At 66.4% G+C, this 57671-nt stretch carries 53 protein-coding genes and 1 other RNA gene (2 of these 54 running past the window's edge); 24 read left to right on the forward strand and 30 right to left on the reverse strand.

The window, feature by feature from the left end; all coding sequences use genetic code 11:
* A protein-coding gene (locus tag RM532_RS03420) for a DUF6607 family protein (RefSeq protein WP_311651739.1) crosses the window boundary here: on the forward strand, nt 1-150 show its 3' portion. 885 nt of this gene lie to the left of the window's left edge; the window shows 150 of its 1035 coding nt (coding positions 886-1035); the start codon falls outside the window, past its left edge; it ends in the stop codon at nt 148-150.
* Here the strand turns inward: RM532_RS03420 and RM532_RS03425 are convergent.
* The 11 genes from RM532_RS03425 to hrcA form a co-directional block, all read right to left on the reverse strand.
* The gene (locus tag RM532_RS03425; RefSeq protein ID WP_311651740.1) at nt 147-536 is read right to left on the reverse strand and encodes an ectoine synthase; all 390 of its coding nucleotides are present in this window, start codon (nt 534-536) and stop codon (nt 147-149) included. The genes RM532_RS03420 and RM532_RS03425 overlap by 4 nt on opposite strands.
* 79 nt (nt 537-615) lie before the next feature.
* The gene (ectB, locus tag RM532_RS03430) at nt 616-1893 is read right to left on the reverse strand and encodes a diaminobutyrate--2-oxoglutarate transaminase (protein ID WP_311651742.1); all 1278 of its coding nucleotides are present in this window, start codon (nt 1891-1893) and stop codon (nt 616-618) included.
* A gap of 25 nt (nt 1894-1918) precedes the next feature.
* The gene (gene ectA, locus RM532_RS03435; protein ID WP_311651969.1) at nt 1919-2452 is read right to left on the reverse strand and encodes a diaminobutyrate acetyltransferase; all 534 of its coding nucleotides are present in this window, start codon (nt 2450-2452) and stop codon (nt 1919-1921) included.
* A 46-nt stretch (nt 2453-2498) separates the two neighbouring features.
* Complete coding sequence (gene carB / locus RM532_RS03440; RefSeq protein ID WP_311651743.1) at nt 2499-5735, reverse strand: carbamoyl-phosphate synthase large subunit; 3237 nt, start codon at nt 5733-5735, stop codon at nt 2499-2501.
* 211 nt (nt 5736-5946) lie between these two features.
* Nucleotides 5947-7059: a glutamine-hydrolyzing carbamoyl-phosphate synthase small subunit gene (gene carA / locus RM532_RS03445; RefSeq protein WP_311651744.1), complete on the reverse strand. Its 1113-nt coding sequence runs from the start codon at nt 7057-7059 to the stop codon at nt 5947-5949.
* A 125-nt stretch (nt 7060-7184) separates the two neighbouring features.
* Nucleotides 7185-8093, reverse strand: a complete 909-nt coding sequence (locus RM532_RS03450; RefSeq protein WP_311651745.1) for an MBL fold metallo-hydrolase — start codon at nt 8091-8093, stop codon at nt 7185-7187.
* A 57-nt stretch (nt 8094-8150) separates the two neighbouring features.
* A complete protein-coding gene (gene dapB, locus RM532_RS03455) occupies nt 8151-8960 on the reverse strand; it encodes a 4-hydroxy-tetrahydrodipicolinate reductase (protein WP_311651746.1) in 810 nt (269 codons plus the stop codon).
* 193 nt (nt 8961-9153) lie between these two features.
* Complete coding sequence (dnaJ, locus tag RM532_RS03460; RefSeq protein WP_311651747.1) at nt 9154-10278, reverse strand: molecular chaperone DnaJ; 1125 nt, start codon at nt 10276-10278, stop codon at nt 9154-9156.
* Nucleotides 10279-10447: 169 nt separating this feature from the next.
* Nucleotides 10448-12391 carry a molecular chaperone DnaK gene (gene dnaK, locus RM532_RS03465; protein WP_311651748.1) on the reverse strand — a complete coding sequence of 648 codons (1944 nt, stop codon included), beginning with the start codon at nt 12389-12391 and terminating at the stop codon, nt 10448-10450.
* 82 nt (nt 12392-12473) lie between these two features.
* On the reverse strand, nt 12474-13067 hold the full coding sequence (gene grpE / locus RM532_RS03470; RefSeq protein WP_311651749.1) for a nucleotide exchange factor GrpE: 594 nt from the start codon (nt 13065-13067) through the stop codon (nt 12474-12476).
* 71 nt (nt 13068-13138) lie between these two features.
* Entirely contained in the window at nt 13139-14197 is a 1059-nt protein-coding gene (gene hrcA / locus RM532_RS03475; protein ID WP_311651750.1) for a heat-inducible transcriptional repressor HrcA, read from the reverse strand.
* A gap of 121 nt (nt 14198-14318) precedes the next feature.
* Between hrcA and RM532_RS03480 the strand changes: the two genes are divergently transcribed.
* The 3 genes from RM532_RS03480 (at nt 14319) to RM532_RS03490 (ending at nt 17392) form a co-directional block, all read left to right on the forward strand.
* The gene (locus RM532_RS03480) at nt 14319-15221 is read left to right on the forward strand and encodes an NAD(+) kinase (RefSeq protein WP_311651751.1); all 903 of its coding nucleotides are present in this window, start codon (nt 14319-14321) and stop codon (nt 15219-15221) included.
* Between the two features lie 9 nt (nt 15222-15230).
* Nucleotides 15231-16904, forward strand: a complete 1674-nt coding sequence (recN, locus tag RM532_RS03485; RefSeq protein WP_311651752.1) for a DNA repair protein RecN — start codon at nt 15231-15233, stop codon at nt 16902-16904.
* A gap of 65 nt (nt 16905-16969) precedes the next feature.
* Entirely contained in the window at nt 16970-17392 is a 423-nt protein-coding gene (locus RM532_RS03490) for an outer membrane protein assembly factor BamE (protein WP_311651753.1), read from the forward strand.
* A gap of 15 nt (nt 17393-17407) precedes the next feature.
* Here RM532_RS03490 and RM532_RS03495 read toward each other — a convergent pair whose 3' ends face one another.
* On the reverse strand, nt 17408-17686 hold the full coding sequence (locus RM532_RS03495) for an RnfH family protein (protein WP_311651754.1): 279 nt from the start codon (nt 17684-17686) through the stop codon (nt 17408-17410).
* Nucleotides 17671-19038: a sodium-dependent transporter gene (locus RM532_RS03500; protein WP_311651755.1), complete on the reverse strand. Its 1368-nt coding sequence runs from the start codon at nt 19036-19038 to the stop codon at nt 17671-17673. The genes RM532_RS03495 and RM532_RS03500 overlap by 16 nt, the downstream gene beginning before the upstream one ends.
* Nucleotides 19039-19075: 37 nt before the next feature.
* Here RM532_RS03500 and smpB point away from each other — a divergent pair, with 37 nt between their 5' ends.
* From smpB to RM532_RS03520, 4 genes are all read left to right on the forward strand, one after another.
* Nucleotides 19076-19549: an SsrA-binding protein SmpB gene (gene smpB, locus RM532_RS03505; RefSeq protein ID WP_311651756.1), complete on the forward strand. Its 474-nt coding sequence runs from the start codon at nt 19076-19078 to the stop codon at nt 19547-19549.
* A 113-nt stretch (nt 19550-19662) separates the two neighbouring features.
* Nucleotides 19663-20022: a transfer-messenger RNA gene (ssrA, locus tag RM532_RS03510) on the forward strand.
* 398 nt (nt 20023-20420) lie between these two features.
* On the forward strand, nt 20421-21023 hold the full coding sequence (locus RM532_RS03515) for a methyltransferase domain-containing protein (protein WP_311651757.1): 603 nt from the start codon (nt 20421-20423) through the stop codon (nt 21021-21023).
* A gap of 60 nt (nt 21024-21083) precedes the next feature.
* Nucleotides 21084-22817 carry a potassium/proton antiporter gene (locus RM532_RS03520; protein ID WP_311651759.1) on the forward strand — a complete coding sequence of 578 codons (1734 nt, stop codon included), beginning with the start codon at nt 21084-21086 and terminating at the stop codon, nt 22815-22817.
* A 15-nt stretch (nt 22818-22832) separates the two neighbouring features.
* On the opposite strand, the gene RM532_RS03525 is transcribed toward RM532_RS03520, so the two are convergent.
* Entirely contained in the window at nt 22833-23306 is a 474-nt protein-coding gene (locus RM532_RS03525; protein WP_311651761.1) for a DUF1249 domain-containing protein, read from the reverse strand.
* Between the two features lie 110 nt (nt 23307-23416).
* Complete coding sequence (gene ppsR, locus RM532_RS03530) at nt 23417-24250, reverse strand: posphoenolpyruvate synthetase regulatory kinase/phosphorylase PpsR (protein ID WP_311651762.1); 834 nt, start codon at nt 24248-24250, stop codon at nt 23417-23419.
* 86 nt (nt 24251-24336) lie between these two features.
* Between ppsR and ppsA the strand changes: the two genes are divergently transcribed.
* On the forward strand, nt 24337-26712 hold the full coding sequence (gene ppsA, locus RM532_RS03535; protein WP_311651763.1) for a phosphoenolpyruvate synthase: 2376 nt from the start codon (nt 24337-24339) through the stop codon (nt 26710-26712).
* A 40-nt stretch (nt 26713-26752) separates the two neighbouring features.
* Nucleotides 26753-27616, forward strand: coding sequence for a DMT family transporter (locus RM532_RS03540; protein WP_311651764.1), 864 nt, complete (start codon nt 26753-26755; stop codon nt 27614-27616).
* On the opposite strand, the gene RM532_RS03545 is transcribed toward RM532_RS03540, so the two are convergent.
* The 5 genes from RM532_RS03545 to RM532_RS03570 form a co-directional block, all read right to left on the reverse strand.
* Nucleotides 27598-29238 carry a putative bifunctional diguanylate cyclase/phosphodiesterase gene (locus RM532_RS03545; protein ID WP_311651766.1) on the reverse strand — a complete coding sequence of 547 codons (1641 nt, stop codon included), beginning with the start codon at nt 29236-29238 and terminating at the stop codon, nt 27598-27600. The genes RM532_RS03540 and RM532_RS03545 overlap by 19 nt on opposite strands.
* A gap of 30 nt (nt 29239-29268) precedes the next feature.
* Nucleotides 29269-30093, reverse strand: a complete 825-nt coding sequence (locus RM532_RS03550; protein WP_311651767.1) for a competence/damage-inducible protein A — start codon at nt 30091-30093, stop codon at nt 29269-29271.
* A 90-nt stretch (nt 30094-30183) separates the two neighbouring features.
* Entirely contained in the window at nt 30184-31953 is a 1770-nt protein-coding gene (gene icd, locus RM532_RS03560) for an isocitrate dehydrogenase (NADP(+)) (RefSeq protein WP_349255256.1), read from the reverse strand.
* Between the two features lie 167 nt (nt 31954-32120).
* Nucleotides 32121-32450, reverse strand: a complete 330-nt coding sequence (gene grxD / locus RM532_RS03565; protein WP_311651768.1) for a Grx4 family monothiol glutaredoxin — start codon at nt 32448-32450, stop codon at nt 32121-32123.
* 34 nt (nt 32451-32484) lie between these two features.
* A complete protein-coding gene (locus RM532_RS03570; protein WP_311651770.1) occupies nt 32485-34050 on the reverse strand; it encodes a hydantoinase B/oxoprolinase family protein in 1566 nt (521 codons plus the stop codon).
* Between the two features lie 138 nt (nt 34051-34188).
* Between RM532_RS03570 and RM532_RS03575 the strand changes: the two genes are divergently transcribed.
* From RM532_RS03575 to argF, 3 genes are all read left to right on the forward strand, one after another.
* On the forward strand, nt 34189-34794 hold the full coding sequence (locus RM532_RS03575) for a superoxide dismutase (RefSeq protein WP_311651771.1): 606 nt from the start codon (nt 34189-34191) through the stop codon (nt 34792-34794).
* 73 nt (nt 34795-34867) lie between these two features.
* Complete coding sequence (locus RM532_RS03580; protein WP_311651772.1) at nt 34868-36046, forward strand: acetylornithine transaminase; 1179 nt, start codon at nt 34868-34870, stop codon at nt 36044-36046.
* 4 nt (nt 36047-36050) lie between these two features.
* Entirely contained in the window at nt 36051-36971 is a 921-nt protein-coding gene (gene argF / locus RM532_RS03585) for an ornithine carbamoyltransferase (protein ID WP_311651773.1), read from the forward strand.
* Nucleotides 36972-37114: 143 nt separating this feature from the next.
* Here the strand turns inward: argF and egtD are convergent, their stop codons facing one another.
* On the reverse strand, nt 37115-38104 hold the full coding sequence (egtD, locus tag RM532_RS03590; protein ID WP_311651774.1) for an L-histidine N(alpha)-methyltransferase: 990 nt from the start codon (nt 38102-38104) through the stop codon (nt 37115-37117).
* Between the two features lie 67 nt (nt 38105-38171).
* Here egtD and RM532_RS03595 point away from each other — a divergent pair, with 67 nt between their 5' ends.
* The 3 genes from RM532_RS03595 (at nt 38172) to nadC (ending at nt 41056) form a co-directional block, all read left to right on the forward strand.
* Nucleotides 38172-38942: a class II glutamine amidotransferase gene (locus tag RM532_RS03595; RefSeq protein ID WP_311651775.1), complete on the forward strand. Its 771-nt coding sequence runs from the start codon at nt 38172-38174 to the stop codon at nt 38940-38942.
* Nucleotides 38936-40075: an SUMF1/EgtB/PvdO family nonheme iron enzyme gene (locus RM532_RS03600; protein ID WP_311651776.1), complete on the forward strand. Its 1140-nt coding sequence runs from the start codon at nt 38936-38938 to the stop codon at nt 40073-40075. Before RM532_RS03595 ends, RM532_RS03600 begins: the two co-directional genes overlap by 7 nt.
* A gap of 99 nt (nt 40076-40174) precedes the next feature.
* The gene (gene nadC, locus RM532_RS03605; RefSeq protein ID WP_311651777.1) at nt 40175-41056 is read left to right on the forward strand and encodes a carboxylating nicotinate-nucleotide diphosphorylase; all 882 of its coding nucleotides are present in this window, start codon (nt 40175-40177) and stop codon (nt 41054-41056) included.
* Here nadC and metC read toward each other — a convergent pair whose 3' ends face one another.
* A complete protein-coding gene (metC, locus tag RM532_RS03610) occupies nt 41057-42226 on the reverse strand; it encodes a cystathionine beta-lyase (RefSeq protein ID WP_311651778.1) in 1170 nt (389 codons plus the stop codon). It abuts the gene before it with no gap.
* Between the two features lie 95 nt (nt 42227-42321).
* Between metC and RM532_RS03615 the strand changes: the two genes are divergently transcribed.
* Complete coding sequence (locus tag RM532_RS03615; protein ID WP_311651780.1) at nt 42322-43098, forward strand: glycerophosphodiester phosphodiesterase; 777 nt, start codon at nt 42322-42324, stop codon at nt 43096-43098.
* Between the two features lie 80 nt (nt 43099-43178).
* A complete protein-coding gene (locus RM532_RS03620) occupies nt 43179-44285 on the forward strand; it encodes an esterase/lipase family protein (RefSeq protein WP_311651781.1) in 1107 nt (368 codons plus the stop codon).
* Nucleotides 44286-44300: 15 nt separating this feature from the next.
* Here the strand turns inward: RM532_RS03620 and RM532_RS03625 are convergent, their stop codons facing one another.
* Both RM532_RS03625 and sppA read right to left on the reverse strand, forming a co-directional pair.
* Nucleotides 44301-45092, reverse strand: a complete 792-nt coding sequence (locus RM532_RS03625) for an alpha/beta fold hydrolase (RefSeq protein WP_311651782.1) — start codon at nt 45090-45092, stop codon at nt 44301-44303.
* A gap of 2 nt (nt 45093-45094) precedes the next feature.
* Nucleotides 45095-46942, reverse strand: coding sequence for a signal peptide peptidase SppA (gene sppA / locus RM532_RS03630; RefSeq protein ID WP_311651783.1), 1848 nt, complete (start codon nt 46940-46942; stop codon nt 45095-45097).
* A 164-nt stretch (nt 46943-47106) separates the two neighbouring features.
* Here sppA and trxB point away from each other — a divergent pair, with 164 nt between their 5' ends.
* Both trxB and RM532_RS03640 read left to right on the forward strand, forming a co-directional pair.
* Entirely contained in the window at nt 47107-48108 is a 1002-nt protein-coding gene (gene trxB, locus RM532_RS03635) for a thioredoxin-disulfide reductase (protein ID WP_311651784.1), read from the forward strand.
* Between the two features lie 7 nt (nt 48109-48115).
* Entirely contained in the window at nt 48116-48604 is a 489-nt protein-coding gene (locus tag RM532_RS03640; protein ID WP_311651786.1) for a C40 family peptidase, read from the forward strand.
* 64 nt (nt 48605-48668) lie between these two features.
* On the opposite strand, the gene rplS is transcribed toward RM532_RS03640, so the two are convergent.
* The 5 genes from rplS to ffh all read right to left on the reverse strand — a co-directional run bounded on the left by rplS (nt 48669) and on the right by ffh (nt 52353).
* Complete coding sequence (gene rplS, locus RM532_RS03645; RefSeq protein ID WP_311651787.1) at nt 48669-49016, reverse strand: 50S ribosomal protein L19; 348 nt, start codon at nt 49014-49016, stop codon at nt 48669-48671.
* Between the two features lie 91 nt (nt 49017-49107).
* Entirely contained in the window at nt 49108-49851 is a 744-nt protein-coding gene (gene trmD, locus RM532_RS03650) for a tRNA (guanosine(37)-N1)-methyltransferase TrmD (RefSeq protein WP_311651788.1), read from the reverse strand.
* A gap of 7 nt (nt 49852-49858) precedes the next feature.
* Complete coding sequence (gene rimM / locus RM532_RS03655; RefSeq protein WP_311651789.1) at nt 49859-50377, reverse strand: ribosome maturation factor RimM; 519 nt, start codon at nt 50375-50377, stop codon at nt 49859-49861.
* A gap of 6 nt (nt 50378-50383) precedes the next feature.
* Nucleotides 50384-50968, reverse strand: coding sequence for a 30S ribosomal protein S16 (gene rpsP / locus RM532_RS15905; protein ID WP_349255257.1), 585 nt, complete (start codon nt 50966-50968; stop codon nt 50384-50386).
* 11 nt (nt 50969-50979) lie between these two features.
* On the reverse strand, nt 50980-52353 hold the full coding sequence (gene ffh, locus RM532_RS03665) for a signal recognition particle protein (protein WP_311651790.1): 1374 nt from the start codon (nt 52351-52353) through the stop codon (nt 50980-50982).
* Nucleotides 52354-52487: 134 nt separating this feature from the next.
* On the opposite strand from ffh, the gene RM532_RS03670 reads away from it, so the two are divergent.
* Nucleotides 52488-53291, forward strand: coding sequence for a cytochrome C assembly family protein (locus RM532_RS03670; protein ID WP_423246876.1), 804 nt, complete (start codon nt 52488-52490; stop codon nt 53289-53291).
* A gap of 95 nt (nt 53292-53386) precedes the next feature.
* The gene (locus tag RM532_RS03675; RefSeq protein ID WP_311651792.1) at nt 53387-54664 is read left to right on the forward strand and encodes an HlyC/CorC family transporter; all 1278 of its coding nucleotides are present in this window, start codon (nt 53387-53389) and stop codon (nt 54662-54664) included.
* A gap of 27 nt (nt 54665-54691) precedes the next feature.
* On the opposite strand, the gene radA is transcribed toward RM532_RS03675, so the two are convergent.
* Nucleotides 54692-56053, reverse strand: coding sequence for a DNA repair protein RadA (gene radA, locus RM532_RS03680; RefSeq protein ID WP_311651793.1), 1362 nt, complete (start codon nt 56051-56053; stop codon nt 54692-54694).
* 79 nt (nt 56054-56132) lie between these two features.
* Here radA and RM532_RS03685 point away from each other — a divergent pair, with 79 nt between their 5' ends.
* Entirely contained in the window at nt 56133-57485 is a 1353-nt protein-coding gene (locus tag RM532_RS03685; protein ID WP_311651794.1) for a DUF3179 domain-containing (seleno)protein, read from the forward strand.
* On the forward strand, nt 57482-57671 hold the start of the coding sequence (locus RM532_RS03690; RefSeq protein WP_311651795.1) for a hypothetical protein. Its footprint extends 233 nt past the window's final position; the window shows 190 of its 423 coding nt (coding positions 1-190); the start codon lies at nt 57482-57484; its stop codon lies beyond the right edge, outside the window. The genes RM532_RS03685 and RM532_RS03690 overlap by 4 nt, the downstream gene beginning before the upstream one ends.

Below are 57671 nucleotides of genomic sequence, written 5' to 3' on the forward strand. Positions count from 1 at the left end.
GAGGTGCTGGAAGTTCGGCGCGAGGTGGACGGCCAGTCACGCTTCGCCCGTCTGTTCGGGCTGGCCGAGGAGATCGCAGACGCCGACGACGAAACCGTCGCCAGGCGGGTACGCGAAGCGATCCGGCCGTACGTTACACCCGCGGACTAATCCGTGTCGGGCAGGTAGGCCCCGTCCTCGTCGTGAATCTCGCGCCCGGATACGGGCGGATTGAAGGTGCACACCAGCTTGAGTTCCTCGATCGCCTTCAGCGTATGGCGATCGTGGTTATCCAGCGCGTAGAGCGTGCCCGGCACGATGTCGAACTGCTCGCCGGTGTCGCGATTGGTCAGCACACCCCGGCCCTGGTAGCAGTAGACCGCTTCCAGGTGGTGCTTGTACCACATGTCGAATTCGAGACCCGGGGGAAAGGTGGTCTCGTGCATGGAAAAGCCCATGCCGTCCTTCTTGAGGATGAACCTCACGCTGGTCCAGCCGGCGGGACTGACCACTTCCTGGTCAGTGCCTTTGAGGTCTTCGAGGCGCACGATCTTCATCGGCAAGACTCCTGAACGTAGAGAGCAGTCGAAGCCGCCGGCCGCCCGTCACGGGCAGCCGGCGAGATACGGTTGGCGATCAGGCCGCGCCCTGCAGCAGGCCGTGATCCTGGAGGGCGGCATCCACTGCCTGTTCCAGCAGGTCGAGGCCGCGGGCGAGGTTGTCGTCGCTGATGATCAGCGGCGGCATCACCTTGAGCACGTTGTCGTCCGGACCGGCGGTCTCGGCGATCAGGCCGAGCCGGAAGCAGTGCTCGCCGATGGCGTCGGCCACCCCCTCGGTCTTGCAGTCCATGCCGATGAACAGACCCCGCCCGCGTACTTCGGCCTCGAGTCCGGGCCGGGCCTTCACGATGGCGCGCAGGCGCTCCTGCACCCGCTCGCCCTTGGCCAGCACGCTCTTTTCCAGCCGGTCGTCGCGCCAGTAGTGGTTGAGCGCGGCCGAGGAGGTGATGAATGCATGGCAATTGCCGCGGAAGGTACCGTTGTGTTCACCCGGCTTCCAGATATCCAGGTCCGGGCGGATCAGGGTCAGCGCCAGCGGCAGCCCGAAGCCGGACAGCGACTTGGAAATAGTGATGATGTCCGGCTTGATACCGGAGGGCTCGAACGAGAACAGCGGTCCGGTGCGGCCGATACCGGCCTGGATATCGTCCACGATCAGCAGCATGTCGTGCTCGTGGCAGAGCGCCTCGATCTTCTGCAGCCACTCGTTGCTGGCCACGTTGATGCCGCCCTCGCCCTGCACCGTTTCCAGGATGATCGCGGCCGGCTTGTCGAACCCGCTGGAGCTGTTCTCCAGCAGCATCCGCAGGTCGTCCGCGGTGTCGCGGTCCTTGCCGAAGTACTCACAGAACGGCAGCGGCGTGGCATTGCCCAGCGAAACACCAGCGCCGCCACGCTTGGAACTGTTGCCGGTCACGGCCAGCGCGCCCAGGGTCATGCCGTGGTAGGCATTGGTGAAGAACAGCACCCGGTCGCGGCCCTTCACCTTGCGGGCCAGCTTGAGCGCCGCTTCCACCGCATTGGTGCCCGTGGGCCCCGGGAACTGCAGCTTGTATTCCATGTTGCGCGGCTTCATCACCACCTCTTCGAAGGTGGCGATGAAATCTTCCTTGGCCTGTGAGGCCATATCCAGCGAATGGGTGATGGCATCCGAATGGATGTATTCCAGCAGCGCCGCCTTCATGACGTCGTCGTTGTGCCCGTAATTGAGCGCGCCCGCACCGCTGAAGAAGTCGATGTACTGCCGGCCTTCGGCGTCGTCGAGCAGCTCGCCCTTGGCGGTGGTGAACACCGTGGGAAACGAGCGGACGTAGCCGCGAACTTCGGATTCGAGACGATTGATGTATTCCATGATGACTCCTGGGGCGTGCTGCCGGTCAGGCCTGGGCGGCCTCGCGATCAAACGGGCCGATGCGGAAGAGGATTTCGGGTTCGTGCTCGCCGTCGCCGGGGAATGCCGCGGCCGGGAACAGCTCGGTTTCGTTCACGTCGGCATCCATGCGCCGGGCGAAGCCGCGGAACAGCGCCATCGAAGCGTCGTTGCTGGGACCGATCGTGGTGTCGAGATACGACACGCCGGCGCAGGCCGGACGCAGCATGATGTCCTGCAGCATGCGGGTGGCGATGCCACGCCCGCGTCCGGCTTCGGCGACACCGACCTGCCACACGAACACCGTATCCGGCTTGCCGGGCGGGCAGTAGGCGGAGATGAAGCCGACGACGCGGCCGTCGAGTTCGGCCACCACGCTGGTGGCGGCGAAATGCTCGGTGATCAGCAGGTACGCGTACGGCGAGTTGACGTCGAGAACGCCGGTATCGACAACCAGTTGCCAGATGGCGGCCCCGTCGTCGAGGACCGGGGAACGGAAGATGACCCCGTCGCTCTCGGATTGCTCTTTCGGGTTGGAAATGGCGTTGAAAAGCGCTTAGAACCGATGCGCAGTATAACGGTTTTGGCTAGACCTTGCCCGCCGGGCGCAGCGACTGGTGCAGGGACCGCAATGGGTGAACCGACATATTTTCCAGGTATGTCAATGCGTTACACGATGCTCTTGCGCCCGCGATGGTGGTGAAATAAGCCACCTTGTAACGCAGGGCCGTGGTGCGAATGGATTGTGATTCCTCGATCGCACGCTTGCCTTCGGTGGTGTTGACGATGAACTGGATTTCATCGTTCTTGATCATGTCCACGATGTGCGGGCGCCCTTCCTTGACCTTGTTCACCGTCCGCACCTCGATGCCGGCAGCCTGCAGCGTGGCGGCAGTGCCACGGGTGGCCACCAGACTGAACCCGGCTTCCGCCAGCTGGGCGGCCAATCCGGCCACATGGGCCTTGTCCGCCTCGCGCACGGTGATCAGCGCGGTCCCGCTGCGCGGCAGGCCGGCGCCAGCCGCCAGCTGGGACTTGGCGAACGCCTCGCCGAAGGAGTAGCCCACCCCCATCACTTCGCCGGTGGATTTCATTTCCGGTCCCAGCAAGGGGTCAACGCTGGGGAACTTGTTAAAGGGGAACACCGCCTCCTTCACCGAGAAGTAGTCCGGTATCCGCTCCTCGCCAATGCCCTGCTCATCCAGCGACCGGCCGGCCATGCAGCGAGCTGCGATCTTCGCCAGCGGCAGCCCGGTAGCCTTGGACACGAAGGGCACCGTACGCGAGGCGCGCGGATTGACCTCCAGCAGGTAGACGTCCCCGTTCTTCACCGCGAACTGCACGTTCATCAGCCCCACGACTTCCAGCCCGCGGGCCAGCGCCGCGGTCTGGGCGCGGATCTCGTCCAGCACCTCGCCCGACAGACTGTAGGGCGGCAGCGAACAGGCGGAGTCGCCGGAATGCACCCCGGCCTGCTCGATGTGCTCCATCACCCCGCCGATGAAGGTGCGGTGACCGTCGCAGATGGCGTCCACATCCAGCTCGATGGCATCATCCAGGAAGCGATCCAGCAGCACCGGAGCATCTTCGGAGACATGCACGGCCACCGCCATGTAGCGCGCCAGGTCCTCGGGACCGAACACGATTTCCATCGCCCGGCCGCCCAGGACGTAGGACGGCCGCACCACCATCGGGTAGCCGACTTCCTCGGCCAGTTCCATCGCCTCGGCTTCCGAGCGCGCGGTGCGGTTGGCCGGCTGCTTGAGGCCGAGCTTGTTGACCAGATTTAGGAACCGGTCGCGGTCCTCGGCCAGATCGATGGAATCCGGCGTGGTGCCGATGATGGGCGCCCCGGCAGCCTCCAGGCGGCGGGCCAGTTTCAGCGGGGTCTGCCCACCGTACTGCACGATCACGCCTTCGGGCTTTTCCACGTCGATCACCGACATCACGTCCTCGAACGTCAGCGGCTCGAAGTACAGCCGATCCGAGGTGTCGTAGTCGGTGGACACGGTCTCCGGATTGCAGTTGACCATGATGGTCTCGTAACCATCCTCGCGCATCGCCAACGCCGCATGCACGCAGCAATAGTCGAATTCAATGCCCTGGCCGATCCGGTTCGGTCCGCCGCCCAGCACCATGATCTTCTTTCTATCGGAGGGGTTAGCCTCGCATTCTTCATCGTAGGATGAATACTGATACGCGGTGGCGGTGGGGAATTCGGCGGCGCAGGAATCCACCCGCTTGAACACCGGCGTCACCCCGTGGGCCAGCCGCGCGTCGCGCACCGCGAACTCCCCGGTATCCAGCAGCCGCGCCAGACGCCGGTCGGAAAAGCCGGCCCGCTTGTAGCGGCGCAGCTCGCCCGCGTCCAGGTCGCTCAGGGCGCGGCCGGCAAGTTCGCCTTCCATCTCGATCAGTTCGGCGATCTGATCCAGGAACCAGGGATCGATCCAGGTGAGTTCGAATACCTCCGCCACCGTCATCCCGGCGCGAAAGGCCTCGCCCACGTACCACAGACGATCGGCACGCGGGGTGGTGAGTTCGTTGCGAAGGGCGGTCAGCGCTTCGGCGGAATCATAATCCGCCAGCTTCTGCTCGAACCCGTCGGAGCCGATCTCCAGGCTGCGCATGGCCTTGTGCAACGATTCCTGGAAATTGCGGCCGATGGCCATGGCCTCGCCCACGGATTTCATCTGGGTGGTGAGGCGGTCGTCGGCGGTGGGGAATTTCTCGAAGGTGAAGCGCGGAATCTTGGTGACCACGTAATCGATGCTGGGCTCGAACGAGGCCGGGCTGAGCCCGCCAGTGATCTCGTTGCGCAGTTCGTCCAGCGTGTAACCCACCGCCAGCTTGGCGGCCACCTTGGCAATGGGGAAGCCGGTGGCCTTGGACGCCAGCGCGGACGAGCGCGACACCCGGGGGTTCATCTCGATGACCACCATGCGGCCGGTAGCCGGATCCACGCCGAACTGGACGTTGGAACCGCCGGTATCCACTCCGATCTTGCGCAGGCATGCCAGCGACGCGTCCCGCATGCGCTGATATTCCTTGTCGGTCAGCGTCTGGGCCGGGGCCACGGTGATCGAGTCACCGGTGTGCACGCCCATGGGATCGAAGTTCTCGATCGAGCAGACGATGATGCAGTTGTCCGCGTGGTCGCGGATCACCTCCATCTCGTATTCCTTCCAGCCCAGCACCGACTCTTCGAGCAATACTTCATTAGTCGGTGACAACTCGATGCCACGGCTTACAATATCGTCGAATTCCTCACGGTTGTACGCGATCCCGCCGCCGGTCCCGCCCATGGTGAACGAGGGCCGCACGATGATGGGAAAGCCGAGCCTGGCCTGGGCCGCCGTGGCCTCTTCCATGCTGTGTGCCAGCGCGGAATCCGGGGTATCCAGGCCGATCTCGTGCATCGCTTCACGGAAGCGTTCGCGGTCCTCGGCCATGTCGATGGCGTCCTGCGACGCCCCGATCAGCTCCACCCCGTGCTTGTCGAGCACGCCCTCGCGCCACAGGTCCAGGGCACAATTGAGCGCCGTCTGTCCGCCCATCGTGGGCAACAGCGCATCGGGCTTTTCCTCCTCGATGATCCGCGCCACGGTCTGCCACTGGATCGGCTCGATGTAGACCGTATCCGCGGAATCAGGATCGGTCATGATCGTGGCCGGGTTCGAGTTCACCAGGATGACCCGGAAGCCCTCCTCGGTGAGCGCCTTGCAGGCCTGGGCGCCGGAGTAATCGAACTCGCAGGCCTGCCCGATCACGATCGGGCCGGCGCCGATGATGAGGATGCTCTTGATGTCGGTGCGTTTGGGCATTCGTTGGAACTATCCGCAGATTACGCAGATTGCGCTGATTGGTCAGAGACGGAATAACGGTTGATACCGGGATTCAGCCCACTTGTGTCTACCACTAGTGTCGCCCGTCGGCACCAGCCAGGTTTACCGAAAACCGCATTTCGCCCGCCGAACCGTGATTCATGCAGCCACCCGAATCTGTGCAATCTGCGAAATCTGCGAAATCTGCGGATCATGACTTCGCGGTTTCCATCAGACGAATGAATTTTCCGAATAGCGGCGCGACATCATGCGGCCCGGGGCTGGCCTCGGGGTGGCCCTGGAAGGAGAATGCCGGGGCATCGGCCAGCGCGATGCCCTGCAGGCTGTGGTCAAACAGGGAGCGGTAGCTGGCGCGTACGCCCTCGGGCAGGCTGGCCTCGTCCACCGCGAACCCATGGTTCTGGCTGGAGATCATCACCGCGCCGGTTGCCAGGTCCTGAACGGGATGGTTGGCGCCGTGGTGGCCGAACTTCATCTTCACGGTACGCGCACCGGCGGCCAGGCCCAGGATCTGATGGCCCAGGCAGATGCCGAGGGTGGGAATCCGGCGTTCGATCAGGGTTCGCGCGCTGGCGATGGCGTAGTCGCAGGGGTCCGGATCACCCGGCCCGTTGGAAAGCACCACCCCGTCGATGTCCAACGCGAGTACTTCGTCCACCGGCATGCGCGGTGGTACCACCGTGACACGGCAGCCGTGATCGACCAGCCGGCGCAGGATGTTGTGCTTCACGCCGTAATCGTAGACGGCGACGTGATGGGCTGCCGCAGGGGCGGTACGGGTCCAGCTCGGTTCCGACCAAGCGTAGGTGCTGGCGGTACCGGCTTCCGCCGCCAGGTCCATACCCTTGAGCCCGGGGAATTCGCGCGCCACGCGCAGCGCCTCGTCGGCGTCCACGTCGCCGGCCATGATGCAGCCGTTCTGGGCGCCCTTCTCCCGCAGCAGTCGGGTCAGACGGCGGGTGTCGATATCGCCGATGGCGACCAGCCCATTCGCTTCCAGGTAGTCGATCAGGCTGCCCTGGCTGCGCCAGTTGCTGGGCGCGCGCGGTACCTCGCGCAGGATCAGGCCGGCCGCCTGAACGTTTCCGGATTCGGTGTCGTCGGCATTCACGCCGACGTTCCCGACATGGGGATAGGTCAGGGTCACCATCTGACGACGGTACGAGGGATCCGTGAGGATTTCCTGGTAGCCGGTCATCGCGGTATTGAAGACCACCTCACCACTGGAAATGCCTTGTGAACCGATGGCAAGCCCGTGGAAAAGGCTGCCGTCCGCGAGTGCGAGCAGTGCCGGTGGACGCAAGCAGATCTCCCGATGGCGCTTCAGGGGACTCGCGGATCGGGCCGGTGACGGCCTCGGGGCGAGCGGCGAGGATTATAGCGGGCGAGCCGGCCAGCGTCTAACTGTCTGCCGGATAGCGCCCGGAATCAGGGCTGCAGACAGAGGCCGTCCTCGGCGACCAGGGTCGCGCCGTCGTAGTGTTCGGCGATGGCGGCGCGACTGGCCGCCAGGTGATCGAGGCTGCGCCGCATCAGATGGGACAACACCAGCTTGCTGACGCCGGCATCGCGGGCGAGTTCGCCGATGGCCGACGGCGTGGCGTGAAGATTACGCGCCACCCGGCCGGCGTTCTCGGGGATGGCGTGGTGCATCACCAGCAGGTCGGCGCCCTCGATCATCGCCGCGAATGCGGGGTTGTCGCTGTTCTGGTCGCCGCTGAAGGCAATCGTGCGATCACCGACGCTCACCCGATACCCGAGCGCCGGTACCGGCCCGTGCGTGACGCCGATCGCGTCCACCCGCAGGCGGTCGTTCTTCCACACCGTCCGGGGCTCGCGCCGATCGTGATCGACTTCGATCCGCTCCAGCGGAAACAGCCGGCCGCCGTCGTCCTCGAGATAGGCCGAGAGGTAGCGGTAGGCCCCGTCGGTGTCGTCCAGCAGGCTTTGCGTGAACGCCCGAAGGCCCGGAAACCCGTCGTTGCCGTCGGGGCCGATCAGTGCCAGTGCCCGCCCGCGCTCGCTGAATGAGGCGGTCTTGAGGTAGGCCGGCAGATCATTGCTGTGATCGGTATGCAGATGGGTCAGCGCGATGGCATCGAGATCATCCATGCTCGCCCCGGCCAGACCGAACTGGCGGGCGGTGCCGCTGCCGGCATCCACCAGCAGGCGGGCTCGGCCCTCGATCCAGACCAGATAACCGCTGGAAGCCCGGCCGTCGTCGGCAATCGGCCCGCCGGAGCCCAGCACCTGCACCGCCACGGGCCCGGGACAGACCGCCGCCGCGGTGCCCGACAGGGTCAGCGCCAGCAGAATAGCGACGAATCGCATGGGCATGGTGATGGCCTCCCCTTTTCCGACTTTCACCGATAGCAGACCGGATACCGGCCCGATCTATCTCAGACCGAGCACATCCGGCATGTCGTAGCGACCCGGTGCGCGGCCCGCCACCCAGGCGGCTGCCCGCATCGCCCCGCTGGCAAAGGTGGTCCGGCTGGAGGCCTTGTGGCTGATTTCCAGGCGCTCGCCGTCGCCGGCGAACAGCACCGTGTGCTCGCCCACGATGTCGCCGGCGCGGATGGTCTCGAAACCGATGGTCTTGCGATCCCGTTCACCGGTATGACCCTCGCGGCCGTACACCGCACAGTCATCAAGATTCCGACCCAGCGCACCGGCAACCACTTCGCCCATCTTCAGCGCGGTGCCGGAGGGGGCATCGACCTTGTGGCGGTGATGGGCCTCGATGATCTCGATGTCGACCGTATCGCCCAGCGCGCGGGCGGCCATCTCGAGCAGCTTCAGGGTCAGATTGACCCCGGCACTCATGTTCGGGGCGAATACCAGCGGGATGTCGCCAGCGGCGGCGTCGATCTCGGCGATCTGGGCCTCGTCGAAGCCGGTGGTGCCGATCACCATCGCCGCCCCCATGGCACGACAATCCGCCAGCGCGACCAGCGACGGCTCGGGCCGGGTGAAATCCACCAGCACGTCGAAGGCATGATCACGCCGGGTATCGGCCGCGGCAATCGCCACGTCCAGCGCCTGCTCGCCCGCCAGACTCCCGGCATCGGTCCCGATGAACGGCGAATCCGCCGCCTCGAACGCCGCGCTCAGGCTCAGCCCGTCGGCCGCCACACAGGCGCTCACCAGATTGCGACCCATGCGGCCGCCGGCGCCATTGATCGCGACTTTAATGTGACTCATTCGGGCATTCCGGGCAGGTAAATGGGGAAGACAGGAACCGCAGATTGCGCAGATTTACACAGATTTCTGATTGCGTCAGTGGCAGTCGCCACGCCCCGGCAACCGGGGGCGGAAGCGACAGGGGTCACGTTCAGGCATTTCCAGCCATCCAATCTGCGTCCATCTGCGCAATCTGCGGTTACCTGTTCGTCTTCTACCCCAGGTGCTCCTCGAAGAAGCGCTTGGCCTTGTCCAGCCAGGAGCTGGATTCCGGGTTGTGGCGGGAGCCGCCCTTGTCGAGACTGGCGGCCAGCTCCTCCATCAGCTCCTTCTGGTGCTTGGTGAGGTTCACCGGCGTTTCCACCGCCACCTTGCACAACAGGTCGCCCGGGGCCGAGGCCCGCACCGACTTCACGCCCTTGCTCTTGAGCCGGAATACCCGGCCGCTCTGGGTTTCGGGCGGAATCCGCAGGCTGACCTTGCCCGCCAGCGTCGGTACGTCGATTTCGCCGCCCAGCGCCGCGGTAACCATGTTCAGCGGGACGGTACAACGCAGGTCGTTGCCGTCGCGGGTGAACAGATCATGCGGTTTGACGTTGATCTGCACGTAAAGATCGCCCGGCGGGCCACCCATGTCGCCGGGCTCGCCCTCGCCGGACAGGCGGATGCGATCGCCGTTGTCCACGCCCGGCGGCACCTTCACGGACAGATTCTTCTGGCTCTGGGTGCGCCCTTCCCCGCGGCAGCGCATGCAGGGGTTGTTGATCACCGTGCCGCGGCCGCGGCAATCCGGGCAGGGCTGCTGAATCGACAGGAAGCCCTGCTGCAGCCGCACCTGACCCACACCGCCACAGGTGCCGCAGCGCAGCTTGTCGGAGCCGGGTTCCGCCCCGTCCCCGTCGCAATGCTCGCACTCTTCTAGGGTGGGAATGCGGATCTTGACCTCGTCGCCGGCCACGGCGGTTTCCAGATCCAGACTGAGGTCATAGCGCAGATCGGCACCACGCGCCGCGCGCGACCGGCCGCCGCCCATGCCGCCGCCGAAGATGTCGGAAAAGATATCGCCGAAGATGTCGCCGAAGCCGCCGCCGGCACCGCCGCCCCCGGCCGCGCCGCCCAGGCCGGCGTGGCCGAACTGGTCATAGGCCTGACGCTTACTGGCATCCGAGAGCACTTCGTAGGCTTCGGAAGCCTCCTTGAACCGGGCTTCGGCTTCCGCGTCATCCGGATTGCGATCCGGGTGATTCTTCATCGCCAGCCGGCGATAGGCCTTCTTGATGTCGGCTTCGGAAGCATCCCGGGAGACCCCGAGAACCTCGTAGTAGTCGCGTTTGCTCATTGTCGGGCCGTGGTCGGTAATGGGTTGCGGATTCGTAACAACGAAGTCGGCAGCCGTTGCCGGCTGCCGACTCGATCCGGGCTATCCGCCCGGAGGGCACCGATTCGCGGTTTGCCCCGACCACCCGGGATGCGGGCGACCGGTGGGCAATCGCGAATCCCGAATCACATCAGTTGTTGGTGCCGGACTTCTTTTCCTCGTCCACTTCCTCGAACTCGGCATCGACGACGTCCTCGGAATCGGACGAGCCGGTCTTGCCAGCCTCGGCGTCCTGCCCCTCGGCCTGCTCGCCGCCGGCGGCCTCGGCATAGGCCTTCTCCAACACCGAACTCGAGGCCTCGGACAGCTTCTGCGTCTTCTGGTCGATGGCTTCCTTGTCGTCGCCGTCGAGCACTTCACGCAGCTCGCTGATGGCCTCCTCGATCGGCTTCTTCTCGTCGTCGGTGACCTTGTCGCCGAGATCCTTGAGGCTCTTCTCGACGCCGTGGATCAGACCGTCGGCCTGGTTGCGGGCGTTGATCAGCTCGTTGAACTTGCGATCGTCCTCGGCATGCTCCTCGGCGTCCTTGACCATCTTCTCGATTTCCTCGTCCGACAGGCCCGAGGACGCCTTGATCACGATCGACTGCTCCTTGCCGGTGGCCTTGTCCTTGGCCGACACGTTGAGGATGCCGTTGGCGTCGATGTCGAAGGTCACCTCGATCTGCGGCGTACCGCGGGGCGCCGGCGGGATATCCGCCAGATCGAAGCGGCCCAGCGACTTGTTGGCGCTGGACATCTCGCGCTCGCCCTGAAGCACGTGCACGGTCACCGCCTGCTGGTTGTCGTCAGCGGTGGTGAACGTTTCCGACTTGCGGGTCGGAATGGTCGAGTTCTTCTCGATCAGCTTGGTCATCTTGCCGCCGAGCGTTTCGATACCCAGGCTCAGCGGGGTCACGTCGAGCAGCAGCACGTCCTTGGTGTCGCCCGAGAGCACCGAACCCTGAATCGCGGCACCCACGGCCACCGCCTCGTCCGGGTTGACGTCCTTGCGGGCTTCCTTACCGAAGATCTTGGTCACGGCTTCCTGCACCGCGGGCATGCGGGTCTGGCCGCCGACCAGGATCACCTCGTCGATGTCGGAGGCCGACATGCCGGAATCCTTGAGGGCGGTCTTGCAGGGGCCGACGGTGCGCTGGATGAGGTCGTCGACCAGCGACTCGAGCTTGGCCCGGGTCATCTTCATGTTGAGATGCTTGGGGCCGGACTGGTCGGCCGTGACATACGGCAGGTTGATCTCGGTCTGCTGGGTCGAGGACAGCTCGATCTTGGCCTTTTCGGCGGCCTCCTTGAGGCGCTGCAGGGCCAGCTTGTCCTTGCGCAGGTCCACGCCCTGCTCCTTCTGGAACTCGTCGGCGATGTGGTCGATCACCGCCATGTCGAAGTCCTCGCCACCCAGGAAGGTGTCGCCGTTGGTGGCGTGTACCTCGAACTGGTGCTCACCGTCGACTTCCGCCACCTCGATGATGGAGATATCGAAGGTACCGCCGCCCAGGTCGTAGACCGCGATCTTCTTGTCGCCCTTCTTGTCCATGCCGTAGGCCAGCGCGGCCGCGGTGGGCTCGTTGATGATGCGCTTGACCTCGAGCCCGGCGATGCGGCCGGCGTCCTTGGTGGCCTGGCGCTGCGAGTCGTTGAAGTAGGCCGGGACCGTGATCACGGCTTCGGTCACCTTCTCGCCGAGATAGTCCTCGGCGGTGGACTTCATCTTCTGCAGCACCTTGGCCGAAACTTCCGGCGGCGCCATCTTGTTGCCGCGGGCCTCGACCCAGGCATCGCCGTTGTCGGCCTTGACGATGTTGTAGGGCACGATGTCGATGTCCCGCTGGGTCGTGGGGTCATCGAAGGTGCGGCCGATCAGACGCTTGATCGCGTACAACGTGTCGGTGGGGTTGGTGACCGCCTGACGCTTGGCCGGACGGCCCACGATAATCTGGTCGTCATCGGTGTACGCCACCACGCTCGGCGTGGTGCGCTCGCCCTCGGCGTTCTCGATGACCTTCGCCTTGTCGCCCTCGAGCACGGCAACGCATGAGTTGGTCGTGCCCAGGTCGATGCCAATAATCTTGCCCATGATGTCTACCTGTTTGATCCGTTATGAGTCGAATGGCGCAAATTGCTGATTAACCGCAATGGTTGGGGCCGCGGCGGGCTTTTCAAGCGCCCTGCCCGGCATCCTCGTCGGCGGCCTTGCTGACCACCACCATCGCCGGCCGCAGCACCCGGCCGTTGAGCAGGTAACCGCGCTGGACCACCTGCACCACGGTGTTGGGTGACACATCACTGGTCGGCTGGGTGGAAATGGCTTCGTGGAAATCGGGATCGAAGGCCTCCCCGTCCGGATTCACCGCCTCGACGCCGAACTTCTCCATCGCCTGCGCCAGCATGCGACGGGTGAGCTCCATGCCCTCGTGCAGCTTGGTCGCATCGGCGCCGTCGTCCTCGGCCGCCGACAGGCCCATCTCCAGACTGTCGCGCACGCCGAGCAACTCGCCGGCGAAGCGCTCCAGCGCGAACTTGTGTGCATTGGCCACGTCGCGTTCGGCCCGCTTGCGCACGTTTTCCAGCTCGGCATGGGCGCGCAGGGCCTGTTCCCGGCAACGCTCGGCTTCCTCGCGGAGTTCGTGCAGGGTCGCATCGTCGTCTGCCGGCTCCTGGCCGGCGTCAGCGGCCTGCTCGTTTTCCGGTGGCGTCGGCTGTGCCGGCTCGTCGTCCGGCTGCGGGCCGGACTGGCGTTGCTGTTCGCTCATGCTGCTCCTAGCGCCTTGGATGGTGGATTGGGCGGGCGGTGTGTCGCCCGTTACCCGGCGCTAGATAGGGGTCAGTTGGCTCTTTTCAAGGCCGTGCCCAGCAGGCTGGCCGTGGCGTCCACCAGCGGGATGATGCGGTTGTAGGCCATGCGGGTGGGGCCGATCACCCCCAGCGTGCCCACCACGTCGCCGTCCACGGTGTAGGCCGCCGACACCACGCTGCACTCATCCAACACCCGATAGCCGGATTCGTCACCGATGAAAATCCGCACGCCGTCCGCCGACAGGCAGTCATCAAACAACGACAGCAGATCCCTCTTGCGTTCGAAGGCGTCGAACAGCCGCCGCAACCGATCGACCTCGGCGAATTCCGGGAAGCCCATGAGATTGCTTTCCCCGGCCATCCGGTAGTCACCACGATCGGCGGTGCTGCCGCCGAAGGCACTCTGCGCGATGTTCAGGGCATTGAGCAGGCCCTGGTTCACGTCATCCTGGGCTTCGTGCATGTCCCGCATCAGGGCCCGGCGGATCTGCAGCAGCGGCTTGCCGGCATAGCGTTCATTGAGAATCGCCGCCGCCCGTTCGAGCTCGCGGCGCGAGTAGTCGCGTTCAGTCTGCAGGATGCGGTTCTGTACCTCGCGCTGGTTTATAACCAGAATCGCCAGCACCCGCCGGTCCGACAGCGGGAGGAATTCGATCTGCCGCAGGCTGGCGGTATCCGTGCGCGGCACGGTAACGATGCCGGTCATGTCCGACAGCGACGACAGCAGGCGCGAGGCCGATGCCAGCACGTCGTCGCCGTCACGGACATGGGCGCGCAACTGCTGCTCGATGTCGTCGAGTTCGCGCTCGGCCAGCGGCTCGGGCGCCAGCAGGGCATCCACGAACAGCCGGTATCCGCGCACGGTGGGAATGCGGCCGGCCGACGTGTGCGGCGAGGCCACGAAGCCCATTTCCTCGAGATCGGCCATCACGTTGCGCACCGTGGCCGCGCTGACCTGCAGGCCGGAGGAGCGCGCCAGCACCCGGGACCCCACCGGCTGACCGTCGTGGATGTAGCGTTCGACCAGCGTCTTGAGCAGTGCCCGGGCGCGGTCGTCCAGCTGGTCGTGTTCCGTTTCGCCGGTCATGCAGGCAGAATGCGCTCCGGATATCAATCGGGTCAGGCGGGCACGACTGGAGACTGCAGCTGCCCCCGTGGGCTGTCAAGGCACGCGGCCGGTCAGTCCGGTCCGCCGCCGAGGAAACTGCATGGCGCAACCATTTCCAGTCATCGGCATAGTCGGCAAGCGCGGTGACCCAGGCGTTGCCGACACCGTGCGGCGGGTTGCGCAGGCGATCCGCGACCGCGACCGCCAGGTGGTGGTGGATGCCGCCACGGCCCATCACCTGCCCGACTGGTCCGGGGACGTGGTCGACCGCCATGCCATCGGCGAGGCCTGCGACCTGGTGATGGTGGTGGGCGGCGACGGCACCCTGCTCGACGCCGGCCGTGCAGTGGCACTGCACGACACGCCGCTGCTGGGCATCAATCTCGGCCGGCTGGGATTTCTGGTCGATATCCTGCCGGACCAGATGGAACGCACCCTGGACAAGGTGCTGGCCGGCGATTTCGTCCGGGATCGCCGGTTGCTGCTCACCGCGCGGGTCGAACATACCGACGGTTCGTGCGCCGGTCCGTTCCTTGCGCTCAACGACGTGGTCATCCGCAACGCCGAGTTCGCCCGGGTGCTGGAGTTCGACACCTTCATGGACGGCAGCTTCATCAGCCGCCACCGCGCGGATGGCCTGATCGTCGCTACCCCGACCGGCTCCACCGCCTACGCCCTGTCCGGGGGCGGGCCGGTGCTGCATCCCGGCCTGAACGCCCTGGCGCTGGTGCCGATCTGCCCGCACACCCTGTCCGACCGGCCGCTGGTGATCGACGGCCGGCACGAGGTCGGCATCGTGATCGGCGCCACCAACCGCTCCCAGGCCCTGTTCACCGTAGACGGTCAGGAAAGCGAAACGCTGGTGCCCGGCGACCGGGTGACGGTGGCGCGGGCCGACCGCGAGCTCACCCTGATCCACCCCCCCGGCTACGACTATTACAATATTCTGCGAAACAAGCTGCAATGGGGCCGCGGCCAGCGCGATCCCCTGACCGGCCACTGACCCGCGACCATGCTCAGCGAGCTGGCGATACGCGACTTCGCAATCATCGATGACCTGCAGCTCAACCTGGGCGCGGGCATGACCGTGCTGTCGGGCGAAACCGGGGCCGGCAAGTCCATTCTGATCGACGCCCTGGGGTTGCTGCTGGGCGACCGCGCCGATGCCAGCGCCGTGCGCGACGGCCGCGACCGCGCCGAGATCAGCGCCATCTTCGATCTCACCGATGCGCCTGCTGCCCGGACCTGGCTGTCGGACCGCGAGCTCGCGGACGAGTCCGAATGCCTGATCCGCCGCGTGGTCTCGCGGGAGGGCCGCAGCCGCCACTGGATCAACGGCTCCCCCGCCGCCGGACGCGACCTGCGCGAATTGGGCGAACATCTGGTCGACATCCACGGCCAGCACGCCCACCAGAGCCTGCTGCGCCCCGGGGCCCAGCGCGACCTGCTGGACGAGCACGGCCATCTTGCCCCGCAGCTGGCGGCGCTGGGGGAACTGGTGCGCGAACTTCAGGCCTGCGAGCGAAACATCCACGAGCTGGACGCCACCGACGATGCCGGCCAGTCACGGCTGGAACTGCTGCAGTTTCAGGTGGCAGAACTGCAGGCGCTGGCGCCCGTCCCGGATGAATGGGAAGCCCTCACGGCCGAGCATCGACGCCTGGCCAATGCGGAGCAGCTGCTGCGCGACGGCCAGTCCCTGCTGGCGCTGCTGACCGATGAGGACACCGCCAGCGCCATCGACCGGCTCGGTCAGGCCGAACGCCAGCTAGGCGACCTATCCGCGCTGGACGACGGCTTTGCTGGCCCGGCCGAACTGATCTCGGGGGCCCGCATCCAGGCACAGGAAGCCGCCGACGATCTGCGCCGCCAGCTGGACGGCATCGCGCTCGATCCCGAGCGGCTGGCCACCGTGGAATCACGGATGGAGGCGATCCAGGATCTGGCCCGCAAGCATCAGTGCCGGCCGGCGGAACTGCCGGCGCAGCTCGACGAGCTTACCGCCGCGCTGGAACGGCTCGAAGGCGGCCGAACCCGGCTGGCCGAACTGCAGACTCGACGCGACCAGTTGCGGACAGACTACGCCAACACCGCCAATCAACTGCACCGGGCCCGCAGGGAAGCCGCCGGCACGCTGGCGGCGGCGGTGACCGAAGGCCTGCGCGATCTGGGCATGCCGGCCGGCCTGTTCGAGATCGATGTGGAAGCCAGGTCGGAGGCGCCGGTGTCGGTCAGCGGGCACGACCGCGTCCATTTCCGGGTCAGCGCCAATCCCGGGCAGGCCCCGCGATCGCTGGAGCGGGTGGCCTCCGGCGGCGAGCTTTCGCGCATCAGCCTGGCCATCCAGATGGCGGCGGTGGGCGGCACACCGATTCCGACGCTGGTATTCGACGAAGTCGACGCCGGCATCGGTGGCGGGGTGGCGGAAATCGTGGGGCGCTGCCTGCGCCGGCTGGCCGATCAGGGCCAGGTCCTGTGCGTGACCCACCTGCCGCAGGTGGCGGCCCAGGCCCGACATCACCTGCAGGTTGCCAAGCAGGTGGTCGACGGACACACCCGCACGGACATTCGCGCGCTCGACGACGACGCCCGCATCGAAGAGCTCGCGCGCATGCTCGGCGGTCTGGAAATCACCGAGCGCACCCTCGATCATGCCCGGGAAATGCGCGATCGCGCCGAGTCCTGAGGCCGTGGATTGCTGCAGCCGCAACGGTGACTTATAGTGCCGGCGTTTTCCTGTTGCGGATAATCATGAAACGCACACTGATCCTGCTCGCCGGCCTGTCGCTGGCCGGCTGCGCCCTGCCGAGCTACTACCGAGTGCCCGTTCTGCAAGGCAACGTGGTAACGCAGGACAAGGTTCAGCAGCTGGAGCTCGGCATGACACCGCCGCAGGTGCGCTACCTGCTGGGCACGCCGCTGGTCGTGAGCAATTTCGAGCCGAACCGCTGGGACTACTTGTTCTACTACCGCAACACCCGTGGTCAGGCGCGTGAAAGCAAGCTCAGCCTGCACTTCAGCGAGGGCGCGCTGGCCAGCATCGACGGTGACGAAAGCTACGAGGCGCTGCTGCCGGAAGAACAGCAGCAGATCGACGACGATCCCGACGACCTCGAAACGCCGCCGGTTATCGACAACAGCGGCAACGACGGTCGGCAGACGCCGATACCCTAGGCACCGCTAGCCCGGCTAGCGCCCCGCCCGCCGTCTACGCTGTTCCTTGGGATCAGCCATCAGCGGCCGGTAGATCTCCACACGATCCCCGTCGCGCAACGGCTGATCCGGGGATACCCGACGCCCGAACACGCCCAGCGCAGCACCCGGCCAGTCGATTCCCGGATGCAGTTCGAGAACCCCCGAGGCCTCCACCGCCTCCGCCGCGGTGCCGCCGGCCGGCAAATGGACATGGCAAAGGATCTGCGCATCCGGACGCGCGAACGCAACCTCGACGTTCAGCCCGTGCCCCACAACCGCTCCAGAAACTCGAACACACCCAGGGAATGCAGTAGCACCACGATCAGTCCGATACGGGTGGGATAGCGCAGCAACCAGTGCCAGAGACCGAACCAGGGCTTGTCGGCCCAAGCGTCGCGCAGCGCGGCCAGCGGCAGAAACCGGCCGATGAATACGCACAGCAGCAACCCGAAGGCCGGCAACAGGAAACGCGAACTCAGCATCGACAGCCAGTCGAACAGCGTCCGGTCCAGCAGGCGGACATCAGCCAGCACGTTGAACGACAGCAGCGTGCCCAGCCCGATGAACCAGATCAGCGCCCCCGCGCTGCAGGCGGCAACCACCCGCGACACCTGCAGGCGCGCCATCAGCCATACCACCAGCGGCTCGAGCAATCCCACCGCGCTGGTCAGGGTGACCAGCATCAGCATGAAAAAGAACAGCGTCACCGTCCAGCCGCCCGCGCCCGCGGCCGGCAGCAGCTCGAATACCAGCGGCAGCCCGCTCTCCGGCGCCATGCCGGCGCCCAGCACCAGGGAGATGATGGCCAATCCGGCCAGCAGCGCAAACGCCGTGTCCAGTAGCATCACCGCCAGACTCACCCGGACCAGCGACGATCCCTCCGGCAGATAGGCACCATACGCCAGCATCACCCCGACCCCGAGACTGAGGCTGAAGAAGGCCTGGTGAAAGGCATCGATGGTCCCGCGCCAACCCAGAGCCGCGAAATCCGGTCGGAACAGATACTGAACCGCCGCGGTGAAACCGTCGCCGGCCGCCACCGCCAACAGCGCGAGCAGCGCCAGCACAGCGCCGACCAGCATCCAGCGGGCGGTGGATTCGATGCCCCGGCGCAGGCCCTGTGCCACACAGGCGGTGGCCGCCACCATGAATATGGTGTGCCAGCCCAGCCCCTTTTCGGGGTCGCTAGCCAGTTCGACAAATCCGGCCCGCACGCCGCTGCGGTCCAGCCCCTCCAGCAGCCCTGCGGCGGATCTCAGAAAATACGCCATGCTCCAGCCCGCGATCACGCTGTAGTAGGACAGCACCATCACCGCCCCGAGCAGCGCCAGGTAACCGATGATGCCCCACCGGCGCGACAGGCCGGATGTCTGCGCCCAGCGGCCGATCATGCCCACCAGATCGGTGCGGGCCCCGCGGCCCAGCATCAGCTCGCCGACCAGCAGCGGCAGCGCCATGGCCCCCAGTGCCAGGCCATAGACCAGCAGGAAGGCGCCGCCGCCGTACTCGCCGGCCAGGAACGGCAGTCGCCACACATTGCCCAGGCCAATCACGGCCGCGGCCGCCGCCATCACGAACGTGGCGGGCGACGACCAGCGTGTTGGGTTAACTTCCAAGAGACTCACGCAAAACTCGGACTTTCAATCACTTATACTACGACACATGAGCAAGGCGAAATCCCCCAAACAGCCCTCTTCGACCATCGCGCTCAACCGCAAGGCCAAGCACGATTTCTTCCTCGAGGAACGCTTTGAGGCCGGGCTGGTGCTGGCCGGCTGGGAGGTCAAGGCCCTGCGCGCGGGCAAGGGACGCATCACCGAAGCCTACGTCATCCTCAAGGATGCGGAGGCATGGTTGCTGGGCTCGCACATCCACCCCCTGCCCGACGCCTCCACCCACATCGATCCCGACCCCACCCGCACGCGCAAGCTGCTGCTACACGAGCGGGAACTGTCCCAGCTGATCGGCGCCACCGAGCAACGCGGCTATACCCTGATTCCTACCGCCCTCTACTGGAAGAGAGGCCGGGCCAAGCTCGAAATCGCCCTGGCCAAGGGCAAGGCCAAGTACGACAAGCGCCAGGACAAGAAGGACCAGGACTGGCAACGCCGCAAGGCGCAGATCATGCGGAGCTGAGCCTCTCCGATCCTCGTCATCCGCGGCAGAGCCGATCCCTTGCGTCGCCGCCAATCGACCCCATGAATACTGCACATCGATGACGGCAAGCTGCTATCATCATTGGTGCTCACGGGGGCGACATGGCTTCGACGCAGGTGTCAAAACCCAAGGTGCATGCCGAGGTTGCAATCCACCTCGATAAACCGGTTGCAACAAAGATAGTTGCCAACGACGACAACTACGCTCTGGCGGCCTAAAACCCGCTAGCGTTCGACCCGGCAAGTGCCTGTGCTTCCGGACTCGAACGTCATACCTCACAGGATCGCGGTTGAAGCCCCGTCCCGGGCGGACCCGTTAAGAGTAAACGGGACTAAGCGATTGTTTTCCCTGTCCGCCGGGTAGCATTCGCCGACAACCAAAGGCGGAATAAGCATGTAGATCCGAGGGTGGAGTTCCTGCGGACGCGGGTTCGATTCCCGCCGCCTCCACCAAATACCCCCGCTCCGGCGGGGTTTTTTGTGCGCACATGAACCCAGCCTTGGGAAATCCAACTGAACACCCGAAAGGGCAGACTTGCGCATCTTCTGCAAGGCTGCGCTGCGGTGCCGAGGAGAAGGCAGAGCCGGCTGCGCTCGAGGAACGTGTTGCAGTGGTGCTATCGGCGCAGGCAGTTAGTCTTGGTCTTACGGTGGTCACGGCCAACCTGTCCGAGTTTGAGCGTGTCCCGGGACTGGCCGTGGAGAACTGGCTGGAAACCTGAAGTTCGGCGTACCGCAGGCGCCTGTCTGCTACGCCCAGCCTACCGATCCCATGCCGGGCACTCGCATCATCGCATCGAAGCGGCGATAATCACCCCATGCCCGGCACCCGACTTCCCCCCCGCTGAGGCATGGCCACCGCCCTGCACCAGGCACGCTTCAACGCCGTCATTCGCGAGCTGCTTGCCGACGGCGCACGACACGTGGCCGATCTTGGCTGCGGTCGCGGTGAACTGCTGCAACGCCTGCGCGAACACCGGCAGTTCACCCGCCTGATCGGCGTCGATACCGATATCCGGGCGCTGGCCCGGGCCAGAATGGTTCTCGGCATCGATCTGCTGCGGCCGGATCCGGATCTGCACGTGTGCCTGCATTCGTTCACCGATGCCATGTGGCCGATTCCGCGCGTCGACGCCGGCGTCATGCTGGAGACCATCGAACACGTCGACCCTGGTCACTTGCCGCAGGTCGAGCAGGCGGTGTTCGGGCGGTTGCGACCCCGGATGCTGGTAATGACCACCCCCAACCGCGAGTACAACCGGCTGCATGGCCTGTCGCCCGGCCAGCGCCGGCGCCCGGACCATCGCTTCGAGTGGACGCGTGCCCAGTTCCAGCAGTGGTGCACCGGCGTGGCACAGCGCCAGCGCTACCAGGTACGGTTCGCCGGCATCGGGCCGTCCCACCCCGCCTTCGGCAGTTCCAGCCAGCTGGCACGCTTTTCCATCGCGGCCTGAGCGGATATCAGAACGTTCGATTTGACCGGGCGGGCTAACGCCTGCCGCTAGAATGTCGGCATGGATGCGATAAATACCCTGCTGCTGTTTGCCGGCCTGCTGCTGTTCCTGAGCGTGGTGGCCACGCCGCTGTCTCGTTTCGGTTTCCCGCTGCTTCTCATCTTCCTTGGCGTGGGCATGCTCGCCGGGGAGGATGGTCCCGGCCAGATCGATTTCGACGATTTCAGCGTCGCGTTTCTGGTGGGCAATCTGGCGCTGGCGGTGATTCTGCTGGATGGCGGGCTGCGCACGCGCTATCAGACATTTCGGGTGGCACTGAAACCCGCGCTATCGCTGGCGAGCCTGGGCGTGGTTCTGTGCGCAGGGCTTACCGGTGGTTTCATCGCATGGCTGCTGGACGTGGACTGGCGTTACGGCCTGCTGCTGGGAAGCATCGTCGGCAGCACCGACGCGGCCGCAGTGTTTTCGCAGCTGCGACAGGGTGGCATGGCGTTGAATCAGCGGGTCAGCGCCACGCTCGAGATCGAATCCGGCACCAATGATCCGATGGCGATCTTCCTGGTGCTGTTCCTGCTTCAGGCGCTGACCTCGGACGCGGAACTCACCTGGCTGCACCTGCTGCAGGGTCTGCTGCTGCAATTCGGCATCGGCGCCCTGGCCGGGGTGGGTCTGGGGTTCGCGCTGTCCTGGCTGGTGGAACGGATTCCGCTGGTCGAGGGGTTGTATGCGCTGCTCATCGTCTCGGGCGGCCTGATCACGTTCTCGGCCATCAATCAGGTGGGAGGCAGCGGCTTTCTCGGCGTGTACCTGCTCGGGCTGGTGGTGGGAAACCGGCCCAACCACGCCACCGAGCATGTCTTTCGCGTGATGGATGGCCTGGCCTGGCTGGCCCAGGCCGGCATGTTCCTGATCCTGGGACTGCTGGTCACGCCCAGTGAACTGATGATGAATGCCCTGCCCGCTTCGCTGATCGCCTTGTTCCTGATCTTTGTCGCTCGCCCGATCGCGGTATTCGTTTCACTTGCGCCCTTTCACTTCCCCTGGCGGGAGCAGCTGTTCATCGCCTGGGTCGGGCTGCGCGGGGCCGTGCCGGTTGTGCTGGCGATTTTCCCTCTGATGGCGGCCCTGACCGGGGCCCGCTTCCTCTTCGACATCACCTTCGCCGTGGTCATCGTATCCCTGCTGCTGCAGGGCACGACCATCGCGCTGGCGGCGCGGCTACTGGGGTTGCAGGTCCCGGAACCTGGAAGGCCGCTGGATCAGACCGAACTGCATGGGGGCGGACGCCTGCGCTTCATGCTATCGCTGTTTCGGGTGGAACCCGGCTCCCGCTTCGAGAACCGCCCCATCGAGGCCTTGCCCCAGGCACGGCGGGTGCGGTGGCTGGCAGTCCTGCGCGGCAAGCGGTTCCTGTTTCCCGGACGGCATTTCCGCCTGCGGGCCGATGATCGCGTCTATCTGGCACACCCGGCCCGACATACCGACTGGCTTGCCGGACAGTTCCGCGCAGAAACCGGTCTCAGCGATATCAGCCCGCGCCGCTTCTATGGCAACTTCATTCTGCATGGGGAGTCACCGATGCGGGCGCTGGCGACGATGTACGGGATTGAACTGGAAGGCACGGAACGCGATCTGACGCTCGACGAGTTCATCCGTCAGCACCTCAACCGAAAGGCGGTTGCCGGCGACAGCATAAAACTGGCGCATATCGGGCTGCGCGTGCGCTCGGTGGACGGACGTGGCCGGATTACCACCGCCGGACTGCGCATACGCGACCAGGCGGCAAAGACCTAACCGCGCTTCCGGGTTCTATCCCCGTTGCCGCGGACGGCCGACCGTCGCAAACCCGTGCCCGTGCTGAATCAGAAAGGCCAGCCACTTGTTGAGCAGCAGGTTGCGCGGCCACTGGGCGTGCAGGGCCCGCTCGTTCTCCAGGTCCAGTCCTGGCAGCGCGGTGTAGCGGGACTGTGCCTGGCAGTGCACCGCTTCGGCCAGAGCGGCGTCGCGGTAGAGGCGGATGTGCAGGTCCGGGTCCGCCTGGGGCGCTCCGTCCTCGAACCAGTAGGTCAGGTGCACGGTGGTGGTGTACTTGCAGCGCTCGAGCACCCGCAGGTGCAAATCCCTGTCGGTGGGACTGCGGGATCGGGCCTGCTCGAAGGGCAGATCGGTTTCCGGCACCAGCCGCACGAAGCGACGGAAGTTGCTTTCGTACAACGCCATCAGCCCCGCGAAGCTGCGCGGCGTGGCGGACCGGACCAGTTGCTGTCGTGTTTTCAGACTCATGCCCCGACTATAAGCGAGGTGGGAAGGGGGACCAAATGCGGGACTCGCGGGAAGCCGGCTCCCGGTGCGTCCGGCACCCGAAACTCGCAACGGCGCGGCCGCGGGCCGCGCTAGAACGTCCGCCGCCGGATGCCCTTCTCCTGCATGATCATGGTGGCGATTTCCTCGATCGACATGTTGGTGGTGTCACTGGAGGGAATGCGCTGACGCTTGTACAGGCTTTCCGCCTGGCGCAGCTCGAAGCTCACCTGCGGCAGCGAGGCGTACTGGCTGCCCCGCCGCCGCTCGCTGCGGATGTGGTGCAGCCGGTCGGGCTCGATCGACAGGCCGTAAAGCTTGTCGCGATGCGGCTCCAGGATGCGGGGCAGACGCTGATTCTCGAGATCTTCCGGCGTCAGCGGATAGTTGGCGGCAAACACCCCGTGCTGCATGGCGAGGTAGATGCTGGCCGGCGTCTTGCCGCAGCGGGAGGGCGCAATCAGGATCACCTGGGCATCCTCGTAGCCGTCCTCGCCCACGCCGTCGTCATGGTTCAGGGCGTAGTTCATGGCGTCGATGCGGATCTGATAGGTATCGCGGTCGGCGATGCCGTGTGCCCGCCCTTCCCGATGCATGGACTTGACGTTGAGTTCACCCTCCAGCTGAGGCACGAACAGATCGAACAGGTCCAGGAACAACGCGTTGGCGCCCCGCAGGATGACCCGTACCTCGTCGCTGACCGTGGTCGAGAACACGATCGGCTTGAGGCCGCTGCTGCCGGCCACCTGGTCGATGTATTCCACCGCGGCGCGCGCCTTGTCCTCGGAGTTGATGAAGGGCAGCGTCGACTGCTTGAACTCGGCTTCATCGAACTGCGTAAGCAGCGTGGCGCCCAGGGTTTCGGCGGTGATTCCGGTGCGATCCGAGAGGAAGAACACCCAGCGTTTGCCGGTCGCGTCGCTCATGGCCTGGCACCGGCCGGACGCACCCGACGCCGACCATGTAAAATGCGCGCCTTTCGACCACATCGCGACCCGCGGAGGGTGGAGTTTTGAGTCAGCGTCACGTTGTTTGGTTTTCGCAGCTGGGAATGGGCGATGTCGAGTCCGTCGGCGGCAAGAATGCCTCGCTGGGCGAGATGATCAGTCACCTCAAGGAGGCCGGGGTCAATGTGCCGGGCGGCTTCGCCACGACGGCTGCAGCCTACCGGGAGTTTCTCGCCCATGACAAGCTCGACGAACGCATCAATGCCGCGCTGGCCGAGCTGGACACCGACGACGTCGACGCCCTGGCCGAAACCGGCGAGCGCATCCGCCGCTGGGTGATCGACCACCCCTTCCCGCCGGGTTTGGCCGAGCAGATCGAGACCGCCTACCAGGATCTAGCCGGTGACGACGAGTCGATATCGGTGGCGGTGCGTTCCTCGGCCACCGCCGAGGATCTGCCCGACGCCTCCTTCGCCGGCCAGCAGGAAACCTTCCTGAATGTGCGCGGGCTGGACAACGTGATGCTGGCGATCAAGGACGTGTTCGCCTCGCTGTTCAACGACCGCGCCATCTCCTATCGGGTGCATCAGGGCTTCGCCCACGATCAGGTAGCACTGTCCGCGGGCATCCAGCGCATGGTGCGCTCCGACACCGGCGCCTCGGGCGTGATGTTCACCATCGACACCGAGTCCGGCTTCGACAAGGTGGTGTTCATCACCAGCTCGTTCGGTCTGGGTGAGGCAGTGGTCCAGGGGGCCGTGAACCCGGACGAGTTCTACGTCTACAAGCCCAATCTGGAAGCCGGCCGCCCCGCCCTGCTGCGCCGCATCCTCGGCGGCAAGGCGCTGAAGATGGTGTACACGGACGACACCAGCCACGGCAAGAGCACCGAGTTCGTCGACGTGAACGAGGCCGATCGGCAGCGCTTTTCGCTGACCGACGCCGACGCCGAGTCCCTGGCCCGCCAGGCCGTGATCATCGAAAAGCACTACGGCCGGCCGATGGACATCGAGTGGGGCAAGGACGGCGAGACCGGCGAGCTCTACATCCTGCAGGCGCGGCCGGAGACGGTGCGCAGCCGCCAGGGCGCCAGCACGCTGGAACGCTATCGACTCAAGGCAACCGGGCCGGTGCTGGCCGAGGGCCGTTCGATCGGCCAGCGCATCGGCGCCGGGCGGGTGCGAAACGTCAATTCGATCCGCGAGATGAGCCGCGTGCAGCCCGGCGACGTGCTGGTCACCGACATGACCGATCCGGACTGGGAGCCGGTGATGAAGCGGGCCGCCGCCATCGTGACCAATCGCGGCGGGCGTACCTGCCACGCTGCCATCATCGCGCGCGAACTCGGCATTCCGGCGGTGGTGGGTACCGGCGACGCTACCGAGGTCCTGGCCGACGGCGCGCCGGTCACCGTGTCCTGTGCCGAGGGTGACACCGGCTTTGTCTACGAGGGTGAACTGGACTTCGATATCAATGAAGTCCAACTCGACGAGATGCCAGAGATCGGCGTCAAGATAATGATGAACGTGGGCAACCCGGACCGCGCCTTCGACTTTGCCATGACGCCGAACCGCGGCGTGGGTCTGGCGCGGCTGGAATTCATCATCAACCGCATGATCGGGGTTCACCCCCGCGCCCTGCTGGAGTTCGACCAGCAGTCCCCCGCCCTGCAGAAGACCATCACCGCCCACATCGCCGGCTACCAGGATCCGGTGGCGTTCTATGTCGACCGGCTGGCCGAAGGCATCGCCACCATCGGGGCGGCCTTCGCGCCGGAACCGGTGATCGTGCGGCTGTCGGACTTCAAGTCCAACGAGTACGCCAACCTGATCGGCGGTGAGGCCTACGAGCCCGGCGAAGAAAATCCGATGCTGGGCTTCCGTGGCGCCTCGCGCTATCTCTCCGATGACTTCCGGCCCTGCTTCGAGCTGGAGCTGGCCGCGGTCAAACGGGTACGCGACGACATGGGCCTGACCAACGTGCAGGTGATGATCCCCTTCGTGCGCACGGTGGGCGAGGCCGAGGGCGTCACCCGCCTGCTGGCCGAGCACGGGCTGGAGCGCGGCAAGGATGATCTGAAGCTGATCATGATGTGCGAGTTGCCCTCCAACGCGGTCATGGCCGAACAGTTCCTCGAGCACTTTGACGGCTTCTCCATCGGCTCCAACGACATGACCCAGCTCACCCTGGGCCTGGACCGGGATTCCGGGCTGATCTCGCACCTGTTCGACGAGCGCGACCCGGCGGTAAAGTTCATGCTGGAGCGGGCCATCCGTGCCTGCCGCGACGCCGGCAAGTACATCGGCATCTGCGGCCAGGGCCCGTCCGACTATCCGGACCTGGCCCGCTGGCTGCTGGATCAGGGCATCGAGAGCATGTCGCTGAACCCGGATACGGTGGTCGGCACCTGGCTGTACCTGGCCGGCGAAAACAGGCAGTAAGCGGGACGGGCGAACGGTTCAACCGCTTCGCCCCACGTTGATGCGCCAGAACCTGCAGCACGGCGCCGTCTATGCGGTGGCCGGTGCCGCGGCCTTCGCCACCATGGGCGCGCTGGTCAAGCTGGCAGCGGCCGAGCTCCCCAACCCCATGGTGGTGTTCCTGCGCAATGCCTTCGGGCTGCTGATCCTGCTGCCCTGGCTGTTGCAACCCGGACTCGAGGGCCTGGCGACCCGCCGCCCCTGGGCCCATCTGCTGCGCGCCGCCGCCGGGCTGACCGCCATGTACTGCTTCTTTTTCGCCATTTCGCGAATGCAGCTGGCCAATGCGGTGCTGCTCAACTACAGCCAGCCGCTGTTCATTCCGTTCATTGCCTGGCTCTGGCTGGGCGAGCGCCCTGCCCGGCGTATCGCGCCCGCGGTGCTGATCGGATTCGTCGGGGTGGCGCTGATTCTCAAGCCCGACGCCGGCCTGGTGTCGCCGGTGGGTCTGATCGGGCTGGCCGCGGGCGTCCTCGCGGCGGTGGCGATGGTCGCCATCCGCGCCCTGAGCAGCACCGAGCCGGCCACCCGCATCGTGTTCTACTTCACTACCCTGGGCACGCTGATTTCGCTGGGGCCGGCCGTCTATCTGTGGCAGTCGCCCTCACCCGGCGCCTGGCTGGCAATGCTGGGAGCCGGCGGCTTTGCCACCCTGGGCCAGATCCTGCTTACCCGGGCCTACAGCGTGGCGCCGGCCGCGCATGTGGGATCGCTGATCTACGCGGCGGTCATCTTCGCCGGGCTGTGGGGCTGGTGGATCTGGGCGGAGATTCCGGACCTTTTCAGCCTGGCGGGAACCGTTCTGGTAGTCGCCGCGGCCTGCCTGGTGGTCTTTGCGCGGCGGTCTCAACCCGCCGAGGAGTGAGACTGTGCCGGTTGTTCGATCCATGCCCTGAACGCGTCGACCGGCATCGGCCGGCCGATCAGATAGCCCTGTAACAGATCGCAGCCGATCCCGGCGAGTGCCTGTGCCTGGGTTTCCTGCTCGATACCCTCGGCCACCACCTGGATGTCCAGCGCATGCGCCAGTTCCACCAGCGCGCGCACGATGGCGAAATCCGTGGATGAGGTGGTCACGTCGCTGACGAAGGATTTGTCGATCTTGATCTGCGCAACCGGCAATGATTTCAGATAGGCCAGCTGGGAATGTCCGGTGCCGAAATCGTCGATGGCGACCCCCACACCGGCTGCCTGCAACTGTCCCATCACCGCCCGGCCTGCCGGTTCGTCCGACATCAGCGTCTGCTCCGTGAGCTCCAGCATCAGCCGGTCGGCGGGTATTGCGCGTTCGGCCAGATATCGAGTCATCAGGTCGGCAAAGCCGGGTTCGGTCAGGGCCCGCCGGGATACATTCACGGACAGCCGCAGGTCCTGTCCGCACGCCCGCAGATTCGCGGCGATGGTCAGGGCTTCGCGCATCACCCAATCCGACAGCGGCACGATCAAACCGCTGCGCTCGGCCCGGGGAACGAATTCACCGGGCGGTAGCAGCCCGCGCCGGGGGTGCTGCCATCGCACCAGACATTCCGCGCCCACCAGCCGGCGGGTATCGGCGGTGACGATAGGCTGCAGGAACAGTAACAGTTCGTCGCGATCGATCGCCGATCGCAGTTCCGCGGTCAGGCTGAGCATTTGCGGGTCCAGCGGCTCGGTACGGGCCTCGTGCAACACGAAGTGCCCCCCGGCCCGCTTGGCCTGGTACATGGCCGCCATTGCATGGCCCAGCAGGGACTCTGCATCCAGGCTGTCGCTCGGGTAACTGGCAGCGCCGATGCTGGCAAAAAGATTCAGGCGATTGTCACCGACGGTGCAGGGGGCGGAGAGGGTACGCGTGGCAGCAGCCGCCAGGTCCGTCAACTGGTCACGATCACGCAGCCCGGGCAGCATGACGGCGAAACAATCACCCTCCAGGCGAGCCGACAGCGCGGCATCCGGCATGACGCGTCCCAACCGGCGCGATACCACACGCAGAATGTCGTCGCCGGCCGATACACCGAACGCATCGTTGATTTCCCGGAAGCCATCCAGATCCAGCACCAGCAATCCGACGACTGCGGGGCCGTGATCCGGGGCGGCGAGCAATCGCTCCAGTTCCGCCAGCAAGGCGTTCCGGGTGGCCAGACCGGTCAGTTCGTCGCGATGGGACAGCTGCGCCGCGTGGGCTTCGAGATACCGCGCCCGGGCACGCAGGGACTCCGTCTGATCCATGACCATGGCGCCGGCCTCGCTGGCCATCACCACGCTCACGTACTGCCCCCAGAAGGCGAACACCAGTGGCATGAGGTCCAGCAGCCACAGCGTGGGGGACTGCTGCTGTGCGGCAGCCAGAGTGGCGAGCGAAATGCGGCCGTGGTCGAGCCAGGCGGTCAGCAGGGTGGCCACGAAAACCGACAGGCAGGCGATGGCCAGGCCGAGATAGGCATGCCGCGACACCCGCGTCCGCAGCACCGCCCGATTTCGTGCGAACAACCCGCTGTTGCTGCCCATGGGTCGACGGCCCCCGCCGTGCCGTGCAGTTTATGCGCCGATGTTACGCGACCCGGTGCCCGTCTGCTGCATAGCCGGGGCGGCCAGTGCCCGCCAGACCACGTTTAACATGTCCAGGTGCCCGGCCAATCGTTGATAGGCCGCCGCCGCCTCGGCCGGCGCGCCACGCAGCCCGAATTCGATCACCCGCCGACCGCTGGCATTGGGCAGGCAGGACAGACGCACTTCGGGATGGGCCGCGATGACGTCGTTCATGGCGTCGATCAGGTCGCTTTCGGCGGCGTCGCGCGCCTCGAGCCGGTATTCGAGTGCACGTTCGGACGGGGCGTCGCTGGCGTATCGGTAATCCAGCACCCACTCGATCATAGGCCAGGCCATGGTGGGAAACCCCGGCACGAAATGGTGGCTGCCGAAGGAAAAGCCCGGTACTCGATTCACCGGGTTCGGAATCGGGCTGGCTCCCTCGGGCCAGTTCACCATCTGGATGCGCTGCGGGTAGGTGCGCTCGCCGAACACCGCCTCCAGTTCGGCCCGGCCCTCGGGGTGGATCGCCATCGGTACCCCGGCTGCCGCGGCGGCACACTGGCGCGTGCGGTCGTCCGGGGTCGCGCCGATGCCGCCGAAGGAGAAGACCACATCACCGCGTGCCAGCGTCCAGCGCAGGGTCTCGGTCAGCCGTTCGGGGTCATCCCCCACCGTCAGGGACCAGGACAGTTCCAGGCCGCGTTGGTCGAGCAGCTCGATGACCCGGGCCTGGTGTTTGTCCGTGCGCTTGCCGCTGAGCAGCTCGTCGCCGATCAGCAGGATGCCGAAGGCGGCAGGACTGACCGGATCCGAAGATTTTACCTTCACCATATGACCTAACCGCGAAGCACGCAAAGGACGCAAAGGAGTTCCCTTGTTCTTCCTTTGCGTGTCTTCGCGTCCTTTGCGGTTTGCGCGCCCCTACTCAGGCTCGGGAATCCAACCGAACTGCTCGATCGCCCCGAAGATGTCGGTTTCGGTGGTGATGCCGACCATCTCGCCGTCCTTTTCCACCAGCAGGCGGCTGACATTCTTCTCGGAAATGACGTTGGCGGCCTCGTGCAGATGGGTCTGCGGCGGCACCGTGATCACCGGCCGGGTGGCGATCTGTCCCACCGTCAGATCGACCGGCGATTTGTTCTCCTTCACGATTTTGGTGACGATGTCGCGTCGCGTCATGATGCCCCAGACGCCATCGGCGTTCGGCTCCACCACCAGCGAACTGACGTTGCTCTGGCGCATCTGGTGCATGGCGTCATGCACGGTGGTGGCGTCGTCGGTGGTGATCAGCGTGCGGGTCATCACGTCGCCGACCGTGTGCGGCGTGCGACCGGAGGCGATCATCTCCTCCAGCGGTTGCAGCAGGCGCCGGATCTCGCGCTGCTTGCGCTCGCGGGCGAGTTTCTCGGCCCGCTGCTTGCGCTTGGTTTCCAGATCGATGCCGCCGCGGATCTGCTCGATCAGGGCATCGGCGAACTCGCTGGTGCCGACCTCGGTGGCCCCTTCCATGTTGCGGGCGAAATCGTAAGTAACGATGCCGTCCGCCAGCACTTCCGGATAGGCCAGGCTGATCAGGTCCGCGGCCTCCTGCCAGCCGATGTATTCGAGCATGTTCACGCCCGAGAACAGCAGGCTGCCCGGGTTCACCTTGTTCTGGTTGGCGTACTTGGGCGCGGTGCCGTGGGTGGCCTCGAACACCGCGATGTTGTCGGACATGTTGGCGCCCGGCGCGATGCCGATGCCGCCAACTTCCGCCGCACAGGCGTCGGAAAGATAGTCGCCATTCAGATTCATCGTGGCCAGCACGTCGAAATCATCCGGGCGCAGCAGCATCAGCTGGAAGATGATATCGGCGATGCGATCCTTGATGACGATCTTGCCTTCCGGCTGACGGCCGCCGTACTCGGAGTAGAGCTCGTCCTCGGTGATGGTGCAGTGGGGGTACTCCTCGCGCGCCACCTCGTAACCCCAGGAGCGGAACGCCCCCTCGGTGAACTTCATGATGTTGCCCTTGTGGACAAGCGTCACGGATTCACGACCATTGTCGATGGCGTACTGGATGGCCTTGCGCACCAGCCGTTTGGTACCGAACTCGGAGATCGGCTTGATGCCGATACCGGCCTTGTCGAAGAAGCTGGCGCCCATTTCCTCACGCAGGAATTTGGCCAGCTTCTCGTTTTCCTCGGTACCGGACTGGTACTCGATGCCGCAGTAGACGTCCTCGGTATTCTCGCGAAAGATCACCACGTCGACCTTGCCGGGGTCCTTCAGCGGGCTGGGCACGCCGGCGTAGTGGCGCACCGGGCGCACACAGGCGTATAGATCCAGGGCCTGGCGCAGGGAGACGTTGAGCGAGCGGAAGCCCTCGCCCACCGGAGTGGTCAGCGGACCCTTGATGGCAACCCAGAGATCGCGGATCGCATCCAGCGTTTCCGCCGGGAAATAGTCGCCGTCATACAGGCGGGCGGCCTTCTCTCCCATGAAGAGTTCGGCCCAGTGCACCTTGCGCTTGCCGCCATAGGCCTTTTCCACCGCAGCATCCCAGATGCGCAGACAGGCCTTGGTGATGTCCGGACCGATGCCGTCACCCTCGACATAACCCAGAATCGGGTTGTCGGGAATCTGCATCTGCCCGTTTTCCACGGTGATCTTGTGTCCGGACTCGGGGTAGCGGATGTGCTTGTAGGCCATGCGTGCGCACTCCTCCTGGCGTTTATGAATCGTCGCGCGGGGTTGTTGTGCGCCATTCTAACACCCGCGCCATGACCGCCGGGTGTCGGCTAAGCCGGGATGCATTCACGAAAAAACCCGCCGGGCACGTGGCCGGGCGGGTTTCGGTAACCTCGAGAAGTGCGAAATCAGGCCGCGTCGGCGGCCTCCTGCAGCATGGTCTGCAGTTCGCCGGACTTGTACAGGTCGATGATGATGTCCGAACCGCCCACGAGTTCGCCCTTGACGAACAGCTGCGGAATCGTCGGCCAGTTGGCGTAGAGTTTCACCCCCTGGCGATAGACTTCCTCGTCCTCGAACACGTTGACGGCCTTGAACGGCACGCCGCAGATCTTCAGGGCCTCCGCGGCCTGCGCGGAAAAACCGCACTGCGGGAAATCCGGGCTGCCCTTCATGTAGAGCACCACGGGGTTGTTCTCGACTTCCTGTCGAATGATTTCGAGCGCGTCGCCAGTCATGGGTTGTCGTTTCCGTATCGTGGGACCAACGGCGCTATTGTACGCCACCGTCCGGGCAAGCGTGGTCATCCGGGCCCCAGCCGCCGCCACCCGGCGAGGCCACGACCAGCCGGTCACCCGCCCCCACTCGGCCCTGACATTTGCCCGGGAGCGCCTGACCGTTGAGGCGGTTGTCACCCATGGCGCCATCGCCACCGCCGGCCAGGCCCCAGGGGGCGCGCCGGCGCCGCTCGGTCAGCAGGGTGTAACGGGCCGGCCCCAGGAATTCCAGCTCCCGGAGCAACCCGTCGCCGCCGGGATGCCGACCGCCGCCGCCCGTGCCGCGGCGGATTTCGTAGCGGCGCACGCGCACCGGGAAATGCCGTTCCAGCACTTCCACCGGCGTATTGCGGGTGTTGGTCATGTGCGCCTGTACTGCCGAGGCGCCCGTCCGAACCGGGCCGCCGCCTAGGCCGCCACCCATGGTTTCGTAATAGTCCCAGGGCCGCTCGCCCTCGTGCCAGCCCATGGCAAGGTTATTCATGCCTCCGTGGCTGGCGGCGGGAATGCGCTCGGGCAGCGCTTCGGCCAGCGCCCCCAGTACCGCATCGACGATGCGCTGGCTGGTCTCCACATTACCGGCCGCCACCGCCGCCGGCCGCTGCGCATTGAGCAGGCTGCCGGCCGGTGCCGAGATATCGATGTCGTGAAACGCGCCGGCGCAACCGGGCAGATCCGCCGGCATTAGGCAGCGAAAGACATACAGGGTGGCGGCGGCCGTAACCGAGATGGGGCAGTTGACGTTGCCCGCGGTCTGGCCCGCGCTGCCGGTGAAATCCACCTGCATCGCCCCCTGCCGGGCCCGGATGCGACAGGCAATGGCCAAGTCGCGGTTGCCCTGGCCATCGTCGTCGAGATGATCGGTGAAGCGGTAGTCGCCGTCCGGAATCGCCGCCAGCGCGCTGGCCGCCAGACGGCGGGCGTACTCGTTGTAATCGGTCAGCGCCTGCAGGAAGCCGTCCGCCCCCTGGGCATCGATGAGCGCTTGCAGACGCTGCAATCCCACCCGGTTGGCGCTGATCTGGGCGGAAAAGTCACCGCGCGAGATGGTGGCATCGCGCAGCGGCGCCACCAGCCGGTTGAACACGGCCTCATCGATCCTGTCGTCGCGCAGCAGCCGGGTGGGGGCAATCACCAACCCCTCCTCGTCCAGCGACGAGGAAAGCGGCATGGAACCGGGGGATTCGGCGCCGATGTCGGCATGATGGGCGCGATTGGCGACAAATGCGATCAGCCGGCCGCGGTCGAACAGCGGCGCGATCATGGTCACGTCCGGCAGATGCGTGCCGCCCAGAAACGGATCGTTGAGCACCAGCATGTCGCCGGGCGCCCAGTCGCGGTCGCTGACGATGCCCCGCATGGCATAGGCCATGCTGCCCAGATGCACCGGGATATGCGCGGCCTGGGCGGAGAGATAGCCGCTGGCATCGAACACGGCGCAGGAGAAGTCCAGCCGGTCGCGGATGTTGGGCGAAAAGGCGGCGCGCTGGAGCACCGCCCCCATTTCCTCGCATACGGCCCGGATGCGGTGCGCGAACAGGCTGAGCTCGATCGCCGTCATGTCAGTGGGTCCCGACCCGGGGGTGGCTCATGTCATAATCCTGTGTCTGACCCGGCGCACCATTGAAATCCCTGCGTTCACCCATAGCATTGTGGGCGCAGTCGAGACATTCTGTCGATCAAACCAAAGGGGAATTACATGGCCTTTGAGCTACCCGATCTGCCCTATGACTACGATGCGCTCGAGCCGCACATCGACGGTCGGACCATGGAAATCCATTACAACAAGCACCACAACGCCTACCTGACCAAGTTCAAGGCGGCTGTGGACAACACCCCGCTGGCCGATCAGAAGCTCGAGGATATCCTCGCCAAGGCCGGCCAGCACGGCGACGCGGTTCGCAACCAGGGCGGTGGTTACTACAACCACATCGTCTACTGGGACAGCATGTCGCCCAGCGGCGGCGGCAAGCCCGACGGCAAGCTGGCCAGCGCCATCGACGATTCCTTCGGTTCCTTTGACGAGTTCAAGGACCAGTTCACCACCGCCGCCACCGGCCTGTTCGGTTCAGGTTTCGTTTGGCTGGTACCCACCGGCGGCAAGCTGGAAATCGTCAAGACCCCGAATCAGGACAACCCCCTGATGGACGTCGCGCCCGTCCAGGGCACGCCGCTGATGGGGCTGGACGTGTGGGAGCACGCCTTCTACCTCAAGTACCAGAATCGCAAGCCGGAGTACGTCGAAGCCTGGTGGAACGTCGTCAACTGGGACGGCATTGCCAGGAAGTTCGAACAGGTCGGCTAACGCCGGCGCCGAGGCTTCCGACGATAATCGGCCCCGTCGCTGGTGCGGCGGGGCCTTTGCGTTTAAAGACACCGTGAACGAACCCGATCACCTCATCCCGACCTATGCCCGCCAGCCCCTGGCATTCAGCCATGGCGAGGGCGTGTGGCTGACCGATACCGCGGGCAACCGCTACCTGGACGCCCTGGCCGGGATCGCGGTCAGCGCCCTGGGCCATGCCCATCCGGCCATGGTGCAGGCGCTGCAGGATCAGGCCGCCGGCATTCTGCACACGTCCAATCTCTACCGGATTCCGCATCAGGAAGCACTGGCCGACCGCCTGTGCGATCTGGCCGGCATGGAAGCAGTGTTCTTCTGCAACAGCGGGGCCGAAGCCAACGAGGCCGCGATCAAGCTGGCCCGGCTGCACGGCCACCGCCAGGGCATCGAGGAACCGCGCATCCTGGTCATGGAGGGCGCGTTTCACGGCCGGACACTGGCCAGCTTGGCCGCCACCGGCAACCCGAAGGCGCAAAAGGGATTCGGCCCCATGCCGGCGGGCTTCGTCCGGGTGCCCTACGGCGACGCGGACGCCGTTGCGGCTCACGCCGACGATCCGAACGTGGTCGCGGTGCTGGTCGAGCCCATCCAGGGCGAAGGCGGCATCCGCGTGCCGCCGCCCGGTTACCTGCCGGCCCTGCGCCGGTTATGCGACCAACAGGGCTGGCTGCTGATGGCCGACGAGGTCCAGACCGGCGTGGGCCGCACCGGCAACTGGTTCGCCTATCAGCACGACGCGGTGCAGCCGGATGTCGTGAGCCTGGCCAAGGGGCTGGGCGGCGGCGTGCCCATCGGCGCCACCCTGGTGGCCGGTCGGGCCACTGCCCTGTTCGGGCCCGGCAGCCACGGCTCCACCTTCGGCGGCAATCCGCTGGCCTGCCGCGCCGCCCTGGCGGTGATCTCGACCATCGAGGCAGAGGGTCTGACCGCCAACGCCGCCGCCCGCGGCGAGCAGCTGGCCACGGCCTTCCGTGACGGGCTGGCGAACGGCGACGGCGTGATCACCGTGCGCGGCCGCGGCCTGATGCTCGGCATCGAGCTGGACCGGCCCTGCGCGGTGCTGGTCGAACGGGCACGCGAGGCCGGCGTGCTGCTCAACGTCACCGCCGAGCGGGTGGTGCGCCTGCTGCCGCCGCTGATTCTCACCGCCGCGGAGGCCGACGACCTGGCCGACCGCGTCACCAAACTGATCCGCTCCTTTCTCGCGGAGTAACCCCATGTCGGTACGTCATTTCCTCACCCTCAACGACTTCCGGCCGGAGGAACTCCAGCGGATCATCGAACGGGCGGTGGAACTCAAGGATGCCCATCGCAACGGGCAGCTCACGCCCACGCTGCAGGGCCGCACCCTGGCGATGCTGTTCGAGAAGGCCTCGACCCGCACCCGGGTGTCATTCGAGGCCGGCATGGCGCAGCTGGGCGGCCACGCCCTGTTCCTGGCGCCGGGCGACACCCAGCTGGGCCGCGGCGAAACCATCGAGGACACCGCACGGGTGATCTCGCGCATGGTGGACGCGGTGATGATCCGCAATCACTCCCAGGCGCTGCTGGAACGCTTTGCCGAGTACTCGCGCGTGCCGGTGATCAACGCACTGACCGACCGTTTCCATCCCTGTCAGCTGATGGCAGACATGCAGACCTGGATCGAGGCCCGCGGACGCATCGCCGGCTGCACCGCGGCGTGGGTCGGGGACGGCAACAACATGTGCCAGTCCTACATCCACGCGGCGCGGCAGTTCGGCTTTTCACTACGCATCGCCACGCCGCCCGGCTACGAGCCGGATGCCGACATCGTCGACCGCGGCGGGGCCGCCGTGCGGCTGGGCAACGACCCGGCAGCGGCTGTGGACGGCGTGGATCTGGTGATCACCGACACCTGGACCAGCATGGGCGGGGATCACGAGCGCGACCAGCGACTGGCCGATTTCCGCGCTTTCCAGGTCAACGCGGCCCTGATGGCCCGGGCCGCGCCCGACGCCCTGTTCATGCACTGCCTGCCCGCGCATCGCGGCGAGGAAGTCACCGACGAGGTAATCGACGGCCCCCAGAGCCTGGTCTGGGAAGAGGCCGAGAACCGGCTGCATGTGCAGAAGGCGTTGTTGGAGTTTCTGATCCGGCCTGTGACGGAGCGGGGCTGACGCCGGGAACACTGGAACGCCTGAGGGCCGGTCGGTCGTTTCAAGTTTCGCATTTCAGATTCAAGAACCAGTGGCGACGTTCAAGTCGCTGCCCACGGCCTGCCCGCTGACTGGAAATCTGAAACCCGAAGCTCGAAACTGCTCTAGCGGCGGGCCGCCAGAACCAGCGAATACAACCCGCCCTCGGCCTCGAAATGCGCCGTTTCGACCAGCCCCGCGGCGGCCAGCAGCCGGCGGAAGGATGCCGGGGTGAACTTGCGGCTGATCTCGGTGAGAATCTCCTCGCCCCCGGCCATGTCGATCGAGGTGGCCAGCCGACCGAATGTCACCCGGTGGTCATGGCCGGCCCGCAGCCGCATCTCCACCCGCTGCAGTTCGGGGTCGTACACCGACCGATGGCGATAGTCCTCCACCGGGAAGTCCGCCTCCAGCGCGCAGTTGAGCACGTTAAGCACATTGCGGTTGAAACGGGCAGTCACCCCGGCAGCGTCGTCATAAGCGGCCGCCAGCACGGCCGGGTCCTTGATCCGGTCGAAACCGATCAGCACGTGATCCCCTTCCCGCAGGAGATCGGCGATCTCCCCCAGCATTGCCTCCGCCTCGCCGGGATGGAAGTTGCCGATGGTGCCGCCCAGGAACGCCACCAGGCGACGCCCCTCCGCCGGCAGCGGCAGACAGGACAGGCCGCCGTGGTAATCGCCTTCCAGCCCCCGCACCACCAGATCCGGATAATCGTCGATCAGCGCCCGGCCGCTGCTGGCAACCATCTCGGCGCAGACGTCGAACGGCCAGTAGGTCCCGGCCGGCGCGGTCCAGGCGTCGAGCAACAGACGGGTCTTGCGGCTGCTGCCACTGCCAAGTTCGAGCAGATGCCGCGGCCGGGACAGCGTCATGATCTCGCCAGCGTATTCCGCCAGTAACGCCGCCTCGGTGCGCGAGGGATAGTATTCGGGCGTGTCGCAGATCGCCTCGAACAGCAGCGAGCCGGTTTCGTCGTAGAAGTACTTTGGCGGCAGCCAGCGGGGCGGCGATAGCAGCCCCTCACGCACATCGTCGATCATCGAGGGAACGCGACGCGCCGGGGGAACGCTGGTACAGGACAGGCGCGCCGTCGAACTTGACTCGGTGGCCATGAGCTCATGCTTGGGTGGGTGTTCCGGCTAGGCTACCATCCGGTCATTGAATCGCCCATGACACACCATGTGCCGGATCGCCGCCTATCTGGGCCCCCCGCTGGTTCTGGCCGAGTTCCTCCAGCGCCCGCCGCACAGCCTCTATCGCCAGTCCTGGGCACCCCGGGAAATGCTCACGGCGACGGTCAACGCCGACGGCTGGGGCGTGGCCTGGCGCTGCGATGACGGCCGTCCCGGCGTGTACCGCCATCCCCTGCCGATCTGGGCTGACATCAATCTCGACAGCCTGGGCCGCAGCCTCGTCAGCCGCGAGTGGGTAGGCAATGTGCGCAGCGCCACCACCGGGCTGGGCACCAGCGACGTCAACACCCAGCCGTTCACCGCCGACGGCTGGCTGTTCACCCACAACGGCTACGTGGCCGATTTTGCCGCCGGCCTGCGCCGCGAGTTGCGCGCCGGCCTGTCGCCGGCCATCGAGGCCGATATACAGGGCAACACGGATTCCGAGTATCTGCTCGCCTGGTTACGCGAACAGCAGACCGATCCGGCCAATGCCCTGCGCCGAACCGTCACCTGGCTGCGCGACCATCTCATCGGCGACGATGATCGTGCCCTGCTCAACCTGCTGATCAGCGACGGGCAGATGCTCCATGCCACCCGCGCGGCGATCGGCGCCGACTGCCCCAGCCTGTACTGGCACCCGGGGCATTCGGGCTTCGGCGGCGGCTGTCTGATTGCCTCGGAAACCCTCGACGACGACGTCGGCTGGCAGCCGGTACCGCCACAGCACCAGATCAGCCTGGCCCCCGGCCGCGCGCCGGTGTTCGAACCGTGCTGAGCCCGACGCGGGAACAACGGCTGGGCGAGCTGCGGGCCCAGTGCCGCATCATGCTGATGGAGGCCGAACGGGATCGGCTTGCGACCCGATCCCAGCCCCACCCGGCGCTCAGTCCCCTGGCCTGGCATCTGGGGCACGTCTTCTTCGTGGAGGCCTACTGGCTGCGCGAGGTGCTGTTCGGCGACACCACCGCCACCGCCGCCTGGCAGGATCTGTACTTTCCCGAATTCTGCCCCAAGGACCAGCGCACGACCCGGCTGCCGCCGACCGGGGCCATTCTCGACTGGACCCGGACGCTGGAGCGCGACAACAACGCCTGGTGGGCAAGGGCGGATGGGAGCGGGCATCGTCTGATGGCGGACGGATATCTGCGCGATTTCCTGATCCAGCACTATGCGCAGCATCTGGAAACCATGACCATGGCTGATCGCCAGGCACGGGCACAGGCCGCCCCCGATGGCGCGGTTCTGCGCGAGGTCGCCGACCCGGCGCCGGCGATGACCGCCGTGGCTGCGAGCGACTACCAGGTGGGCAGCGACAGCGTAGCCACCTACGACAACGAACAGCCGACGCATCCGGTCCGGCTCGGGCCTTTCCGGATCGCCCGCCATGCCGTGACCAACGCCCAATGGCTGGCCTTCATGCAGGATGGTGGCTATGCCAATGACCGTCACTGGTCGGCAGACGGCCGCGCCTGGCGCGACCGCACCGGCTGTGTCTGCCCGCAGCACTGGCGTCCGCATCCGGATGGCGGCTGGCTCAGCGCCAACCCCGATGACCCGCTGCAACCCGATGCGCCGGTGCACGGCCTGTGCGCCCACGAAGCCGACGCCTTCGTCAGCTGGATGAACGCGCGCCTGCCGCACGAGCACGAATGGGAGGTCGCCCGGCAGCTGGACTATCTGGCCGACGCCGGACAGGTCTGGGAGTGGTGCGCCAATCCACTGTTCCCCTATCCGGGGTTCCGCAGCTTTCCCTACGAGAGCTATTCCACCCCCTGGTTCGACGGCGCCCATCGAGTCCTGCGCGGCGCCAGCCGCCACACCCTGCCGGAGGTGCACCGTCCCAGCTTCCGCAATTTCTACCCCGCCGACCATCGGCACGTGTTCGCCGGCCTCCGGCTGGCGGTGTGACCTCGGCAGAAGCGGCCTAGGCCTCTATACTGCAGCGCCGGACGCCCCGATACGGGCAACCGTTTCACTTCTGAAAAACTTAAATGGATGCCGGATTCCATGAGCACCGCCGAGCCAGACAACGCCCTTACGCTGCCGGACGATATCACCGAGACGGTGGCCACCGCCCTGGCCGAGGACATCGGCGACGGCGATCGCAACGCGGTGGTGGTCGACGAGGACAGTGCCGCCACCGCCCGGGTCGTTGCCCGCGAGGCCTGCGTGCTCGCCGGCGCCGCCTGGTTCGAGGCAGTATTCACCCAGCTGGACGATCGCTGCCGGGTGACCTGGCACTACCACGATGGCGACTCGCTGAAACCCGACACCATTATCTGCGAAGTCCGGGGGCCGGCCCGCAGCCTGCTAACCGGCGAGCGCACCGCGCTGAACTTCCTGCAGCTGCTGTCCGGAGTGGCCAGCGATACCCGCCGCTTCGTCGATCGGGTCAAGGGTACCCGGGTCCGCATCCTGGATACCCGCAAGACTCTGCCAGGCCTGCGCAGCGCGCAGAAATACGCGGTGCGCTGCGGTGGCGGGATCAACCACCGCTTCGGACTGTTCGATGGCATCCTGATCAAGGAGAACCACATCGCCGCGGCTGGCTCGATTGCCAACGCCGTCAGCCGCGCCCGCGAGGCCCATCCGGAACTGATGCTTCAGGTGGAAGTGGAAAATCTCAACGAGCTGGATGAAGCGCTGGCCGCGGACGCCGATTCCGTGCTGCTGGACAACTTCCCCAGCCACATCCTGTCGCGGGCGGTGAACAAGTGCCGCCGCCATCTGTTGCCCAATCGGCGCAGCGTGATCTCGGAGGCATCCGGCGACATCAGCCTGCGCAACATCCGCGACTATGCCGACACCGAGGTGGACCGCATCTCCATCGGCGGGCTGACCAAGAACGTCACCGCCACCGATTTCTCCATGCGGCTGCAGATGGACTGACTAGGTCGCCGATGCCAGCCGGTCGAACCCGGCCTTCAGGTCCGCGATCAAATCATCCGCCGATTCGAGCCCGGCATGCAGACGCAGCAGCGGACCCTCGTGGGGCCACCGCGTGGCACTGCGGGCCCCGGTGAGATTGACCGGCAGCACCAGGCTTTCGAAGCCGCCCCAGGAAAAACCCATGCCGAAGAGTTCCAGCCCGTCCAGCATCGCGGTCAGGGCCTGGCGGGAACAGGGCTTCAACTGCACGCCGAACAGGCCGCAGGCGGCACGGAAATCGCGCTGCCAGATGGCGTGGCCGGGGTCATCGGGCAGCGGCGGGTAGAGCAGTCCTTCCACCTCCGGGCGGCCGGCCAGCCAATCGCATAGCCGCAACGCGTTGTCGGCGTGGCGGGCCAGTCGCACGTCCAGCGTGCGCAGGCCACGCAGTCCCAGATAGACGTCGTCGGGCCCGGCACAGTAACCCATCTCGACCGCCGTGCGGCGCACGGTTGCATACCAGCTCTCGTTGGCCGTGACCGCCCCCAGCATCGCGTCGGCGTGGCCGACCACGTACTTGGTAGCCGCCTGGATGCTGATGTCCACCCCGTGCTCGAAAGCAGGAAAACCGATCGGCGTGGCCCAGGTGTTGTCGGCAATCACCGCCACATCGTGCGCCCGCGCCACCGCAGCCAGGGCGGGCACATCCGGCATCTCGAAGGTCAGCGAGCCCGGGGCTTCTACCACCAGCGCCACAGTCTCCGGCCGTATCAGCTCGGCCAGCGCGGCCGGGGTAATCCGCGGATCGAAGAAGCTGGTGGTCATGCCCAGGCGCGCCAGCATGCCGGCGCAGAGCTTGCGGGTGGGCAGATAGATATTGTCCGCCACCAGTAGATGCCCGCCCGCCTGCGCCACGCTCATCAGGGCCACGGTGATGGCGGCCAGTCCGGAGCAGGTCGTCACACAGCCGGCGCCACCCTCGAGTTCGGCCAGCAACCCCTCGAGCTCGAAGTGAATGGGGGTGCCGAAGCGTCCGTAGTAGACCCCCTCGAACGGATTGGCGGCCGCCGACTCCAACGCGTCGACGGTCGGGAAGATAACGGTGGACGCGTGATAAACAGGCGGGTTGACCATGCCGTGCTGACGGCGCGGTTCGCGGCCGCCATGCACCAGGCGGGTGGGCTTGTCCATGAAAACACTCTCCAGGCTGTCGCCGCCGCAGGATACAGGGGACGGCGTGTTCGTCCGTATACTGCCGGGATGCATCGAGCCTGCCCAGGACTGCTTTGGCGCCCCTTTCCCACACCCTGCTGAACGCCGCCGAAAGAGCCCTGGCGAGCCTGCCGCGCCGCCCCTGCACCGACGCTGAACGGGCCGGGCTGCGGGTGATCTCGCATCGCGGCGAGCGCGGCGATCCGGGGATTGCCGAAAACACCATCGCCGCGTTCGCGCCGCTGCCGGATCACGGTGTCTGGGGCCTGGAATGCGATGTTCGCTGGACCCGGGACGGCGAGCCCGTGCTGGTGCATGATCCCGATACCACGCGGGTTTTCGGCACGCCGCTGCAGGTTGCCGATACCGATTTTCGCCGTCTTCGCCAGGCCTGCCCGGGGCTGACCCACCTGGATGAACTGATCGAGCGATTCGCCGGTCGGCTGCATCTGATGATCGAACTCAAGACCGCGCCGCGCCCGGGGATCGACAAACCGCTCTCGGCGTCGCTGGGAGGCCTCGCCCCGGCTCGGGACTTTCACTTGCTGTCGCTGGCACCCGCCCTGTTCGATCACGCCGACGGTGTTCCGCCGTCCGCCTGGCTCCCGGTGGCCCGCACCAATGTCGCGGCCATCAGCCGCTTCGCCCTGACCCGGGGCTGTGCCGGCATGGCCGGCCCGTTCGCGCTGATCGGTCGCCGCCGGCTGGCGCGCCATCACGCCAGCGGCCAGCGTGTCGGCGTGGGGTTTCCCCGCCGCGCCGGGCTGGTGACAAGGGAAGCCATGCGCGGGGTGGACTGGTTGTTCACCAATCATGCCGTGGCCGTGGCGGGCATGCTGCGCCATGCCTGACACCGGCGTCAGGCGCTTTGCACCCGCCCCGGAATGGCGCACAATGCGATAAGATCGCTTTCCAGAAACCGGGGTGACCCATGTCCAGTACCGAACGACGCCTGCCGGCCCTGCTCGGCGCCTGTCTGCTGGCCGCGTGCGGCGGCGGGGGCAGTGGCGGGCCCGATCTGGCCAGTCCCGGCCAGCCGGGCGTCGGCGCCGGCACGGTGGATACCAGCAATGACCCGCCGCTGCGCACGGCGCAGGCCGATCTCGACGCGGCCCTGCATTGCACCCCGTTCGAGAATCCGGACAAGCCGCCGGTGCTGCTGATACACGGCACCACTGTCACCGGCACCGAGCAGTACACCGCCTTCTATACCCCGCAACTGGTCAGCCGCGGCTTCGACGTGTGCATCGTCACTTATCCCGACCGGGGCCTGATCGACCAGCAGATATCCGCGGAATACGTGGTCAATGCCCTGCGAAGCATTCACGGTGAGACCGGCCGCAAGGTGGCCATGATCGGGCACAGCCAGGGCGCCTCCATGCCACGCTGGGCGCTGCGTTTCTTCCCCTCGGCCCGGGACGCGGTAGCCGATTTCGTGCTGATTGCCGGCCCCAATCACGGCACGATCGTCTCGCTGCCGGCCGCGCTGGGTGAGCAGCTATTCGATCTGACGGGGCTAGGCAGCCTGCCGATCGGGCTGGTCCCGGAGGCCATCTATCAGTTCGCGCCGGGCTCGGATTTCGTTGCCGCCGTGAACAGCGGCGACGAAACCCCCGGTGATGTCGATTACACCAGCCTGTACACGCTGTTCGACGAGCTGGTCCAGCCGGCAGCGCCGGTACCCACGGCGGCGCTCGATTTCGACCAGGACAACCCGCGGGTGGCAAACATCCTGTTGCAGGATGTCTGCCCCGGTCACCCGGCAGAGCACTTCAGCATCGGCACCACTGACACCCTGACCTTCGCGCTGGCGCTGGACGCCATCAGCAATCCGGGGCCGGCCGATGTGGCCCGCGCCGGCGGGGCGTCGGAACTGTGCGGGCTGCTGCCGCTGGATCTTGCCGAACTCGCCATGCCGCAGAGGGCGGCCGATCTGCTGACGATCGTGGCCAGCACGGTCGGCAACGGGCCGCCCGACCCGCATCTGGCGGCCGGCGAGCCGCCGCTGATGGATTACGCGCAGGCGGCCGGCGACTGACCCGCCGCGCCGGGGTCACGCACCCTGGCGTTGGAGAAAATCCAGCACCAGTGAGTTGAAGCGGTCCGGCGAATCGATCGGCGTGGCGTGGCGGCTGTTGTCCACCACCGACAGTTCGCCACGCGGCAGGGCATCCACCGCGACCTGTTTCTCGGCCACCGGGGTGTAGTCATTGGCCGCGGCAACCATCAGCGCCGGACAGTCGATACGGCCAAGGCGATCCGTCACCGACCAGCCGGGCAGCGATCGCAGCGACCACAGGTACTCGCGCTTCCGGTTCGCGCCGTAACGCTGCACGAACGTCTCCCGGAGCTCGGCCTGATCCGCATCCGGAAACAGCCGGTCACCGATCATCGTCGCCATGCGCTGCATGCCCAGGCACTGCACCACCACCAGCCGCATGGCCACCTCCAGCAGCTTGCGCAGCGAGGTGATCGAGAAATCCGGCGGACAATTGACCACCACCAGCGCACGCACCCGGTCCGGCTGACGCGCGGCCATCTCGAAGGCCGTAGCCCCTCCCATCGACAGCCCGACCAGCCGCGCGGATGGAATACCCAGCGTGTCCAGCAGCTGCCAGACATCGTCGGCAAACTGCCCGACCTTGTAAGGCCCACGCGGCTTGTCGCTGTCGCCGGAACCGCGCAGATCCGGGGCAATCACTTGATAATGCTCGGCGAACGCCGGTATCTGGTGTTCCCAGTCGAGGCCGCTTGAGCCCAGACCATGCAGCAGCACCAGGGGGTCACCCTGCCCCTGGTCGCGGTAGTGCATACGGAGTCCGTTGGGTAGTTCCGCCACTGCCATGATCAGGGCCTCCCGTCCGCCGGCGCCAGCTCGCAGAAGCAGTGGGCATAGAAGCCGCGTGGATCGGTAAGGCCGTGCCGCAGCCAGTTGAAGGCCGGATCCGTCGGCACCTGCGTCAACCAGTCGGGCAGGAAGCTCAGGCCGGCCTGCGAGGACAGCAGCTGGCGCAGCAGCGCCTGCCAGTTGCCGGGCGGGCGAATGGGCTTGAGATCGTAGTCCCCCGGCTGCAACCCTGCGAGTTCGGCGGTGGCCGTCAGCGCCTGGTCGAAACCACCCAGCGAATCCACCAGCCCGATGCGCTGGGCATCGGCGCCGCTCCACACGCGGCCCTGGGCAATCTCGTTCACCGCCGACTTCTGCATGTCGCGAGCCTCGGCCACACGGCCGATGAACTGGTCGTAGGTGTGCTCGATGCCGGTCTGGATGATGCGCTTGACCATCGGACTCAGCGGCCGATCGCCTCGCAAAGCACCGGACAGCGGCGTAGTGCCGACGCCATCGGTATGAATGCCGAGTTCCGCCAGCGGCTTGCCATAGGTGGGAATGATGCCGAACACGCCAATGGAGCCGGTGATGGTGGCCGGCTGGGCCCAGATCTGGTCTGCATCCATGCTGATCCAGTAGCCCCCCGAGGCCGCCGTGCCCGCCATCGACACCACCACCGGCTTGCCGGCCTCACGCGTCAGCGCGACTTCGCGCCGGATGCGTTCCGAGGCGTAGACCGACCCGCCCGGGCTGTTCACCCGCAGCAGCAACGCCGCCACCGAATCATCCCGACGCGCCTCGGCCACCAGCTTGGCCACGGTTTCGCCGCCGGCGGCCCCGCGCATGCTCTCACCGTCCACGATCGGGCCTTCCACCACGACCAGTCCGATGCGGTTGTCGGTCCGCGGCTCGGGCTGGGCCGATTCGGTCGCACTCAGGTACTGGAAGTGATTGATCTGACGGAAACTGCCGTGCTCGTCGTCGGCGCCCACGATCTCCCGCATCGCCTCACGGGTCGCCTCGAGGGAAGCGATCTCGTCCACCAGGCCGGCAGCCCTGGCCATGGCTGCAGCGTCACCGCCGGCGTCGGCGAGGTTGGCATCGAACTTCGCCACATAGCCTTCGATGTCGGATGACGCCAGTTCGCGGACGCCGGTGATCTCGTTCAGATACACCTTCCACAGCGATTCCAGCCAGGCCCGGTTGGCGGCCCGGGCCGGCGGCGACATGTCGTTGCGCAGGAACGGCTCGACGAACGACTTGTATTCGCCCACGCGGAACACGTTGATATCCACGCCCAGCTTGTCGAGCGCCTCGGCGAAGTACTTGCGGTAGACCGCATAGCCCTCGACGAATACATAGCCCATCGGATCCAGATAGACGTGATCGGCATGGGCGGCAAGTTCGTACTGGGCCTGATTGTAGCTCGGCGACCAGGCTACCACCCGCTTGCCCGACTCACGAAAAGCGTCGATGGCGTCGGTAAGGTCCTGCAGCTGGCCGGCGCTGGCCGCGCCCAGCTGATCGAGCTTGAGAAAGGTCAGCTTGATGCGCTCATCCTCAGCCGCCCGGTCGAGCGCTTCCACCAGATCCCGCACCACGGTCTGCGGCTCGGGGCCGCTGATCAGATCGCGGACCAGGGCATCCGGCGCCGCCATGTCGCTCTGTTCGATCAGGTCGCCGGTCGGCGCCCATACCAGGGCGATATCCTCCTCCACCGTGACCCCGCCACCGCCGAAGAAGATCAGATAGGCTGACACCGGTACCGCCAGCAGAAACAGCAGGATAAGCAGCGCGTAGAAACCGGCAGCCACCCGCCATATCAGGCGAAAGAAGCCGCCGAGGATGCCTTTTTGCTTGGCCAAGTCGATCACCGTTGAAAGTGCAGATGCCATGGTACGTCAAGGCCCACGAGCCGCCCAAGCCAACCCCACCCCACCCGGTTGGACTCGCTCTAGTAGAATTACGGCCAATCGGCGTTGCCCCGGATGGCACCGCCTTCCGTTACCGCAACCAGCAAGCCCCGATCATGAATGATGCCTCCGCGAACATCCCCCACCACAAGCTGATCATCCTGGGCTCGGGCCCGGCCGGCTATACCGCAGCGGTGTATGCCGCCCGCGCCAACCTTGATCCGGTGCTGATCACCGGTATCGAGCAGGGTGGCCAGTTGATGACTACCACCGACGTCGACAACTGGCCCGGGGACGTCGAAGGCCTGCAGGGTCCGGACCTGATGACCCGCATGCTGGCCCATGCCGAGCGCTTCGATACCCGGGTGCTGTTCGACCACATCAACGCGGTGGATTTCAGCCAACGTCCACTGCGTCTGGAGGGCGACCGCGGCGGCTATACCTGCGATGCGCTGATCATCGCCACCGGCGCCACCGCCAAGTATCTGGGCCTGCCCTCGGAGGAAGCCTTCGCCGGCAAGGGGGTTTCCGCCTGCGCCACGTGCGACGGGTTCTTCTACAAGGGCCGCAACGTGGCAGTGATCGGCGGCGGCAATACGGCGGTGGAGGAAGCCCTTTACCTGTCGAACATCGCGGCCAAGGTCACGGTGGTACACCGGCGCGATCAGTTCCGCTCGGAAAAGATCCTGGCCGACAAGCTGCGCGACAAGGCCGAGAACGGCAACGTGGAGATCATCTGGAACCATGTCCTCGACGAAATCCTGGGCGACGACATGGGCGTCAACGCTGCCCGCATCAAGTCGGTGGCCGACGGCACGCCCCGCCAGCTGGATGTCGACGGCGTATTCATCGCCATCGGGCACAAGCCCAATACCGACATATTTGCCGGACAACTGGACATGGAAGGCGGCTACATCTCGGTCAATAGCGGTACCCGGGGCAACCACACCGCCACCAGCGTGCCCGGTGTGTTCGCGGCCGGCGACGTGATGGATCACGTCTACCGCCAGGCCATCACCTCGGCCGGCACCGGCTGTATGGCCGCCCTCGACGCCGAGAAGTATCTCGACCAGCTGGCCGAGGAAACCGCCGGAACGGCCGCAGCCGAAGCCTCCTGATCGGCCGATGCGCCACCACACAATTCACCCGACGCTGGCCCTGATCGCCACGGTGGCGTTACTCGCCGCCTGCGCCTTTCAACTACCGGGTACCAACCCGGTGGACCCTGGTCTATCGGAGGCCCGCAAGACGGTGGTGTCCAATGCTACCGCCCAGATCAACGCGCCGTACCGCTACGGCGGCACCGACCGCAAGGGCTTCGGCAACGCCGGCCTGATGCATTTCGCCTATGCCGCGGCAGGCATCGGGATTCCGAACCGCACCCCGGGTCAGCTCCGCGCGGGCCGGCCGATTGAGTTCGGCGAGGCCCTGCCGGGCGATCTGCTGTTCTATCGACTGAGTGACACCGGCGACGCCGAGCCCCATGTCGGCATGTTCATCGGCTCGGGCGAGATGGTGCACGCCAGCGTCGACCGCGACCAGGTAGTGCTGGAGACGGTGGACAACGCCTTCTGGCAGAAACGGCTGGCCGCGGTCATCCGCATTCTGCCCTGATCCGCCGCCCACGAAAAAGGCGCCCCGCGGGGCGCCTTCTCGCTGCCGATGACGGCGTTTCGGGCTAGAGCTTCTCGCGGATACGCGCGGACTTGCCGCTGCGCTCGCGCAGGAAGTAGAGCTTGGCGCGACGCACGTCACCCCGGCGCTTGACCTTGATCTCCGCCAGCTGCGGGGAGAAGGTCTGGAACACGCGCTCCACGCCCTCGCCGTGCGATACCTTGCGCACGGTGAATGCCGAATTCAGGCCGCGGTTGCGCTTGGCGATGACCACGCCGTCGAAGGCCTGCAACCGCTCGCGGTCACCTTCCTTGACGCGCACCTGCACGCTGACTTCGTCGCCGGGCCCGAATGCCGGGATCTGCTTGCCCTGCTGCTGTTCTGCCTCAAGTTCCCGGATGATGTCGCTCATTGTTCGCTGGCCTGTCGCTGTAAGGGTCGGCTGAGAAAGCCGCACATTGTACCTGAAATTCCGGCGATGTACCGCCACCGAGCGGGAATTTTCATTCACCGGCGCCGGTTTCGGCCACGAACTCCGCCAACAGCACCCGCTGCTCGTCGGTCAGCGTCAGTGCATCGAGCAGATCGGGGCGATGCAGCCAGGTGCGTCCCAGCGCCTGTTTCAGGCGCCAGCGGCGGATTGCGGCATGATCCCCGGACAACAGCACCGGCGGCACCGGTTCGTCACCGCCAGGCGGCCGGGTGTAATGGGGGTGATCCAGCAGTCCCGCGGCAAACGAATCATCCGCAGCCGATTCGTCGTCGCCCAGGGCGCCGGGCAACAGCCGAATCACTGCATCCAGCAGCAGCATGGCCGGCAGTTCACCACCGGACACCACGAAATCGCCCAGCGATATCTCCGCGTCGATATCGGCATCCAGCACCCGCTGATCAATGCCCTCGTACCGGCCACACACAAGCACCAGATGCGGTGCCTGTGCCAGCCGGCGGGCCCAGCCATCGCTGAAGCGCTCGCCCTGCGGCGTGAGCGCGAGCACCGGACCGCAGGTTTCACGCGTGTGACGGATCGCGGTGAGCGTGTCCCGTAACGGTGCGACCTGCATGACCATGCCGGGACCGCCGCCGTAGGCCCGGTCGTCCACGCGACCCTGGCGGTTGCCGGCCCGGTCCCGGGGGTTCCAGGTCCGCAAGCTGACCAGCCCCCGCGCCGCCGCCCGGCCGGTCACGCCGTGGCGCTCGACCTCGCGGATCAGTTCGGGAAACAGGGTGACGACGTCGATGTCCACGGCGGGCTCAGAAATCCGGGTCCCAGTCCACCACGATACGGCGCTGGCCGGTATCGACATCCTCGACCACGGGCCCCCGCACGAAGGGAATCAGCCGCTGCCGGCCGTTTTCCACCACCAGCACCGGATGTTCGCCGGTGTCCATGAGGCCGTCGACGCAGCCGAGGTCGACACCCTCACGGGTCACGACCCGGCAACCGAGCAGATCGGCCCAGTAGACCTGGCCATCGGGTAAGGAGGGGAGCGCTTCGCGCGCCACCCGGACGTCGAGCCCGACCAGCGCGGCGGCAGTGTCCCGATCCTCGATCGGGGGCGCGTCGCCCGTGGCCAGCAGGGCCACCAGGCCGCGGCCCTGCTTGCGGTGATGGCAGACGCGCATCGGCGACGCGTCGTCGCCGAGATACCAGAGGGTGTAATCGAAGATCGCGACGGGTGGCTCGGTGTAGGAATACACCTTCAGCCACCCGCGAACCCCGAACAGGCCGCTGATGCGGCCCAGCAGGACCGTGTCGGTCCCGCCCGGCACGGCAGACTACTTCTGCTCGTCCGACTCGCTGCCGGCGTCTTCGGCCGGTGCTTCGTCGGCGGCCGCTGCGTCCTCCGCCGGGGCGGCTTCTTCCGCCGGCGCAGCCTCTTCTGCGGGTGCCGCATCCTCGGCAGGCGCGGCCGCTTCGGTGGCTTCCGCCTTGGGCGCCGCCGGCTTGGGCTTCGGCTTGCTCTTGGGCGGTGCCGCGCGGGCCGGGGCCTCTTCGATGCCGTTCTTGTCGAAGTGCTTGATCAGGTGGGTGACGCGCTCGGACGCTACCGCACCCTGGCCGCGCCAGTATTCAATGCGTTCACGATCAAGCTTGAGCGGCGTCTCGCCGCCGATCGCAATCGGGTTGAAGAAACCCAGGCGCTCGATGTAGCGACCGTCGCGCTGATTGCGCTTGTCGGTCACGACAATGTGATAGAACGGGCGCTTCTTGGCGCCGCCGCGGGCAAGCCGAATCCTGACCATATGCTTTCCGGTAATTGATTGCCATTGGCCGCCGGGCGGCGGCTGCAAACCGCGCATTGTACGCATTTTGGCGCAAATGCCAACTGTCTGGGACGCGACCCGATCCAGGCGGGCCATGCCCAGCGGGATCAGAACGGCGGGCGTCCCCCGGGGCCACCGCCCATGCCGCCGCCCTGCAGGCCTCGCATCATCTTCTGCATGCCGCCCTTGGAAAACTTCTTCATCATCTTCTGCATCTGCATATGCTGCTTGAGCAGCCGGTTCACGTCCTGGACCTGGGTGCCGGAGCCGGCGGCGATGCGGCGCTTGCGCGAGGCGCGGACCACATCCGGGAAGCGCCGTTCCTGGGCGGTCATGGAGTCCATGATCGCCAGCATCCGCTTGACCTGGGTCTCGTCGGCCGCTCCGGCCATGCCCTTGGGCATGCCGGCGCCGCCCGGCATCTTTTCCATCAGGGCGCTCAATCCGCCCATCTGCTGCATCTGCCGCAGCTGCTCGCCGAGGTCATCCAGGTCGAACCCCTTGCCCTTCTTGAGCTTGCGGGCCAGCTTGTCCGCCTTGTCGCGATCGACCTTCTGCTCGGCCTCCTCGACCAGACTGAGCACGTCGCCCATGCCGAGGATGCGCGACGCAACACGATCGGGGTGGAACGGTTCCAGGGCGTCGAGCTTCTCGCCCGTGCCCAGGAACTTGATCGGCTTGCCGGTGACCTGCCGGGCGGACAGGGCCGCGCCGCCCCGGGCGTCGCCGTCGACCTTGGTCAGCACCACGCCGGTCAGCGGCAACGCCTCGCCGAACGCCGCAGCAGTTCGGGCGGCGTCCTGGCCGGTCATGGCATCGACCACGAACAGGGTCTCCACCGGATCGAGCGCGGCGTGCAGTCGGCCGATCTCGTCCATCATCGCCTCGTCGATACCCAGCCGGCCGGCGGTATCCACGATCAGCACGTCCTTGAAGCCCTTGCGTGCCGCGTTCAGGGCGGCCCTGGCGATGGCGACCGGCTCATCCTCCGCCCGGCTGGGGAAGAATTCGGCACCGACTTCACCGCTCACCCGCTCCAGCTGGTCGATGGCCGCGGGACGATAGACGTCGCAGGACACGGTCATCACCGATTTCTTCTCGCGCTCCCGCAGGGTACGGGCGAGCTTGGCCACGGTGGTGGTCTTGCCAGAGCCCTGCAGGCCGGCCATGAGAATCACCGCCGGCGGCTGGGACTTCAGCGCCAGCACCGACTGCTCACTGCCGAGTACCGTCACCAGTTCGTCGTGGACCACCCTGACCATCGCCTGACCCGGGGTCAGGCTACTGGACACTTCGGTGCCCACCGCCCGTTCACGCACCCGGTCGATGAAATCCTTGACCACCGGCAGCGCGACATCGGCCTCGAGCAGGGCCATGCGCACTTCCCGGAGGGTGGTCTTGATGTTGTCCTCGGTCAGCCGGCCGCGTCCGCGGATGGTCTGCAGGCTGCGATTGAGGCGTTCGGAAAGACTGTCGAACATGGCGTCTCGGCGGGATTCGGAATCGACGCGCATTGTACCGGGCATGCTTTCCCGTGCGCAGGGGCTGTGCGACCATTCCGCCATCGGTCGGGCGCCGCGGCGCCGGCCTCCATCGCGGCATCCACCGGGTAATCGTGACCACGTTGACGATAACGCTTCTCATTCTGGCCTGTGCCGGCTACGCCGCCGCGGGCCTGCTTTGCTGGCGGCACCTGCACGGCGCGCCGGTATGGCCGGTGCATGTCACCGCGGGCGTGGCGGTGGCCGCGCATCTGGCGGTGCTGCTACTGGCCATGGTCGAGGTCCGCAGTGTGGTGATCGGCGTGGGCGGGGCCCTGTCACTGTTCGCGTGGCAGGCCGCGCTGCTGCTGTTTCTGGCGGCCTGGCGCCAGCCGGTGGCCTCGCTGGGGTTGGTGGTCTACCCGGTGGCGCTGCTCTGCGCGCTGGCGATGCCGCTGCTACCGGGTGGTGCCGAGGCCCCCACGCCGCTGGACTGGTCGCTGCAGCTGCATGTGCTGCTGTCGCTGGTGGCCTATGGCTTTCTCACCCTGGCCGCGGTGCAGGCCGCCCTGCTGTCATTCCAGGATCACCGCCTGCACAACCATCGCACCGCCGGGCTGAACACCGGCCTGCCCCCGCTGCAGACCATGGAACGGCTGATGTTCCGCCTGATCGCAATCGGCTTCGCTTTGCTGACCCTGGCGATCGTCACCGGGGCCGTGTTCCTGGACAACCCCCTGGCGCAGCACCTGGCGCACAAGACGGTGTTGTCGGTCATTGCCTGGGCGTTCTTCGGGATCCTGCTCTGGGGCCACTGGCGTCAGGGCTGGCGGGGCCGCACCGCAATCCGCTGGACCGCCGGCGGCTATGCCCTGCTGATTGCCGCCTATTTCGGCAGCAAGATGGTGCTGGAGCTGGTGCTGGGCCGGCACTGGTAGCGCGGCAGACCCCGGCTGACGGGCTTCAGCCAACTTGACACCGGTCGTCGGCGCCACGTACACACCTTCATAGATACTCAGGAGACCGCCCGCTTTTGGACCAAATACCCCTGCCGATTCTTTTCGGCACCCTGGCATTGCTACTGGTCCTGTCGGCCTTCTTTTCCGGTTCCGAAACGGGTCTGATGACCCTGAACCGGTACCGGCTGCGGCATCTCGCCAAGACCGGTCACCGCGGTGCCCGCCGGGCCTCCTCGCTGCTGGAGCGTCCCGACCGTCTGATCGGCGTCATCCTGCTGGGCAACAACCTGGTCAACATCGCGGCCTCCGCGGTGGCCACGGTGATCGGTATCCGGCTGTACGGCGATATCGGCGTGCTCGGGGCCACCATGGCCCTGACGGTGCTGATCCTGATCTTCTCTGAGGTGACCCCCAAGACGCTGGCCGCCCTGCATCCGGAACGGATCGCGTTCCCTGCCTCGTTCGTCTACGGCCCGCTGCTGCGGCTGTTCTCGCCGGTGGTCGCGGTGATCAACCTGATCGCCAACGGCATTCTGCGGCTGTTCAAGGTGTCGCCGGAGGATGCCGCTGCGCACAGCCTTTCCACCGAGGAACTGCGCACGGTGGTGGCGGAAGCCGGAGCGATGATCCCGCGGCGACACCAGCAGATGCTGCTGTCGATCCTGGATCTGGAGAACTCCACGGTCGAGGACATCATGGTGCCGCGCAACGAGATCGTGGGCATCGACATGGCCCAGGACTGGGCGGCGATTCTGGCGCAACTGGTGCACAACCAGCATACCCGCCTGCCGCTCTACGACGGCTCGATCGACGATCTGCGGGGCATCGTCCACCTGCGCCGGGTGCTGGCGCTGCAGGCGGATAACAACCTCACCAAGGAGAACATGCTGGCGCTGGCCAAGGAGCCCTATTTCGTACCCGAGAACACACCGCTGACCCAGCAGCTGCTGAATTTCCAGACCCAGCGGCGGCGTATCGGCTTCGTGGTGGACGAATACGGCGATCTCCAGGGCCTTATCACGCTGGAAGACATCCTCGAGGAGATCGTCGGCGAGTTCACCACCGATCCGGCCACCCGGCTCAAGAACGTACGCCAGCAGCCGGACGGCAGCTTCCTGGTAGACGGCACCGCCAGCGTGCGGTCGCTCAACCGGGCCATGGGCTGGACCCTGCCCACCGACGGGCCCAAGACCATCAACGGCGTGGTGCTGGAGCATCTGGAAACCATTCCGCAGGCCGGGGTCAGCATGAAACTGGCCGGCTATGCGATCGAGATCACCGCCACCCAGGCCAACGTGGTCAAGACCGTTACGGTCCGGCCGCTGCCGGCCGCCGCGCGGCCGCGTCACTGATCTGAGCCGGGACGCCCCGGACGCGCCTTACGGCAACGCGTCCAGCGCCTCGGCCAGGCGACCGACGCCGGTCACTGTCAGGCCGGCGATGCCGCGACCACTCTTCGGTGCATTTCCCTGCGGCACGATCGCCTGTGTAAAGCCGTGCTTGGCCGCCTCGCGCAGCCGCTCCTCGCCGCCGGGCACCGGCCGGATCTCCCCCGCCAGACCCAGTTCGCCGAATACCACCAGATCGGTGGGTAGCGGCCGATCACGGAAGCTTGACAGGACTGCCAGCAGCACCGCCAGATCGATGCCGGTCTCGTTCACCCGCATACCGCCGACCACGTTCACGAACACGTCCTGATCGCCCAGGGTGATGCCGCCATGCCGGTGCAGCACCGCCAGCAGCATCGCCAGCCGGTTGGCATCCGGCCCCAGGGTGAGCCGTCGGGGATTGTGCAGGTGTGACGCGTCGACCAGCGCCTGCACCTCCACCAGCAACGGCCGGTTGCCCTCGCGGGTGACGGTGACCACGCTGCCCGGCACCGGCTGCTCGTGGCGCGACAGGAAGATGGCCGACGGGTTGGCCACCTCGCGCAGCCCGCGGTCGGTCATGGCGAACACACCCAGTTCGTTGACCGCCCCGAACCGGTTCTTCACCGCACGAATCACGCGATAGCGGCTGGTCTGCTCGTCCTGGAAGTAGAGTACCGTGTCCACCATGTGCTCGAGCACCCGGGGCCCGGCGATGACCCCTTCCTTGGTGACGTGTCCGACCAGCACCAGTGCTGTACCGCTGGCCTTGGCATGACGCACCAGCATCGCCGCCGACTCGCGCAGCTGGGATACCGAGCCCGGGGCAGAGGTCAGCTGTTCCGAGAAAACGGTCTGCACCGAGTCGACCACGATCAGTCCCGGCGAGTGACTGGCCGCCAGGGCCAGCACGCGTTCGACGCAGGTTTCGGCCAGCACGGCAAGATCGCCCGCCGCCAGGCCCAGACGCTGGGCCCGCATGTGAACCTGCTCCAGGGATTCTTCCCCGCTGACATACAACCCCGGCAGCCGCGGCAACAGGGCGGCCAGCATCTGCAGCAGCAGAGTGGATTTGCCGATGCCGGGGTCGCCGCCGATCAGAATCACCGAGCCCGGGACCAGCCCGCCGCCCAGCACCCGGTCCAGTTCCGACATGCCGGTAGTGGTGCGCGGCGTATCCTCCAGCGAGACGTCGTCGAGACGGCGCACCCGGGCATCGCCGATCGGGGCGGTCGAACCCCGCCCGGTCGCCCTGGCCGGCGCCGCGCTCTCGCGCAGGGTGTTCCACGCGCCGCAATCCGGGCATTGCCCTGCCCACTTGGGCAGCTGGGCGCCGCAGGCATCACAGGTGAATTGCGTCCGGGCCCGGCTCATCACCATATGGTAACGCCATCCGTCGGACGTGACGGTACGTATGCAACACTTCCGGACAATCAATCACGATGGATGAGCGATGATCCGACGACCCGCAACACAGCCGGGCGCACGCGGCACACTGATCGCTGTCCTGTTGATCAGCCTGCTCGCTGCGTGTGGCGAGGTCCGCGAGGATCCAAGCCTGCGCGGCCAGATTCTGACGCTGGGTACGGGCAGCGCCGATGCCCGCGAGGCAGCCCTGGACTGGATCGACGCGCACTGGCGTCCAGATTACGCCGCCCCCCTGATCGACGCCCTGCCGTTTGCCGGTGATGCCCGCACCCGCGGCGCCATGATGGACCTGCTGCGCCGCCACACCGACGCACAGCCGGGTGACACCCCGACCGACTGGCAGGCATGGCGGCGGCAGGCCGAACCACCCCTGCACCCGGATTACGCGCGCATCAAAGCCAGCCTGCTGGGGCTGGTGGAGCGTCAGCTCTACCAGGATCTACGTGACGTCGAACCCGCCGCTTTCCAGCATCTGCAATGGACCGGACTGCGTCGCAGCGACCGGCCCGCACCCGCCGCGCGGGCCGGTATGACTCGACCCGAAGAGGTGGCGCTGCGCGATGACGAACTGGTGATCGGCCTGGTGCTGGACGGTCACGCCCGGGCCTATCCCCGCCGACTGGTGGCCGACCACATCGCCCTGCGCGACCGCACCACGGCGGGCGACGCGCTGGTCATCCACGACCCCCTGAGCGGCACCACCGCCGCCTACCGGCTGCGCGGCGATGAACTGATCGACCTGCGCGACAGCGTGTTCCTGTTCAAGGGTGACACGGTGCTGCACGACGCTGGCAGCACATCCTTCTGGCGCGCGCTCGACGGCGAACGCCTCTGGCCCGATCCACACGGCGACACCCGGCAGCTGACAGCCACGCCGCAGGTGACCACGACGTGGCAGGCCTGGCGCCAGCTTCATCCCGATACCCGGGTGCTCGAGGGCGACCCCGATCAGACAACCTTCCGCCGCGACAAGGCCGCATTCCGGCAGTATCGCGCCGACCGGCGCCTGGCCCGACTCGCGGCACCCGGCCCGCTAGCCGCCAATCAGGCCGTGCTGGGCCTGACCGAGGACAGCGACGCCCTGGCCGTGACTATCAGCGCGGACGCGGGCGAGGCGGTCAGGCAGGTCCGGCTGGCCGGACGGACCGTGTCGATTCTGCGCGCGGACCGGGCCCTGCGGGTCTACGACACCGGCAGCATCCGCCTGAGCGGAGGCGATGCCCAGGGCGTCTGGCAGGATGAACAGGGTCGTCGCTGGCGACAGACCGAATCCGTGCTGATCGGCCCCGAAGACCGACAATTGCCGCGGTTACCGGCCCGGGAAACCAGCTGGCGCACCTGGAGCGGCAGCCATCCCGACAGCCGGGTGGAACCATGATCGCCGCGGCCCGCATTGCCGGTCTGGTCCTGGTCGGCCTGCTCGCGGGTTGTGGTAACGACGCGGGCCCCTCGCCGGTCTACGACAGCCGCACCGCCTTCGCGTTGGCCGGATTGGAGGTGCCATCCGGGCATCGCGATTTCCTGTTCTTCGATCTCGATCCCGTCGACGGTGACGCCGCCGCCG

This window comes from Spectribacter hydrogenoxidans, from assembly GCF_031846275.1.
In the GTDB taxonomy this organism is placed as follows: Bacteria; Pseudomonadota; Gammaproteobacteria; order Nevskiales; family Salinisphaeraceae; genus Spectribacter; species Spectribacter hydrogenoxidans.

Coding starts and splice junctions, on each gene's coding strand:
- RM532_RS03685 (WP_311651794.1), top strand. CDS start 56,133: ATGATCCGACGACCCGCAACACAGCCGGGCGCACGCGGCACACTGATC.
- RM532_RS03595 (WP_311651775.1), top strand. CDS start 38,172: ATGTGCCGGATCGCCGCCTATCTGGGCCCCCCGCTGGTTCTGGCCGAG.
- RM532_RS03480 (WP_311651751.1), top strand. CDS start 14,319: ATGGCGCAACCATTTCCAGTCATCGGCATAGTCGGCAAGCGCGGTGAC.
- ectB (WP_311651742.1), bottom strand. CDS start 1,893: ATGGAATACATCAATCGTCTCGAATCCGAAGTTCGCGGCTACGTCCGC.
- RM532_RS03625 (WP_311651782.1), bottom strand. CDS start 45,092: ATGGCAGTGGCGGAACTACCCAACGGACTCCGTATGCACTACCGCGAC.
- dnaK (WP_311651748.1), bottom strand. CDS start 12,391: ATGGGCAAGATTATTGGCATCGACCTGGGCACGACCAACTCATGCGTT.
- recN (WP_311651752.1), top strand. CDS start 15,231: ATGCTCAGCGAGCTGGCGATACGCGACTTCGCAATCATCGATGACCTG.
- RM532_RS03425 (WP_311651740.1), bottom strand. CDS start 536: ATGAAGATCGTGCGCCTCGAAGACCTCAAAGGCACTGACCAGGAAGTG.
- RM532_RS03525 (WP_311651761.1), bottom strand. CDS start 23,306: ATGAGTCTGAAAACACGACAGCAACTGGTCCGGTCCGCCACGCCGCGC.
- RM532_RS03570 (WP_311651770.1), bottom strand. CDS start 34,050: ATGACGGCGATCGAGCTCAGCCTGTTCGCGCACCGCATCCGGGCCGTA.
- metC (WP_311651778.1), bottom strand. CDS start 42,226: ATGGACAAGCCCACCCGCCTGGTGCATGGCGGCCGCGAACCGCGCCGT.
- RM532_RS03575 (WP_311651771.1), top strand. CDS start 34,189: ATGGCCTTTGAGCTACCCGATCTGCCCTATGACTACGATGCGCTCGAG.
- icd (WP_349255256.1), bottom strand. CDS start 31,953: ATGGCCTACAAGCACATCCGCTACCCCGAGTCCGGACACAAGATCACC.
- RM532_RS03490 (WP_311651753.1), top strand. CDS start 16,970: ATGAAACGCACACTGATCCTGCTCGCCGGCCTGTCGCTGGCCGGCTGC.
- trxB (WP_311651784.1), top strand. CDS start 47,107: ATGAATGATGCCTCCGCGAACATCCCCCACCACAAGCTGATCATCCTG.
- RM532_RS03520 (WP_311651759.1), top strand. CDS start 21,084: ATGGATGCGATAAATACCCTGCTGCTGTTTGCCGGCCTGCTGCTGTTC.
- rplS (WP_311651787.1), bottom strand. CDS start 49,016: ATGAGCGACATCATCCGGGAACTTGAGGCAGAACAGCAGCAGGGCAAG.
- RM532_RS03545 (WP_311651766.1), bottom strand. CDS start 29,238: ATGGGCAGCAACAGCGGGTTGTTCGCACGAAATCGGGCGGTGCTGCGG.
- nadC (WP_311651777.1), top strand. CDS start 40,175: ATGAGCACCGCCGAGCCAGACAACGCCCTTACGCTGCCGGACGATATC.
- ffh (WP_311651790.1), bottom strand. CDS start 52,353: ATGTTCGACAGTCTTTCCGAACGCCTCAATCGCAGCCTGCAGACCATC.
- carB (WP_311651743.1), bottom strand. CDS start 5,735: ATGCCCAAACGCACCGACATCAAGAGCATCCTCATCATCGGCGCCGGC.
- rpsP (WP_349255257.1), bottom strand. CDS start 50,968: ATGGCCCGCCTGGATCGGGTCGCGTCCCAGACAGTTGGCATTTGCGCC.
- RM532_RS03640 (WP_311651786.1), top strand. CDS start 48,116: ATGCGCCACCACACAATTCACCCGACGCTGGCCCTGATCGCCACGGTG.
- RM532_RS03550 (WP_311651767.1), bottom strand. CDS start 30,093: ATGGTGAAGGTAAAATCTTCGGATCCGGTCAGTCCTGCCGCCTTCGGC.
- RM532_RS03450 (WP_311651745.1), bottom strand. CDS start 8,093: ATGCCCATGCGATTCGTCGCTATTCTGCTGGCGCTGACCCTGTCGGGC.
- grxD (WP_311651768.1), bottom strand. CDS start 32,450: ATGACTGGCGACGCGCTCGAAATCATTCGACAGGAAGTCGAGAACAAC.
- RM532_RS03540 (WP_311651764.1), top strand. CDS start 26,753: ATGCGCCAGAACCTGCAGCACGGCGCCGTCTATGCGGTGGCCGGTGCC.
- RM532_RS03620 (WP_311651781.1), top strand. CDS start 43,179: ATGTCCAGTACCGAACGACGCCTGCCGGCCCTGCTCGGCGCCTGTCTG.
- argF (WP_311651773.1), top strand. CDS start 36,051: ATGTCGGTACGTCATTTCCTCACCCTCAACGACTTCCGGCCGGAGGAA.
- dnaJ (WP_311651747.1), bottom strand. CDS start 10,278: ATGAGCAAACGCGACTACTACGAGGTTCTCGGGGTCTCCCGGGATGCT.
- hrcA (WP_311651750.1), bottom strand. CDS start 14,197: ATGACCGGCGAAACGGAACACGACCAGCTGGACGACCGCGCCCGGGCA.
- grpE (WP_311651749.1), bottom strand. CDS start 13,067: ATGAGCGAACAGCAACGCCAGTCCGGCCCGCAGCCGGACGACGAGCCG.
- egtD (WP_311651774.1), bottom strand. CDS start 38,104: ATGGCCACCGAGTCAAGTTCGACGGCGCGCCTGTCCTGTACCAGCGTT.
- RM532_RS03515 (WP_311651757.1), top strand. CDS start 20,421: ATGGCCACCGCCCTGCACCAGGCACGCTTCAACGCCGTCATTCGCGAG.
- smpB (WP_311651756.1), top strand. CDS start 19,076: ATGAGCAAGGCGAAATCCCCCAAACAGCCCTCTTCGACCATCGCGCTC.
- ppsR (WP_311651762.1), bottom strand. CDS start 24,250: ATGAGCGACGCGACCGGCAAACGCTGGGTGTTCTTCCTCTCGGATCGC.
- radA (WP_311651793.1), bottom strand. CDS start 56,053: ATGAGCCGGGCCCGGACGCAATTCACCTGTGATGCCTGCGGCGCCCAG.
- dapB (WP_311651746.1), bottom strand. CDS start 8,960: ATGAGTCACATTAAAGTCGCGATCAATGGCGCCGGCGGCCGCATGGGT.